Annotated in this window: 57 protein-coding genes (2 of these 57 cut by a window edge); 25 read left to right on the top strand and 32 right to left on the bottom strand. The window is 40.4% G+C overall.

Annotated elements, in window-relative coordinates; genetic code table 11:
• From F3J02_RS00550 to F3J02_RS00525, 6 genes are all read left to right on the top strand, one after another.
• A protein-coding gene (locus F3J02_RS00550; protein WP_167246720.1) for a sulfurtransferase TusA family protein crosses the window boundary here: on the top strand, positions 1-132 show its 3' portion. The gene continues 108 nt to the left of window position 1, outside the view; the window shows 132 of its 240 coding nt (coding positions 109-240); its start codon lies off the left edge, out of view; the stop codon is at positions 130-132.
• 132 nt (positions 133-264) lie between these two features.
• Positions 265-1,134: an RNA polymerase sigma factor RpoH gene (gene rpoH / locus F3J02_RS00545; protein WP_167246718.1), complete on the top strand. Its 870-nt coding sequence runs from the start codon at positions 265-267 to the stop codon at positions 1,132-1,134.
• Positions 1,135-1,241: 107 nt separating this feature from the next.
• On the top strand, positions 1,242-1,607 hold the full coding sequence (locus F3J02_RS00540) for a DUF423 domain-containing protein (protein ID WP_167246716.1): 366 nt from the start codon (positions 1,242-1,244) through the stop codon (positions 1,605-1,607).
• A 9-nt stretch (positions 1,608-1,616) separates the two neighbouring features.
• Positions 1,617-1,814, top strand: coding sequence for a sulfur carrier protein ThiS (thiS, locus tag F3J02_RS00535; RefSeq protein WP_005216503.1), 198 nt, complete (start codon positions 1,617-1,619; stop codon positions 1,812-1,814).
• 23 nt (positions 1,815-1,837) lie between these two features.
• A complete protein-coding gene (locus F3J02_RS00530; protein WP_167246714.1) occupies positions 1,838-2,623 on the top strand; it encodes a thiazole synthase in 786 nt (261 codons plus the stop codon).
• A 60-nt stretch (positions 2,624-2,683) separates the two neighbouring features.
• Positions 2,684-3,181: a hypothetical protein gene (locus F3J02_RS00525; RefSeq protein ID WP_005187908.1), complete on the top strand. Its 498-nt coding sequence runs from the start codon at positions 2,684-2,686 to the stop codon at positions 3,179-3,181.
• Here F3J02_RS00525 and F3J02_RS00520 read toward each other — a convergent pair.
• The 3 genes from F3J02_RS00520 to yaaA are packed head-to-tail and all read right to left on the bottom strand — an operon-like array spanning position 3,170 to position 4,873.
• Positions 3,170-3,796, bottom strand: coding sequence for a metal-dependent hydrolase (locus F3J02_RS00520; protein ID WP_167246712.1), 627 nt, complete (start codon positions 3,794-3,796; stop codon positions 3,170-3,172). The genes F3J02_RS00525 and F3J02_RS00520 overlap by 12 nt on opposite strands.
• 9 nt (positions 3,797-3,805) lie before the next feature.
• Positions 3,806-4,069 (bottom strand): hypothetical protein, encoded by a 264-nt coding sequence (locus F3J02_RS00515; RefSeq protein WP_004639332.1) that lies wholly within the window; start codon positions 4,067-4,069, stop codon positions 3,806-3,808.
• 21 nt (positions 4,070-4,090) lie between these two features.
• Positions 4,091-4,873 (bottom strand): peroxide stress protein YaaA, encoded by a 783-nt coding sequence (gene yaaA, locus F3J02_RS00510; protein ID WP_167246710.1) that lies wholly within the window; start codon positions 4,871-4,873, stop codon positions 4,091-4,093.
• A gap of 124 nt (positions 4,874-4,997) precedes the next feature.
• Between yaaA and F3J02_RS00505 the strand changes: the two genes are divergently transcribed.
• Positions 4,998-5,627, top strand: coding sequence for an alpha/beta hydrolase (locus F3J02_RS00505; RefSeq protein ID WP_167246708.1), 630 nt, complete (start codon positions 4,998-5,000; stop codon positions 5,625-5,627).
• A 92-nt stretch (positions 5,628-5,719) separates the two neighbouring features.
• The gene (locus F3J02_RS00500) at positions 5,720-6,790 is read left to right on the top strand and encodes a DUF2157 domain-containing protein (RefSeq protein WP_167246706.1); all 1,071 of its coding nucleotides are present in this window, start codon (positions 5,720-5,722) and stop codon (positions 6,788-6,790) included.
• On the opposite strand, the gene rtcR is transcribed toward F3J02_RS00500, so the two are convergent.
• Positions 6,775-8,391, bottom strand: coding sequence for an RNA repair transcriptional activator RtcR (rtcR, locus tag F3J02_RS00495; RefSeq protein WP_167246704.1), 1,617 nt, complete (start codon positions 8,389-8,391; stop codon positions 6,775-6,777). The two genes, F3J02_RS00500 and rtcR, sit on opposite strands and share 16 nt — an antisense overlap.
• 67 nt (positions 8,392-8,458) lie before the next feature.
• Between rtcR and F3J02_RS00490 the strand changes: the two genes are divergently transcribed.
• The 5 genes from F3J02_RS00490 to rtcA all read left to right on the top strand — a co-directional run bounded on the left by F3J02_RS00490 (position 8,459) and on the right by rtcA (position 13,160).
• Entirely contained in the window at positions 8,459-9,421 is a 963-nt protein-coding gene (locus F3J02_RS00490; protein ID WP_167247828.1) for a ribonuclease Z, read from the top strand.
• A gap of 293 nt (positions 9,422-9,714) precedes the next feature.
• Positions 9,715-10,986, top strand: coding sequence for an RtcB family protein (locus tag F3J02_RS00485; RefSeq protein ID WP_167246702.1), 1,272 nt, complete (start codon positions 9,715-9,717; stop codon positions 10,984-10,986).
• A gap of 2 nt (positions 10,987-10,988) precedes the next feature.
• Complete coding sequence (locus tag F3J02_RS00480) at positions 10,989-11,372, top strand: hypothetical protein (RefSeq protein WP_167246700.1); 384 nt, start codon at positions 10,989-10,991, stop codon at positions 11,370-11,372.
• Between the two features lie 12 nt (positions 11,373-11,384).
• Complete coding sequence (locus F3J02_RS00475) at positions 11,385-11,843, top strand: DIP1984 family protein (RefSeq protein ID WP_004639341.1); 459 nt, start codon at positions 11,385-11,387, stop codon at positions 11,841-11,843.
• Positions 11,844-12,101: 258 nt separating this feature from the next.
• Positions 12,102-13,160 carry an RNA 3'-terminal phosphate cyclase gene (rtcA, locus tag F3J02_RS00470; RefSeq protein WP_167246698.1) on the top strand — a complete coding sequence of 353 codons (1,059 nt, stop codon included), beginning with the start codon at positions 12,102-12,104 and terminating at the stop codon, positions 13,158-13,160.
• A 193-nt stretch (positions 13,161-13,353) separates the two neighbouring features.
• On the opposite strand, the gene F3J02_RS00465 is transcribed toward rtcA, so the two are convergent.
• From F3J02_RS00465 to pheA, 4 genes are all read right to left on the bottom strand, one after another.
• On the bottom strand, positions 13,354-14,814 hold the full coding sequence (locus F3J02_RS00465) for an aminoacyl-histidine dipeptidase (RefSeq protein ID WP_167246696.1): 1,461 nt from the start codon (positions 14,812-14,814) through the stop codon (positions 13,354-13,356).
• 103 nt (positions 14,815-14,917) lie between these two features.
• Positions 14,918-15,301, bottom strand: coding sequence for a hypothetical protein (locus F3J02_RS00460; protein ID WP_004653914.1), 384 nt, complete (start codon positions 15,299-15,301; stop codon positions 14,918-14,920).
• Positions 15,302-15,591: 290 nt separating this feature from the next.
• Positions 15,592-17,841: a bifunctional prephenate dehydrogenase/3-phosphoshikimate 1-carboxyvinyltransferase gene (locus tag F3J02_RS00455; protein WP_167246694.1), complete on the bottom strand. Its 2,250-nt coding sequence runs from the start codon at positions 17,839-17,841 to the stop codon at positions 15,592-15,594.
• Between the two features lie 125 nt (positions 17,842-17,966).
• On the bottom strand, positions 17,967-19,076 hold the full coding sequence (pheA, locus tag F3J02_RS00450) for a prephenate dehydratase (RefSeq protein ID WP_005204264.1): 1,110 nt from the start codon (positions 19,074-19,076) through the stop codon (positions 17,967-17,969).
• A 191-nt stretch (positions 19,077-19,267) separates the two neighbouring features.
• On the opposite strand from pheA, the gene F3J02_RS00445 reads away from it, so the two are divergent.
• Together F3J02_RS00445 and F3J02_RS00440 are read left to right on the top strand one after the other, a co-directional pair.
• A complete protein-coding gene (locus tag F3J02_RS00445) occupies positions 19,268-20,203 on the top strand; it encodes an alpha/beta hydrolase (RefSeq protein ID WP_167246692.1) in 936 nt (311 codons plus the stop codon).
• Positions 20,204-20,319: 116 nt separating this feature from the next.
• The gene (locus tag F3J02_RS00440; RefSeq protein ID WP_167246690.1) at positions 20,320-20,943 is read left to right on the top strand and encodes a hypothetical protein; all 624 of its coding nucleotides are present in this window, start codon (positions 20,320-20,322) and stop codon (positions 20,941-20,943) included.
• 53 nt (positions 20,944-20,996) lie between these two features.
• Here the strand turns inward: F3J02_RS00440 and F3J02_RS00435 are convergent, their stop codons facing one another.
• The gene (locus tag F3J02_RS00435; protein ID WP_167246688.1) at positions 20,997-22,142 is read right to left on the bottom strand and encodes an acyl-CoA dehydrogenase family protein; all 1,146 of its coding nucleotides are present in this window, start codon (positions 22,140-22,142) and stop codon (positions 20,997-20,999) included.
• Between the two features lie 245 nt (positions 22,143-22,387).
• On the opposite strand from F3J02_RS00435, the gene F3J02_RS00430 reads away from it, so the two are divergent.
• On the top strand, positions 22,388-23,386 hold the full coding sequence (locus F3J02_RS00430) for a glycosyl transferase family protein (protein ID WP_167247827.1): 999 nt from the start codon (positions 22,388-22,390) through the stop codon (positions 23,384-23,386).
• A 91-nt stretch (positions 23,387-23,477) separates the two neighbouring features.
• On the opposite strand, the gene F3J02_RS00425 is transcribed toward F3J02_RS00430, so the two are convergent.
• The 5 genes from F3J02_RS00425 to F3J02_RS00405 all read right to left on the bottom strand — a co-directional run bounded on the left by F3J02_RS00425 (position 23,478) and on the right by F3J02_RS00405 (position 29,143).
• Positions 23,478-23,960: a hypothetical protein gene (locus tag F3J02_RS00425; RefSeq protein WP_167246681.1), complete on the bottom strand. Its 483-nt coding sequence runs from the start codon at positions 23,958-23,960 to the stop codon at positions 23,478-23,480.
• The gene (locus tag F3J02_RS00420) at positions 23,957-24,982 is read right to left on the bottom strand and encodes a hypothetical protein (protein WP_167246679.1); all 1,026 of its coding nucleotides are present in this window, start codon (positions 24,980-24,982) and stop codon (positions 23,957-23,959) included. The genes F3J02_RS00425 and F3J02_RS00420 overlap by 4 nt, the downstream gene beginning before the upstream one ends.
• On the bottom strand, positions 24,979-27,750 hold the full coding sequence (locus tag F3J02_RS00415; protein ID WP_228284305.1) for a type VI secretion system Vgr family protein: 2,772 nt from the start codon (positions 27,748-27,750) through the stop codon (positions 24,979-24,981). Before F3J02_RS00415 ends, F3J02_RS00420 begins: the two co-directional genes overlap by 4 nt.
• A 215-nt stretch (positions 27,751-27,965) precedes the next feature.
• The gene (locus F3J02_RS00410; RefSeq protein WP_167246678.1) at positions 27,966-28,238 is read right to left on the bottom strand and encodes a YeaC family protein; all 273 of its coding nucleotides are present in this window, start codon (positions 28,236-28,238) and stop codon (positions 27,966-27,968) included.
• Positions 28,235-29,143: an NAD(+) kinase gene (locus F3J02_RS00405; protein WP_032858932.1), complete on the bottom strand. Its 909-nt coding sequence runs from the start codon at positions 29,141-29,143 to the stop codon at positions 28,235-28,237. The genes F3J02_RS00410 and F3J02_RS00405 overlap by 4 nt, the downstream gene beginning before the upstream one ends.
• A 234-nt stretch (positions 29,144-29,377) precedes the next feature.
• Between F3J02_RS00405 and mrcB the strand changes: the two genes are divergently transcribed.
• Together mrcB and F3J02_RS00395 are read left to right on the top strand one after the other, a co-directional pair.
• Positions 29,378-31,789, top strand: a complete 2,412-nt coding sequence (gene mrcB / locus F3J02_RS00400) for a penicillin-binding protein 1B (protein ID WP_167246676.1) — start codon at positions 29,378-29,380, stop codon at positions 31,787-31,789.
• 19 nt (positions 31,790-31,808) lie between these two features.
• The gene (locus F3J02_RS00395) at positions 31,809-32,366 is read left to right on the top strand and encodes a tetratricopeptide repeat protein (protein WP_167246674.1); all 558 of its coding nucleotides are present in this window, start codon (positions 31,809-31,811) and stop codon (positions 32,364-32,366) included.
• 2 nt (positions 32,367-32,368) lie between these two features.
• Here the strand turns inward: F3J02_RS00395 and F3J02_RS00390 are convergent, their stop codons facing one another.
• Positions 32,369-33,280 carry an NUDIX domain-containing protein gene (locus tag F3J02_RS00390; RefSeq protein WP_167246672.1) on the bottom strand — a complete coding sequence of 304 codons (912 nt, stop codon included), beginning with the start codon at positions 33,278-33,280 and terminating at the stop codon, positions 32,369-32,371.
• 177 nt (positions 33,281-33,457) lie between these two features.
• On the opposite strand from F3J02_RS00390, the gene hemP reads away from it, so the two are divergent.
• Positions 33,458-33,628, top strand: coding sequence for a hemin uptake protein HemP (gene hemP / locus F3J02_RS00385; RefSeq protein ID WP_004653932.1), 171 nt, complete (start codon positions 33,458-33,460; stop codon positions 33,626-33,628).
• Between the two features lie 95 nt (positions 33,629-33,723).
• Here hemP and F3J02_RS00380 read toward each other — a convergent pair whose 3' ends face one another.
• The 5 genes from F3J02_RS00380 to tsaA form a co-directional block, all read right to left on the bottom strand.
• Complete coding sequence (locus tag F3J02_RS00380; protein ID WP_167246670.1) at positions 33,724-35,058, bottom strand: sensor histidine kinase; 1,335 nt, start codon at positions 35,056-35,058, stop codon at positions 33,724-33,726.
• Between the two features lie 4 nt (positions 35,059-35,062).
• Entirely contained in the window at positions 35,063-35,722 is a 660-nt protein-coding gene (locus F3J02_RS00375) for a response regulator transcription factor (RefSeq protein WP_167246668.1), read from the bottom strand.
• Between the two features lie 100 nt (positions 35,723-35,822).
• Positions 35,823-36,188 (bottom strand): NirD/YgiW/YdeI family stress tolerance protein, encoded by a 366-nt coding sequence (locus F3J02_RS00370; RefSeq protein WP_167246666.1) that lies wholly within the window; start codon positions 36,186-36,188, stop codon positions 35,823-35,825.
• A gap of 88 nt (positions 36,189-36,276) precedes the next feature.
• Entirely contained in the window at positions 36,277-38,055 is a 1,779-nt protein-coding gene (locus tag F3J02_RS00365; RefSeq protein WP_167246664.1) for a GspE/PulE family protein, read from the bottom strand.
• Between the two features lie 48 nt (positions 38,056-38,103).
• A complete protein-coding gene (tsaA, locus tag F3J02_RS00360; protein ID WP_171526004.1) occupies positions 38,104-38,817 on the bottom strand; it encodes a tRNA (N6-threonylcarbamoyladenosine(37)-N6)-methyltransferase TrmO in 714 nt (237 codons plus the stop codon).
• Positions 38,818-38,935: 118 nt separating this feature from the next.
• Between tsaA and F3J02_RS00355 the strand changes: the two genes are divergently transcribed.
• Positions 38,936-39,715, top strand: a complete 780-nt coding sequence (locus F3J02_RS00355) for a ferredoxin--NADP reductase (RefSeq protein WP_004806522.1) — start codon at positions 38,936-38,938, stop codon at positions 39,713-39,715.
• A gap of 134 nt (positions 39,716-39,849) precedes the next feature.
• Here F3J02_RS00355 and F3J02_RS00350 read toward each other — a convergent pair whose 3' ends face one another.
• Positions 39,850-40,410 carry a TetR/AcrR family transcriptional regulator gene (locus tag F3J02_RS00350; RefSeq protein WP_167246660.1) on the bottom strand — a complete coding sequence of 187 codons (561 nt, stop codon included), beginning with the start codon at positions 40,408-40,410 and terminating at the stop codon, positions 39,850-39,852.
• Between the two features lie 448 nt (positions 40,411-40,858).
• On the opposite strand from F3J02_RS00350, the gene F3J02_RS00345 reads away from it, so the two are divergent.
• Together F3J02_RS00345 and F3J02_RS00340 are read left to right on the top strand one after the other, a co-directional pair.
• Positions 40,859-41,713, top strand: coding sequence for a hypothetical protein (locus F3J02_RS00345; RefSeq protein WP_167246658.1), 855 nt, complete (start codon positions 40,859-40,861; stop codon positions 41,711-41,713).
• Between the two features lie 168 nt (positions 41,714-41,881).
• Positions 41,882-42,337: a DUF441 domain-containing protein gene (locus tag F3J02_RS00340; RefSeq protein WP_005204306.1), complete on the top strand. Its 456-nt coding sequence runs from the start codon at positions 41,882-41,884 to the stop codon at positions 42,335-42,337.
• A gap of 89 nt (positions 42,338-42,426) precedes the next feature.
• Here the strand turns inward: F3J02_RS00340 and F3J02_RS00335 are convergent, their stop codons facing one another.
• Entirely contained in the window at positions 42,427-43,347 is a 921-nt protein-coding gene (locus F3J02_RS00335) for a LysR family transcriptional regulator (protein WP_167246656.1), read from the bottom strand.
• Between the two features lie 391 nt (positions 43,348-43,738).
• On the opposite strand from F3J02_RS00335, the gene F3J02_RS00330 reads away from it, so the two are divergent.
• Positions 43,739-44,434 carry an epoxyqueuosine reductase QueH gene (locus F3J02_RS00330; RefSeq protein ID WP_167246654.1) on the top strand — a complete coding sequence of 232 codons (696 nt, stop codon included), beginning with the start codon at positions 43,739-43,741 and terminating at the stop codon, positions 44,432-44,434.
• Between the two features lie 51 nt (positions 44,435-44,485).
• Here the strand turns inward: F3J02_RS00330 and F3J02_RS00325 are convergent, their stop codons facing one another.
• Positions 44,486-45,277 (bottom strand): DUF4198 domain-containing protein, encoded by a 792-nt coding sequence (locus tag F3J02_RS00325; protein WP_167246652.1) that lies wholly within the window; start codon positions 45,275-45,277, stop codon positions 44,486-44,488.
• A gap of 195 nt (positions 45,278-45,472) precedes the next feature.
• Between F3J02_RS00325 and F3J02_RS00320 the strand changes: the two genes are divergently transcribed.
• A complete protein-coding gene (locus F3J02_RS00320) occupies positions 45,473-46,693 on the top strand; it encodes an MFS transporter (RefSeq protein WP_167246650.1) in 1,221 nt (406 codons plus the stop codon).
• Positions 46,694-46,719: 26 nt separating this feature from the next.
• Here the strand turns inward: F3J02_RS00320 and F3J02_RS00315 are convergent, their stop codons facing one another.
• From F3J02_RS00315 to F3J02_RS00290, 6 genes are all read right to left on the bottom strand, one after another.
• Complete coding sequence (locus F3J02_RS00315; protein WP_167246649.1) at positions 46,720-47,325, bottom strand: DUF2238 domain-containing protein; 606 nt, start codon at positions 47,323-47,325, stop codon at positions 46,720-46,722.
• Positions 47,326-47,420: 95 nt separating this feature from the next.
• Positions 47,421-48,374 (bottom strand): siderophore ABC transporter substrate-binding protein, encoded by a 954-nt coding sequence (locus tag F3J02_RS00310; RefSeq protein WP_167246647.1) that lies wholly within the window; start codon positions 48,372-48,374, stop codon positions 47,421-47,423.
• A gap of 9 nt (positions 48,375-48,383) precedes the next feature.
• Positions 48,384-49,148 (bottom strand): ABC transporter ATP-binding protein, encoded by a 765-nt coding sequence (locus F3J02_RS00305; RefSeq protein ID WP_167246645.1) that lies wholly within the window; start codon positions 49,146-49,148, stop codon positions 48,384-48,386.
• Complete coding sequence (locus tag F3J02_RS00300) at positions 49,139-50,095, bottom strand: iron chelate uptake ABC transporter family permease subunit (RefSeq protein ID WP_167246643.1); 957 nt, start codon at positions 50,093-50,095, stop codon at positions 49,139-49,141. The genes F3J02_RS00305 and F3J02_RS00300 overlap by 10 nt, the downstream gene beginning before the upstream one ends.
• Positions 50,085-51,041, bottom strand: a complete 957-nt coding sequence (locus F3J02_RS00295; RefSeq protein ID WP_167246640.1) for an ABC transporter permease — start codon at positions 51,039-51,041, stop codon at positions 50,085-50,087. Before F3J02_RS00295 ends, F3J02_RS00300 begins: the two co-directional genes overlap by 11 nt.
• 296 nt (positions 51,042-51,337) lie before the next feature.
• Positions 51,338-52,321: an ion transporter gene (locus F3J02_RS00290; protein WP_167246638.1), complete on the bottom strand. Its 984-nt coding sequence runs from the start codon at positions 52,319-52,321 to the stop codon at positions 51,338-51,340.
• Positions 52,322-52,580: 259 nt separating this feature from the next.
• Between F3J02_RS00290 and F3J02_RS00285 the strand changes: the two genes are divergently transcribed.
• On the top strand, positions 52,581-54,038 hold the full coding sequence (locus F3J02_RS00285; protein ID WP_167246636.1) for a DASS family sodium-coupled anion symporter: 1,458 nt from the start codon (positions 52,581-52,583) through the stop codon (positions 54,036-54,038).
• A gap of 109 nt (positions 54,039-54,147) precedes the next feature.
• Here the strand turns inward: F3J02_RS00285 and F3J02_RS00280 are convergent, their stop codons facing one another.
• The 3 genes from F3J02_RS00280 to F3J02_RS00270 form a co-directional block, all read right to left on the bottom strand.
• On the bottom strand, positions 54,148-54,369 hold the full coding sequence (locus tag F3J02_RS00280; RefSeq protein ID WP_167246634.1) for a hypothetical protein: 222 nt from the start codon (positions 54,367-54,369) through the stop codon (positions 54,148-54,150).
• A gap of 303 nt (positions 54,370-54,672) precedes the next feature.
• Entirely contained in the window at positions 54,673-57,312 is a 2,640-nt protein-coding gene (locus F3J02_RS00275; RefSeq protein WP_167246632.1) for a bifunctional aconitate hydratase 2/2-methylisocitrate dehydratase, read from the bottom strand.
• A 260-nt stretch (positions 57,313-57,572) separates the two neighbouring features.
• Positions 57,573-57,671, bottom strand: partial view of a hypothetical protein gene (locus F3J02_RS00270; protein ID WP_032878237.1) — the end only. Its footprint extends 261 nt past the window's final position; the window shows 99 of its 360 coding nt (coding positions 262-360); its start codon lies beyond the right edge, outside the window — the gene reads right to left on this strand; its stop codon occupies positions 57,573-57,575.

Raw genomic sequence — 57,671 nt, 5'->3', positions numbered from 1 at the left:
CAATATTTATTGAAATCCTCTGATCCACATAGCGAAATTGATGTAACACGATATTGCAAAATTCAGCAACTTCAATGCCTGACACAAAAAATTTCAGACAATGAATTTCACTATTTAATTGAATCTATGTAATTCTTTGCTAAACTCTTGCTAAAGATAAATATAGTTAACTTTACATTTCTATACTCAAATTTCCTTAGTGATGAAGAACATTCGCATTAAGATGAAATTGTTGACTTAAATACCATCCTATAAGGAGACTCCATGACTACTGACAGCAGCAATCAATTGATGCCCCTGTCATTGTCTGCGCCAGGCGTAAACCTTGGTGCATATATCAGTACTGTCAATCAAATTCCAATTTTAACGGCCGAGCAAGAAAAAGAACTTGCTGAGCGTTATTATTATGACCAAGACCTCGATGCTGCCAAGTTATTGGTAATGTCACACCTCCGCTTTGTTGTACATATTGCACGTAGTTATGCAGGTTACGGATTACCACAAGGTGATCTCATTCAAGAAGGTAACCTCGGATTAATGAAAGCGGTTAAACGTTTTGATCCGAATATGGGTGTTCGCTTAGTTTCTTTTGCTGTGCACTGGATTAAAGCTGAAATTCATGAATATGTGATTCGTAACTGGCGTATTGTTAAGATTGCGACCACCAAAGCTCAACGCAAATTGTTCTTTAATTTACGTAGTCTTAAAAAATCAAGCAAACGACTCACTTTAGAAGAAGCGAAATCAATTGCCAATGATTTGAACGTAACCCCTGAACAAGTGTTAGAGATGGAAGGCCGTCTCACTGCTTATGATGCTGCTTTTGAAGCACAAGGTGATGATGATGACGATACACCTCATACTGCACCTGCGCTTTATTTAGAAGATAATCGTTATGATCCAGCACGATTAGTTGAAGAAGAAGATTACGAACAGCAAAGTACCACAGCCTTACATGATGCAATGGACCAGCTTGATGATCGTTCACGTAATATTTTACAACGTCGCTGGTTAGATGATGACAAGTCAACTTTGCATGAGTTGGCTGCTGAATATAATGTTTCTGCTGAGCGTATTCGTCAGTTAGAAAAGAATGCCATGGAAAAAATCAAAACTGCCATGTCTGCAAGCTAAAATCGAATCAAACACAAGGGCTTTAATGCCCTTTTGTTTTATCTGGCTTTGTTTAAGCACCCGAATATGTTAACTTTGTTTATCAAATTTCCAGTTCCATTGTCATTATGTGGATAGCAATCTCTGCGCTTAATCTTGCGCTTGCAGTCATGCTGGGTGCTTTCGGTGCTCATGGACTCAAATCTTTTGCAACACCAGAGCAACTTGCTTGGTGGGGTACAGCAACTCAATACTTTTTCTATCACGGTCTTGGCTTACTAATTTTAGGTGTACTAGATAAAACCGCACCAACTTTTCCAATAAAAATTCCTTTTATTTTGATGCAAATTGGTATCATCTTCTTCTGCGGTTCGTTGTACATTATGGCGCTTGGTTTACCTCGAATCTTAGGTGCGATCACCCCAATTGGTGGTGCATTTATGATTGCAGGTTGGGTGCTACTCGCATGGCAAGCAATCAAGCATGCGAAATAAGGATTGATCATGCACATCTATTTAAATGGTGAGTCAACAGACACGCCTTGCGAAAACCTACAGCAATTGATTCAAAGTTTAGAACTTGAAGGCAAACGCTTCGCTGTAGAGAAGAACCAACAGATTATTCCGAAAAGTAGACTTGAGCAAACGACAATTGCTCCTGAAGATCGTATTGAAATTATTCAAGCTGTTGGTGGCGGCTAATCGGCTAAAAATGGAGTAAGCCCATGCAAGATTCCCCTTTAATTATTGGTTCACGTACTTTTAACTCACGCTTATTGGTCGGAACTGGTAAATATAAAGATCTCAATGAAACTGATTTAGCCATTCAAGCCAGTGGTGCTGAGATTGTCACTGTCGCAATCCGTCGTGTAAACATTGGTCAACATGCCGATCAACCGAATTTACTTTCAGTGATTCCACCAGAAAAATATACGATTCTGCCTAATACAGCAGGTTGTTTTGATGCTGATAGCGCAATTCGTACCTGTATGCTGGCACGTGAACTTCTTGATGGTCACAATCTGGTGAAGTTAGAAGTACTTGGTGATGAAAAAACCTTATATCCAAATGTGACCGCAACGCTTAAAGCAGCGCAAACCTTGATTGATGATGGTTTTGAAATCATGGTCTATACCTCGGATGACCCGATTGTTTCGCAAGAACTTGAAAGTATGGGCTGTGTTGCGATCATGCCTTTGGGTAGTTTGATTGGTTCTGGTCTTGGTATTTTGAATCCACATACCATTTCCATCATCAAAGAAAATGCCAAAGTCCCTGTTTTAGTAGATGCAGGTGTCGGTACAGCTAGTGATGCGGCAATTGCAATGGAGTTGGGCTGTGATGGCGTTCTTATGAACACGGCGATTGCCGCTGCTCAAAATCCTATTTTGATGGCTTCTGCGATGAAGAAAGCGGTTGAAGCAGGTCGTGAAGCATTCTTAGCAGGTCGTATGCCGCGTAAGCGTATGGCGAATGCGAGCTCACCTGAGACTGGGTATTTCTTTAAATAAAGTATAAGTGGTGAAGGGATCACTCTGTTCCTTCACCCTCTAGATTGACGTATATACACTATGGAAAATAAAATTAAAAAAATCTACCTAGTTAAAGTTTCATCCAATTTACACGAAGCCCCTGTTAACACAAAATACTTTATACTTGAGGGAAATCAAATATATGCTACAAACAAACAAGAAATTTTAAATTCTTCACAAAACATTATTGGATATATCTTTTTCTTCTTTTCATGGAAATTAAAAACTGATTCGTGTGCGATATTCCCACACAATGAATCCCTCTATCTATTTCATAATGATACCTTCATCGAAATCGAAAAAAATTCTGTACAAATTAAAAAAATTTTATTTTGGAGAATTATTACTATTAAAAAGGGAAGCAACCTCCCTATTTTTATTAAACTATTTACACCACCCTATAGATGGTTATCTAATGATGGCATGTTCCCAGAAACAGTAGAACCATTAATAGATTTTTTAATTGATGTTAATGATAACTACGACTGGAAACTATCTAACATAAAAAAACTATATCAATATATTTCAAAAACATAAGCTCATTAGATTTTTTAGATTATCTTTCGCCCTTTGCTCAAAATTCTGCTGAAAATATTCCGTTTGATACAGCAGTTCAGTCTGATAAAAATGTGCTAGAACTTGTTTTCTTTTAATCGAATAAACATCTGGATCTACCCAAGCATACTCCTGTTGAATCTGCTGTTCATATTCCTCGAATCGCTCTGGTGAGGCAGCTAGAATCGCCAAATCAATATCCAGTAAAAACTGCAAATCTAGTTCATCTGTTACTTCATGCTTTTGCGTGGCAATAACCCATTGTTTAATCTTTTCAACGATATCAATTGATAAATCTTGAGCCAAATACTGCTCGAATAACTCGGCACTTTTTAGCTCATTATCTTTTGCTTGTGGATCATAAACCGCATCATGAAACCAGAGCGCCAATAAAACAGCATGTGCATCATTTAAATCAGCTCGAATCGAGTCAACTAGAACCAAACATTCATACAAATGTTGCAGTGTATGATAAGCCCGCTGCTTTTCACTGTAGGCAGCAATCAACTTATTAAAAACTTTCTGCGGCTCAGAAAAGTGATAATGCTGATGCAGCTCAAACCATGATTTTTCTAATAAGCTCAAATACTGCTGCATTACTCATCCTTATTGGATTTCTTTATTCAGCCATTTTGCCAAGGATTCTGCGTCTTTCCGCTCTAAAAAAAGCTGGTACAAAGTACAGGAACCAAACTCATGTTTCAGTTCCTGTTGGCGCATAGGATGATTACCAAATCTGAATCGTCGAGTACCGTCTCGATCTAAAGGCAATGCATATACCCCATAGCTACGAGGTTCTGTCAGGTGCCCTTTGACACAAACTTGATCAGACGATATCGCGTGTTTTAATAAATATTCTTTGGTTAACATCCCACCCTGCCCAAGGCAAAACTAAGCTGCGTGTTGCTCATCTCGCTTAAAGACCAATTCTTTATTCGATGAACTTTCAGCATCAAAGTAATACCCTTCACTATCAAATGCTTTTAATTGTTCTACTTGGCTTAATTTATTTTCAATCAAGTATCTTGCCATCAGACCACGCGCTTTTTTCGCATAGAAACTAATAACTTTATATTTTCCGTTCTTCTGATCCAAGAATACAGGCTTAACAATTTCTGCCTGAATTTTCTTTTCATTCACAGATTTATAATATTCGTCAGAGGCTAAATTTACCAATACTTTTGCATCAATTTCAGCTAAATCTTGGTTAATTTGATCCGTAATAATACTGCCCCAAAATTCATATAGATTATGACCACGCGTATTCTTTAGTTTAGTACCCATTTCCAAACGGTATGGCATCATCAAATCCAATGGACGTAATAAACCATAAAGACCAGACAGCATACGTAAATGCTGTTGAGCAAAATCAATATCTTGATCTTTTAAGTGATATGCATCTAAACCTGTGTACACATCACCTTTAAATGCAAATAAAGCCTGACGTGCATTGGAAAAATCAAAATCTGCATTCCAGTCACGAAAGCGCTCTACATTTAGGTTGGCAATTTTCTCACTCACCGTCATCAATGATGCAATTTCAGTTGCCGACAATTTGCGACAAACATCAATCAACTGTTGAGATTGTGCCAGCAAACGTGGTTGAGTATGTGTATCTGTAGGAAGTGCTGTCGTGTAATCGAGTGTTTTAGCAGGAGAAATTAAAGCAAGCATAATCAATCAAAATAAATTTATCTTGGTGAAACTATAACAGTTGATAATTTTTAATGCCAATTCGTGTTCTCGTTCAGTTTTATCGGTAAAATAGTGGATTCTTCCATTATCCATTGCGTATCTTATGTCTGAGCAATTATTCATCCAAGGTCCTGTTGGTCAAATCGAAATGTTTGTTGATCAGCCCCAAGGTGAAATCACAGGTTTTGCTGTCGTCTGCCATCCACATCCTCTACAAGGTGGTACACCGCATCATAAAGTCCCTGTACTACTGGCTCAGATTTTTAATGAAATGGGGTGTGTGGTGTACCGTCCAAGTTTCCGTGGCTTAGCTGGCAGTGAAGGTAAACACGACCAAGGGCATGGCGAAACCGATGATATTATGGCTGTGATTGAATACGCACGTGAGAAGCACGCAGGTTTAACCTTCTATGCGGGTGGTTTCAGTTTTGGTTCTCATGTACTCGCAAAATGCCAAGCACAACTCAGCAATGAGTTACGTCCAAAACAATTGGTGTTATGCGGCTTGCCAACAGGATCGGTGGTGGATTTACGCCACTACACAACTCCTGCAATTGACGGCGATATTTTATTTGTTCATGGTGAACAAGATGATATTACCCTGCTCTCAGATATGATTGCGTGGGCAAAACCACAAAAGCATCCGATTACAATTTTGCCAGGCGCCAATCATTTCTTTACTGGCTATCTAAAACAATTACGCCAAGTGATTGCTCGCTTTTTAAAACTGTAGACTTAACAACAAATTACTAAGAAAAATATACGTGTTTTGAATCCAATGTCTGTTATATCACTATAGATGTACAGACATTAGGTTCTTTAATAATGAAATTAAATAAAAAACAGGGACTTTTTTTAAAGCAAACCATTGAACATTGGCAACAACAAGGCACAATTACGCCTGATGTCGCCAATCAGTTAAAGCAGAGTTTTTCGATACGACCTTTTGACTGGGAGCGACTGGCAAAATATTCATTTTGGATTTCGATGATTTGTGCCGTGATTGCTGTTGCCGCAATTACAGCCGATAAATTATTAATGGAACTGATTGAAAAAATCTTTATCGATTCAAAAATCATCCCTTGTCTCATTTTCGCTGCGGTTGCTGCAACCTTTTATGGTTTTGCATATCGTCGACGCAGAACCAAACCATTGCATCAATTTAGCAATGAAGCCATTATTTTCGCAGGCGTGCTGTCTACCGCAGCGTCTGTCGCCTATTTCGGGCAAGCGATTGATACCGGCAGTGGGCATTTCTCTTTGTTATTCCTACTCTCCACCATTATTTATGCCGCACTTGCCTTCTGGTTTCCTTCTAAACTGATTTGGGTATTTTCCTTGCTTTCGCTCGGTTCATGGTTTGGGACAGAAACAGGCTATATGTCAGGTTGGGGTGCCTATTATCTTGGGATGAACTTCCCTTTACGCTTTGTCTTGTTTGGTGGCGTATTGATTGGCTTAAGCCTACTCTTTAAACGCTATGCGCATTTTAGAGATTTTGCACACTCAACCTATGTCATGGGCCTGTTATATCTATTTATTGCCTTATGGATTCTATCGATCTTTGGCAATTATGGTGACTTAGGGAGCTGGTATAGCGTCAAGCAATATGAACTGTTGCATTGGGGCGTGCTATTCGCATTTATTGCCATCATCGCGATTGTCTATGGCTTAAAACACGATGATGCCACCTCACGCGGTTTTGGTATCACCTTCTTATTTATTAACCTCTACACCAAGTATTTTGAGTTCTTTTGGAATGGCATGCACAAAGCCATTTTCTTTATCTTGCTCGCTGCGTCTTTCTGGTGGATTGGCCGACATGCCGAAAAACTTTGGAACTTAGAGTTTCTACCCAGCCAATCACAAATAAAGAAAGATCATCCAGCTGAATGATTACCAAAGTCACTCCAACTCAAGCCAAACCGAGCCAAATACTTTTTGACTCGGTCGCTGTCATTGGTGGTGTTACGTTGTTGGCGTGAAGCAGCAAATAGTTGGCGCCCAGCATCCGCCATTGACTTGGCATTTTCACAAACTTGAAGTACACCACGCAGTTGAATCTGATCAAACTCATCGATCTCACCCAGCTGAGTTTGATCTAAATATTTGAGTAAAATATCTGCTTCTTTAAATTGGTCTTGTGTGGTTTGAATCGACCACAGTTGCTTTAAACGCTGAATCTCCTTTACCACCGTTTCTGAACGGATCAACTCACCACTGGATAATGTCGCCAACCGCGTCACACTGGCAGTCAAATCACGAAAATTTCCCTGCCATGATGCTTCTTTCGACTTGGCAAATTTCAAATACACATCAAGTGCATCACGTTGAAAACGTAATTGTCGCTGGTGATTTGCCGAAAAGCGTTGCAACTCGAACTCAATATTAGGGGCAATATCTTCAATTCGATCTTTAAGATTGGGTAAAAAGAAAGTCCATGTATTCAATCGTGCCCATAAATCCTCACGGAAACGGCCTGCTTGCACTTCTGCTCTTAGATCTCTATTGGTCCCCGCAATCAGCTGAAAATCCGCCTGAACCTCTTTATCACTTCCGACTGGAAAAAAAGATTTATCTTCAAGCGCTTTAAGCAACATCGCTTGCTCATCTAACCCAAGCTCACCAATTTCATCCAGAAATAAAATACCTTGATCAGCACTTTTTAATAAGCCTGTTCTTGGAGCCGCTGCGCCAGTAAATGCACCCTTAATATGACCAAACAAACTGGACATGGCGCTATCACCACGAAGCGTCGCACAGTTCACATCAATAAAACGCCCACTTAAATGAAATTTGTCTTTCTTTAATTGAAAGATTTGTTTGGCTAAATGTGATTTACCAACACCAGTTGCCCCCATAATCAAAATCGGTGCACTCGAACGTGTAGCAACCAACTCAACTTCGGTAATCAATTGATTAAATTCATGGTTATAGGTTGAAATATTGGCTTTAAGTTGTTGCCAGTTTTGTTGTTGCTCATCTTCAAAACGTTGCTTTAAAACATCATAGCGAGATAAATCTAAATCAATGATGCGATATTCACCTTCTGGCGTTTTCTGTTGATTTGGTGCACTTTGAATCAATTTGGCAGGTAAATAATTGGTATCAACCAGTAGATACCAACAGATTTGAGCAACATGCGTACCCGTGGTGATATGTAAAAGATAGTTGTTTTTCTCAGTATCAAAGGGATAACTTTTCACAAAGTCATATAGCGCACCATAGACCTCAGCAAAATCCCAAGGATCACGAATACTCACTCGTTGACCTGATACTGTGGTTGATGGCGACACATCCTGAGCATCTTCAGCAATAAATTTGACTAGATTATGATGCTGTCGATCATGCAATAGTACCAGTTCATCTACAATCAGATCTTCATGCATCAAAAGACTGAGGGTTGGACGCCAACGTTGCCAACGATCAGGACGCTTCCCTTGATCTAAAGTAGAACCCACAAAACCAATGACAACAGTTTTTTTTGCATTCGCCATAATTTCTATAATATTTTATATATATCTATCATATACAATACGCAATTCAATGAAAAATTCCAACAATATGCTTCATTTTACTTTTTTAGGCACATCTTCTGGTGTACCCACACTCACACGCAACGTTTCAGCTTTAGCGATCCGTAATAGCAAGAATAAAGATTGGATTTTAGTTGATGCAGGAGAAGGTACACAGCATCGCATTCAACAAGCTAAACTCTCATTACAAAGCCTAGTTGCCATCTGCATCACCCATGTACATGGTGATCATTGTTATGGATTGGTCGGCTTATTGGCGAGTGCAGGTATGAATGCCCGTACTGCACCTTTAACCATTATTGCTCCAAAAGAAATTCAACAATGGATTAAAGCCACAGCTCAACTGACCGATCTGCATTTGCCCTATCCGCTCAACTTTATCGATGTGAATGAAGCTACTCAAATACTACAAATAACAGATGAACTTTCGATTCAAGCCCACCCACTCAGTCATCGTGTACCCAGTTTTGCATTTAGTATTATTGCGCAATACACCCAAAAGAAATTAGATACCCAGGCTTTAATTCAGCTCGGCGTAGCAAAAGGTAAAGTTTGGGGCGATTTACAGCAAGGCTTAGACGTCCAGTTTAATGAACAAACCTTAAAAGCAGCTGATTTTATTCAAATCCAAACACAACGTGCACATACGATTGTCGGTGGAGATAATGATCGTCCCGAGTTGTTGGCACAAACTTGTCAGGATGCCCAACTTTTGATTCATGAAAGTACCTACACCCAAGCCATTTTAGATAAAGTAGGTTCAGGCCCTATGCATAGTTCAGCAAAGATGGTTGCAGAATTTGCTCAACAACAAGGTCTAAGCAACCTGATCTTGACGCACTTTAGCCCACGCCATCAAGATAATGCTGGACAACAAGCCATCGCTGAAGAAGTCCAACAGTTCTATCAAGGCAACTTCTACTTGGCTCATGATTTTGATCAATTTAGCTTAGATGAGGCAGGTCGACTTTCAAAAATCGATAAATCCTGATAGATCCCCTGATATATGATCTATTAACCCCCAATATATCTAATCTATCATTTTAGATACTTAAATATCCTTTAAGATATATAAATATCGACAAAATCACCTACGCACATGTTTATGAAAAATATTTAAAAATTTATTTTTAATAATTATCAATATCTTAAAATTATTTATAGTTGGTTTTTAAAAAGTTGGCACAGTCACTGCAATAGTATAAGCACACAATATCATTGGGATCTTGTGAATATCACCTGCCTGCAAACGCTTGGCAGGCAGGCTTTGAAAGGAAAATGAAAATGTCTGTCGTTGAACAAATCAACCAACAAGCTCAATTTGAACAAGAACAGCAACAACGTGCTTATCAAGTTCTAAAAGATAAAACGAGTATGCCAGTAAAAATGTGGACCAATGGTGTACTTGTTGACGACAACTCAAAACAACAATTACTACAAACAGCACAAATGCCCTTTATTTATAAATGGATGGCAGTGATGCCAGATGTTCACTTTGGTTTAGGTGCAACCATCGGAAGCGTGATTCCAACCAAAGGTGCAATTATCCCTGCTGCCGTAGGTGTTGATATCGGATGTGGAATGATGGCAACTCGTACCAACTTAACTGCTTCTGATTTACCCGATAACCTATATGCTTTACGCACTGAGCTTGAACGCTTAATTCCACATGGAATGACCAAAGGCCGTGGACGAGATAAAGGTTCTTGGGAAACACCACCTGAAATGGTAGATCAAGCTTGGGCAGATTTAGTTGCTGATTTTGAGTTCATCTGTGCAAAGCACCCTCGACTAAAAAATACCAACAACCGAAAACAGCTAGGGACACTAGGTACAGGAAATCACTTTGTAGAAGTTTGTTTGGATGAACATGATCATGTTTGGATTATGTTGCACTCAGGTTCTCGCGGTGTCGGTAATGCCATCGGTAATCATTTTATCGAGCTGGCGCGTAAAGATATGCAAAAGCACTTTATTAATTTACCGAATAAAGATTTGGCTTATTTGGTCGAAGGAACTGAACATTTTGATGATTACTGGTTTGCTGTGGGTTGGGCACAACGCTTTGCCATGAAAAACCGTGAAATCATGATGCAGTCTGCCATTAAAGCCTTAACAACGATTATTCCGAAACCGTTCCAAGCACGATTAGAAGCCGTGAATTGCCACCATAATTACGTGGAAAAGGAAGAACATTACGGCGAAGAAGTGATGGTGACCCGTAAAGGCGCTGTGCGTGCACGTTTGGGAGAGTATGGAATTATCCCAGGTTCCATGGGTGCCAAGTCCTTTATTGTTCGTGGGCTTGGAAATCAAGAATCGTTCTGTTCATGTTCACATGGTGCAGGACGTGTAATGAGCCGTGCCGAAGCAAAACGTCGCTTTACCGTAGAAGATCAGATTGCGCAGACTGAAGGTGTGGAATGCCGTAAAGATGCTGCTGTAATTGATGAAATTCCGTCGGCCTATAAACCGATTGAAGATGTTATGAAAGCACAACAAGATTTGGTTGAAGTGGTGTATACATTAAGGCAAGTGGTATGTGTTAAGGGTTAATCATGAAAAAGGATTGTTTAGATATTCGAAGCTATAGAATCAGGGCAAATGCGGAAGACCATCTCGTGCTCCCTGAGCAATCCTATTTCATCATCTTGGTTGTGGATGCTGAACAAATCCTACCTGAATGGCGTAATTCGATTTGTGAGCAGATTGTCTATTCAAAACGATGCATTCAAGCAATGGTGACAGGACATGCATGCTCTATTTGGGATGATATCCTAGATGAAACCTATCTAGGTTTTTATAACTATCAACCACCAGTCAATCATTGCTTCATGACAACTTGGCATGAAAATGAAATTTTAGAAGATATTACCGAATTCGCAAAATTTAGTATGCAATTGGAAGATGTTTCAAGCTTAGTCATTGTACATATTGAATAAAAGGTAAATAAAATGAAACTCGCAGAAGCACTTTTACTTCGAAGTGATCAACAAAAAAAGCTCGCTTCATTAAAACAACGGATCAATGCCAATGTATTGGTACAAGATGGTGATGAACCAAGCGAAGATCCAAATGAACTGATAAAACAGGTATTTGCTTTAACCCAAGAAAGCAATCAATTGATTTGTCGTATTCATTTAACCAATGCGCAAGCAAAGCTAGAGGATGGCAAAATATTGCTGTCCCTATTAAGCTTACGTGATAGTTATGCTGAACAACATAAGATTCTCGTTGATGCGATTGCCAATACCCATCGTGAACCTGATCGTTATAGCTCACGTGAGATTAAATGGCAAAAAGTTATCCCTGTTTCTAGCTTGCAAAAACAAGCCGATGATATCAGCGCGAAATTACGTGATTTAAATATTAAAATTCAGGCTGCAAATTGGCAGATTGATTTAGTCGAATAGACAATAGATTTTGTGAATTTAGTTCACAATCACAGTTTGGACATACTGGGCGAGTACAAGATCCTGCATTACTCCGATCTGAGGGATTGAAAATAATTCAGGCGGCTATGGCAGCATGTGAGCCGTGCATCAATCTTCACTGATTAGGCTCAGCACCATGTACCTAGTAAACCTTTGCCAAAAGCAAAGTCACGCGTTACTTCGCATTACCATGTACTGACAGTATGTTCATTAAATTAGAAAATAAGGAAAATAGAAGTGAATAAAGCTTTGGCAAATATGCCAGCAACCATCCAAATTGATGGTTCACAAGGTGAAGGTGGTGGACAAATTTTAAGAACCGCCCTTGCCCTTTCGATGATTACAGGTCAGGCATTTGAATTAATCAACATTCGTGCTGGACGTAAAAAACCAGGCTTAATGCGTCAACATTTGGTCTGTGTACAGGCATCTCAACACATCAGCCAAGCCTATGTGGAAGGTGCTGAGCTCCATAGCCAGCGTTTGTACTTCGCACCACAGCATGTACAAAGTGGAAAATACCAATTTCAGATTGGTTCGGCAGGAAGCACAACACTGGTTTTACAAACCCTGTTACCTGCTTTGTTATTGCAAAATGAAGCCAGTGATCTCACAATTTCTGGGGGTACTCACAATCCACTTGCACCAACGGCAGATTTTATCGAGCATTGCTTTTTACCAGCATTAGAAAAACTTGGAATAGAGGTAGAGTTTAAGTTAAACAAAGCAGGTTTCTTTCCGATTGGTGCTGGTGAAATTCAAATTAAGATTCAGCCATGGCAACATCGAAACAAGTTAAGTCTATTAGATCGTGGTACTTTGCAAAGTACTGAGGCTTTTGCAGCAGTATTAAACCTTTCCGAAGAAGCGCAAATCGCACAGCGGGAATTAGCGACTTTAAATAAAAGACTAAAATTGGATACTCAGCAGCAGTTCCATTTAAGTGGGATCAGCCAAGGCAATACGGCGTATGTCAAAGTTAAGCATAAAAATTACGTTCAGCTATTCACCGCTTTAGGTGAAATGCGCAAAAGTGCAGAACAAATTGCCAATTATTTGGCTGAACAAGTGAAGCAATATATTGTTTCTCAAGCTACGGTGGATGAGTATTTAGCAGATCAGTTGTTATTGCCTTTGGCATTGGGACAAGGGGGCGAATTTACGGCACAATGTATTAGTGAGCACACCCATACTCAGGCTGCGATGATTGAAAAATTTATTGATTGTGAAATTGAATTTATCGAGGTGGATAAAGCGCTATTTCAGGTCAAAGTAATTCATGATAGCAAAACTTAAAATTCCATTATTTTGTATTTTTCTTCCACAATCAGTATTGACTATCGTGGAGGTGGCATGGATGCCACCCTGTTAGACTGCGGTAATAAGGACGTACTGTCAGTCTAACAAAAGGGTTTTGTTACGTTTGCCCAGTCAAAAGTAAAGTATATCCTCTTCCTAAAACTTTTGATTACTGAATCTTAAGAAGCAATTAGTTGATAGATTCCAGCGCTGTCACCAGTAACTTCCAGCATTTATCTACAGTATCCACTTTAACTCTTTCTCCTGGCGCATGCGCTCCCTGAATATCAGGTCCAAAAGACACCATCTGCAAATCCGGATAATGTTCCGCAATAATGCCGCACTCCAAACCCGCATGAATCACTTTCAAGTTCGGCTCAATTTTAAATGCGGATTGATAAGCTTGTTGTAAGCATTTCAATGCAGCCGAATCTGGATTCGGTGTCCAACCTGATACCAACGGTGTTAATTCAGATTGAATCTGGAAATTGGCAAAGTGCTGCTGAATGCTCTGAGCAAAGCTTACCGCCTCTTGGTTCACCATTGAACGAACCATAATCAAAGTTTTGGCTTCGTCTTTAGTCAGTTTGACCACACCAATATTATTCGAGGTCTCAACTACATCAGGTAAAGCACTACTCCACTTGGCAATCCCGTATGGACAACTTGCCAATGCCTGCAACCAAGCTTGTTGCTGCTGCAATATCATAACTTCATTTATCGGGTTGGCATTTTGCTGTACGGTGATTTGCAACTGATCATCAATACCCTGTAATTTTTTCTGCCATTCAACCTGTGTTGCTGCAACGGCTTTTTCTAAATCAGCCAATTTTTCAATTTCAATGGCAATGGTTGCCACAGCTTCACGTGGGATGGCATTACGTGCTGTTCCACCGACAAATTCAACCAGTCGGCCATTTGATTGCGCTAAATAGTCATTAAGGAAATTGGCTAAAATCATATTGGCATTACCACGACCCAAATGAATATCAACCCCTGAATGGCCACCTTTTAAACCTGATACTAACAGATCAACATAAATTAAATTTTCAGGTACAGTTTCATATTCAGGTGATTGCTGTACTTCCAGATCAATACTGCCTGCACAGCCAAGATACAACTCGCCCCATTCTTCGGTATCAATATTAAATAACCACTGTCCAGTTAACACACCTGACTCAAGTAAACGAGCGCCACTCATTCCTGCTTCTTCATCAATGGTGAGCAGAACTTCAATCGGTCCGTGCGCGATATCGCTGGATTCTAATACAGCCAGTGCGAGAGCAACTCCAATACCATTATCGGCACCCAAGGTAGTATTTTCAGCAATCAACCAGCCATCTTTTAATACAGGTTGAATGGGATCTTTAAAAAAGTCATGTTGCGTACCACGATTTGCCTGAGTCACCATATCTAAATGACCTTGCAAAATCACACCTGCAACCTGTTCTTTACCAGTTGTTGCAGCTTTTCTAATAATTAAATTACCAATGTCATCGACATAAGTTTCTAGGTTGCGCTGTTCCGCCCAATCTTTTAAATGTTGTCTGAGTTGTTGTTCATGCTTAGATGGTCGAGGAATCGTACATAAGGTCTCAAAATGTTGCCAAACTGCTTGGGGTGATAATTTAGAAAAATCGACCTGTATCATGCACCTATACTCTCAAATAAAGCGTTTAAACGAATATACACCATACACCCAAACGGCAATGATGTTAAATCACTTCAATTAAGATTTTATGCTCAAAATTGACTTAGCTTTTCCATACAAATTGGGAAAAACTATGCTCCGCTTTTAAGCTATTTTCAACAGCCTGAGCCAATTGGCGGATAATACTTTGTGTCTCAATACGCTCAAACCAAGCTTGTTCTTGCTGTGGATTGGCTGAGATTTCACAGAGAATATGTCCTTCGGTATCTTGTTGCGAACATAGAATTGAAAGCGGTAATTGATGATTGTCGATACGCACTTCAATCTTTTCATGCTCATGACGAATATGTTGTGCATCAAAACCATATTGTTCTAATTGTTTATACAGCAATGCAGCCACGTACTCTTGCGTGATATAGCATTCATTCGGTGGATGATCAACCACCCCATGTTTTGGGCAATCTGCTATAAATTGCAACGTTTTCATGCTATTCCCTCTATTTTTATGTTTTAACTCTGGATCACAGAGTAAATCCGACGCGAACGGTAAGAATTATTATATATACAATTGTCTTTAATAGATTAGCTGATTGTCTTAGTTCTATTGCTAAATTGATAAATTTAGACCCGATTAGATATGTACATCTACAAACTCAGCATTTTTATTATTTAAGCGTTTTCGCTTTATGTTTAGCCAATTGTTTTTCTGAATATACTTATAAAAAAAGCAGCATTTAACTTAATTAATCAAGCTAAACACTGCCATTTCAGATCAACTTATGGATTCACAACCTGCAAATCTAAACCTGCTGTATTTGCAAGTTCGGTAAAGGTTGGGAAACTAGTTGCCACAGTTTCTGTACCATGAATGGTGATGTTACCTGAAGTACGCAAACCAGCCATACTAAAACTCATAGCAATACGGTGGTCATGGTGTGACTCAATTTCACCACCAGCGAAAATAGCAGACCAATCACCTGATTTACCTTTACCTTCAATGATGATGCCATCATCGGTTGGGGTACAGTCAATGCCCATAGTTTTCAAACCATCTGCCATTACTTGAATACGGTCAGATTCTTTAACACGCAGCTCAGCCGCACCTGTCAACACTGTTTGACCTTCTGCACAAGCCGCTGCTATAAATAATGCAGGGAACTCATCAATGGCTAATGGTACTTGGTCTTCTGGCATATGAATGCCTTTGAGTGTTCTAGAACCTTTGATATGAATATCTGCAATAGGTTCACCGCCTGCAATACGTTCATTTTCTACGGTTAAGTCAGCACCCATTTGCTTCAAGATTTCGATCACGCCTGTACGCGTTGGATTGATCCCAACCGCTTCAAGGACCACATCTGCACCTTCAGTAATCGCAGCACCAACCATAAAGAATGCAGCAGATGAAATATCAGATGGTACTTGGATATCCGTACCAACTAATTTCCCGCCACCCACAAGCGAGATTTTATTGCCTTCAGTTTTCACATCATAACCAAAAGCACGCAACATACGTTCAGTATGATCACGCGTTGGTTCTGGCTCAGTCACTGAAGTTTCACCCGCAGCCCATAAACCCGCCAATAAAATGCCTGATTTCACCTGAGCAGACGCCATTGGTAAATCGTATTGAATCCCTTTAAGGGCTTGGCTACCTGTAATGCTGACAGGTGGCGTGCCTTTCTCACCGGTGGTTTGGATGAGCGCACCCATTTCACGAAGTGGTTTCGCAATACGTTCCATTGGACGTTTAGACAATGACGCATCACCAGTCATCACTGAATCAAATTTTTGCGCAGACAACATGCCAGATAGCAAACGCATACTGGTGCCTGAGTTACCCATATACAAAGCACTTGCTGGCGCTTTTAAACCGTGCATACCGACACCATGAATAGTGACTTCACCATTCTTCGGTCCTTCGATGCTCACACCCATGTCTCGGAATGCTTGTAAAGTTGCGAGAGCATCTTCACCTTCCAAGAAGCCTGTGACATGTGTTGTGCCTTCTGCAATCGCACCAAACATGATTGAGCGATGTGACACAGATTTGTCACCCGGTACGGTGAATTTACCTGTAAACGTTTTCTTTCCCGGTAAAATGGTAAATTGCTGTGTCACCTTGTTTTTCTCCATCAAAGGTTTTTTGGCCAACATATGGTTAAAGTGCTGACGTGCTGCTTGAGCATGCCCGAGCAGTCCCATCAACGCTTGCGAATCTTCCTGTTCAATCAATTTCTTTAAAACTGACAATTGCTGTTCAAAGCCATCAACAGCGTTCAGAATTGCAGTTTTATTGGCAAAGAAAATATCATGCCACATCTGTGGATCGCTGGCTGCAATACGCGAGAAGTCACGAAAACCTCCAGCAGCATAGCGGAAAATATCCAGATTATCTTCACGATTTGCCAGTTGCTCGACCAAATTAAATGCCATCAAATGCGGTAAATGACTGGTATGTGCCAATACTTCATCGTGTTTGGTGACATCCATGCAAATCACTTCGGCTTTTGCTGCAGACCAAAGTTGAATCAGTTTTTCAACCGCCCAATCAGCACTGGTCGGAAGTGGTGTCAAAATCACTTTATGATTGACGAATAAATCAACTTTACCTGCATGTACGCCTGTATGTTCTGCCCCAGCAATCGGATGCCCTGGTACAAAACCGACAGGTAAATCTTCACCAAATACAGCTTTAGCAGCTTCAACCACATTACCTTTGGTACTACCGACATCGGTAATAATGACGTTGTCTGCAAGATAAGGCTTGATCTGTTCCAGCACTTTTTGTGTCGCACGCACGGGCAATGCTAAAACAATTAAATCGGCATCCTGAACTGCTTCTTCTGGCGTTGCATAACCGTGTTGAATAAGGCCGAGTGCCTTAGCATCTTCTAATGTTTTTTTTGAGCGTGTTGAAGCTACAATTTGAGATGCAAGTTGTTCTGCCACAATCACACGAGCAAGACTCGACCCAATCAGTCCAAGCCCAATAAATGCAACTTTCTTAAATAATGGTTGAGACATAAAACATATTTGCCTATGTAAAAATCCCCCCTAACCCTTCTTTAAAAAGAGGGGAAACTCCTTCCTTTTTAAAGGTCTTGCGCAGTTATACTGCTCAGGAGGGATTCAAAATACAATAAATAGACCTATAAAACAGCGATTGGATACGAACCGAGTACGCGTAACTCTTTCACCATTGGACGGATTTCTTCCAATGCCGCTGCAACATTTTCCTGACCGATATGTCCTTCTAAATCAATAAAGAACACATAAGCCCATTTCTCAGGCAATGCAGGACGCGTTTCAATACTGGTCAAGCTGATTTGATGCTTGGCAAATGGTGCAAGAATTTCCAATAAAGCCCCCGCACGATCATGCGCAGAGATCAATAACGAGGTCTTGTCATTACCACTTTGAGGAATCTTCTCACGACCAATCACAAGGAAACGTGTGGTATTTTCAGGATTATCTTCGATATTGCTATGTAGAATCTCAAGGTTGTACATACTTGCCGCAATATCAGATGCAATCGCTGCTGAATGCCATTCGTTACGGATACGACGTGCCGCTTCCGCATTTGAGTTTAGCGCGACACGCTCTACCCCAGGATAATGTGCATCTAACCACTTACGGCATTGTGCCAAAGTTTGCTGATGCGCATAAATCTGTTTAATGCTGTCTTTGCGCGTATTTTCAGATACAAGGAATTGATGATGAATACGAAGTTCAACCTCACCAATCACATTAACTGTCGATGATTTAAAGCAATCCAGAGTATGGTTCACAATACCTTCAGATGAGTTCTCCACCGGAACCACACCATAATGTGCACTACCCGCTTCAACTTCACGGAACACTTCGTCAATGGTTGGCAATGGGCGTACAACAGCATCTTTACCAAAATGCTTTAGCACAGCCGAATGCGTATAAGTCCCTTCTGGTCCGAGGAATGCAATACTTTGTGGTGCTTCAAGTGCCAAACATGCTGACATGATTTCACGGAATAAACGCGCCATAGTTGCATCAGACAAAGGTCCCTGATTACGCTCCATGACTTTGCGCAACACTTGAGCTTCACGTTCAGGGCGATAAAACAGCGGATTCTCTTCGGATGCAAATTTCGCTTTGGCTACAGCTTCTGCAAGCGTCGCACGGCGGTTGAGTAACTCTTGGATTTGTTGATCAACACTATCAATATCGTTACGAATTTGTTCTAAATTAAGTGAATTCGATGTGTTTTGTCCATCGTTTACCATTGAATGCAGCCTCAGCAAAATCATCTATAAGAATGGATTACAATTCATCTGTGAATTGATTATCCGAGCTAGTATAACAACACTTTAAGCTATTAAACACGCTGAGTTTTAACTCTTTTTATTACCAAACTTTATTGATAATGATTTTCATTATATATTGCTAGCAAAATTTCAATGCTTGCGAATAAATTATGTTTAAACCACTTGGTATTTTGACTTTTTCTCTGCTCATGGTAACACCATTGGCTTTTGCTCAACCGACGACCTCGAGTTCAAATAAGGCACCTCTTAAATCACAAACCAATATTCAACAAAGCTTTGTATTGGCATCTAAATATACCCAACATGATTATCTGATTCAGATCTCTGTTCCTGCTGGTGACGTTCCAAAGCAAGGTTTTCCAGTGCTGTATGTATTGGATGGAAACGCTGCATTTGATAGTGCTGCCAATATTGCTAAGTCGGTGGGTGGTGGTGCCAATCGTTTGGGCTTGAGTCCAGTCGCTATTGTTGCAATCGGCTACCCACAGCAAAACAGTTTTGATGTAGAAAAGCGTGCTTTAGACTACACCCCAAAAGCATCGGCTGAATTTCAAAAACAAGCCAAGTACACTTATGGTGGCGCAGACCAATTCATTCAATTTATTGAGAAAGAACTAAAGCCTGCGATTCAAACCAAAATTAAAGTTAATCCACAGCAACAGAGTTTATTTGGACATTCCTTTGGTGGACTATTTGTTTTACACACTTTCTTTAGCCAACCGCAAATGTTTCAACGTTATATTGCGGCCAGCCCTTCACTCTGGTTTGATAATTATGCGTTGCTCAATCGGCAGGCAGATTGGTTAAAGAATCAAAATAAAACTCAAGATATCATGCTGATGACCACAGTGGGTACACATGAACATGGTCGAAGTCCAACACCAGACACTGAATCCTTGCAGAAGCAGAATAACTTCTATCAAAACTTTAATCAGCAACGTTCAAAGCATTTCTTGTTCTGGAATTACCGACATCCTGCCGAGCAGCATCTGACCAATATGTATGCCAGCTTACCAAAAGCGATTATGTTGGCGGGTTGTCAACCTCAAAGCTGTTCAAATCTATTTGATGAACCAACACCATAAAATCCTGAATAAACACAGCTGAATTTAGGCGGACGATTTGCTCCGCTTAAATTTAGACCTTCAACACAATAGATTGGTTATACTGCGAGAAGATGTGATAACAACAGTAAAATACAATGAATAAGATTTTCAGCTTAGGTTTACTGAGTCTAATCAGTATCGGTTTAACGGCTTGTGGTGGCTGTCCTATGATTGCAGGTTGCAATGGCACAGATCGCTCGCCTTATTTTATCACCCCTGTAAGTAATCAAGCTCGAGGAATTCCTGTCCCCCCTCAAAGCAAACTCACTTATCAATCACAGCACTTTAGACAAACCCATCAGCAAACGCATGCCTTAAAAGAACAGAACTTAACCGGTATAGCCTTGCCTGAAAACACTGCAATCCTTTGGGGAGGTATGCCTGTTGAGCGGTTTATTCAATTTTCTAATCCCCAAATGACAGGCTTTTCAGTCTATCCAGCACGCGGGTTTAAATCAGAACAATCGAGTACTTTCTTAAATTTATGGAAAAGTTGTGAAAGTGATTTAGATATCAACTTAAAAAACACTAGTGACTGGTCATTTAATCCATCTAACATGCAAATACGAGGCTGCGGTCGCTTTCAACAACGCAGTGAATATACGGAAGATATTTTTCGGCAAGATGAAGCCGATGAGTTTCTGAGGAAAATAAATCAAGCCTTACAACAGTTACCGAAACAACAAAATTATCCAATTCTTCGTCAATCGAGCAAATAGTGAAAACAAAACAGCCTGCTCAAAAGCAGGCTGTTTAACTAGATAAATGCGAATTAAGCTTTACCGATAATGCCACGTGCCACGATTTCTTTCATGATCTCGTTAGTACCACCATAAATACGCTGAATACGTGCATCGACAAAGAAACGTGAAATTGGATATTCAGTCATATAACCATAACCACCGAATAATTGCAGCAAGTTATCAGCCACTTTCATTTGCATATCGCTACTGAAGCTCTTCAATGCCGCAGCCGTCTCTACATCCAATTTGCCTTCATTATATAAAGCCACGTTTTGATTATAAAAAGCAGCCGTTGCCAACTCGTCAATCTTCGCTTGTGCCAATACAAAACGTGTATTTTGGAATTGCGAAATTGCCTGACCAAAGGCTTGGCGTTCTTTTACATATTGCGTGGTAATATCAATCGCACCACGAATTGCACCCAATGCAGTCGCAGCAATCGCAGTACGTTCACGCGGAAGCTCTTGCATCAAGTAAGCAAAGCCTTGTCCTGCTTGACCCAATAGTTGATCTTTCGGCACTTTGACATTATCAAAGAACAATTCTGAAGTATCTTGTGAATGCAAACCAATTTTGTCGAGGTTAGTACCCTTTTTAAAACCTTCCAAATGTGTATCCACCAACATCAAAGAAACACCTTTAGCACGTGCTTGTGGATCAGTTTTTACGGCAAGAACCACGAGATCAGCATGCTGACCATTTGAAATAAAGGTTTTCGAACCATTTAACACATAATGATCATCTTGCAAAATTGCGCTGGTACGCATTGCCTGTAAGTCAGAACCTGCACCTGGTTCAGTCATACCAATGGCACCGACCACTTCGCCTGACACCATTTTTGGCAACCAGTACTGTTTTTGCTCTTCTGTCGCAATGTGTTGGATATATGGCGCAGCAATTTCAGAATGACATGAAATCGCGGTTGATAATGCACAGTAGCCTGCACGTGCAGACTCTTCAACCAACATCAATGAATAATGCGTTGGTACACCATAACCACCGTATTCTTCTGGTACATCGACACACAAGAATCCATTTTCGCCCAATGCTGTCCATACTGAACGAGGCATGATGCCTTCACGTTCCCATTGCTCATAATGAGGTGCAATCTGCTCGCTCATAAAGCGTTTAAAGTTATCGCGGAAGAGTTCCAAATCTGAATCGTAAGCTAACATCATTATTTCCTTTCGCTTTCATTGTTTTTAAAAATTTGTTCGCAGCCATGCTAATAACTTTTAGATGGGATGTCATGTCCCGTTTACATCAAATCACTAGACTGATTCGGTCAATAATTTTGTTTGCATCGCCTATCTTCTGAGCACAATTGCTTATTGGTTAAACAGTTTGCTGGTTTTTTTATGCTACACAGCTCAGTTTTATGTCATATTCATTATTCTTTGCGACAACCTTCAATACGACCATGAACACAAAACGTAATATCTATAAAACCGCAGAACATCCTTTTGCTCAATATGTTCGTATTTTAGGTAAAGGCAAAACAGGTTCTCGTTCGCTTAGTTATGAAGAAGCCTATCAAGCATTTAGCATGATTTTAAAAGCTGAAGTCTTGGATGTGCAGCTTGGTGCATTCTTAATGCTCTTACGCGTCAAGGAAGAATCTGTCAATGAACTGGCTGGTTTTGTCCAAGCCACGCGTGATCAACTCAACTTTAAGCCACTTGATGTGGATCTAGACTGGTCATCTTATGCAGGCAAGCGTAAACACTATCCGTGGTTCTTATTGGCAGCACTGACTTTAGCGCATCATGGTTACAAGATTGTGATGCATGGTGCATCGGGGCATACCATTAACCGTGTCTATACTGAACAAGTTTTACAATACTTGGGCTTTTCAATTTGTCAAAATGAACAGGATGTGCGCGAGCAACTTGAACAGCATAACTTTGCCTATCTACCACTTGAAGCAATCTCACCTATTTTAAGTGAGTTGATCTCACTACGAAATGTGATGGGTCTACGCTCTCCAATTCACACCTTGGCACGCCTGATTAATCCGTTTAATGCCAAAGCGACCTTACAAGCGATTTTCCACCCTGCGTATCGCACTTCACATCAACAGACTGCGTTCCGCTTGGGTTATCAAAACAGTGCTGTGATTAAGGGTGAAGGTGGCGAATTTGAACGTAATCCTGATGCCAAAACGTTAATTTGTGGCATTAAAAATGGTGAGTTGTACGAACATGAATTGCCAAAACTAACACCTGACCGTAGCCCAATTGAAGAAGAGCTTGATTTAGCTGTTTTTAAAGCGGTTTGGTTGGGTGAGCAGACGCATGAATATGGTGAAATGGCGGTGATCGAAACGATGGGAATCGCGTTGTATACCATGGGCGTAGTCAATAGCTATGATGAAGCAATGAACAAAGCGAAAGAGCTGTGGAATAGCCGCATGAACTAAGCAGAGAAATGGCGATTTCAAATATACGAAATCGCCATTTAAAATCAAAAAATACATCCGAAATAAAATTACATTTAAATCAATTAAAAATCTAATCAATTATTTTTGCATTTTTAAATACTTCTTTTTTTATTAGAAATGGTTCAGTTATGACTTTCCCTGACCGTAAAAATCCAAAAAAAACAATTTTACAGCTATAACTATCCAACATTTGATCTATTAGTTTTTTTGAATATTTACATGGGTGCCGTGTATCACCTAAACAATAATTAATCATAACTTCTGATTTGTAAGTATTATTTAATTTAACCTCATCATGTAGCCACAATGATGCAAAGATATTCACGCCTTCTTTTGGCATTTCATCACATTCAACTCGTGAAGCAGTAAAATGACCATTATCATAAATTTTTTTAAGGGAGACATTGCTATATATGTTCGTTACTATCCCTGCATCTTCTGGTTGAAGCTTTATAGCATTTGCATCCAATGAAACTTTAGCTCTTGGTTCTTCAGAAGAGTTACAAGCAACACTACTTAACAATAAGAAGGGCAAAATAAAAAATTTTTTCATTTAACTTTTTCCAATTCCTTAATTAGTACACTCTCACAACTATCATTTTCATTAATTTTCTCCCTCATTATAGCCGTAAAATCAGCATGACTATATTTGGTAGAATGAAATATAGTTGCATGCTTCTTAGGATAGCTTTCCCACTGCCCCCCAAGATCGGCTACTAAATCATCTAAAACATACTCTTTAGGATCGCAAGACACGCTTAACCATTTGGTTGGATGTGGTTTAGGCATAAAAAAGTAGATTTGGGCTCTTACACGTCTATCCGCCGAACTTTTAGACAAAATTACTCCTACGGGATCAATAGTAATAAGCAAATTAACTGTACAAATCTTTTTTTTCTCTAGCTCTGAAGTTAAACCAGCAGCATTCCAACCACCTAAACTATGTCCAACGATATTTACCATACCTTTAGGATTATCTTGTATAAATTTCTCAATATCTTTGAAAGCATTATCAGGTCTTTCTTTACTACTAGAAGTATACGCCTCCTCGTAGCCATAATATTTTATAGTATATTTTTTTAGCTTTTTCTGGTTAGCAACCCTGAGTAGATATCTGGAATAATCTCCTACAATTTCTGTTGGCCCAAGATATTCAACTTTAGCATCTCCTTTTAGAAAAGGGTATTTATCAGCAGCTCCACCAATAAATGCAATAAAACTTGCCGTTGGCTCCCACTCTATTGCTAGATTCTTTTTATTATCAATATTTGGCTTTTGTTCTGCTAGGGTGCTTGGTAATGTCCATTGTGAGAGCTCATAATTACCATCTTTTAAAACAGCTACTTTTCTATAAATAGGTTTCATATTGCTTATAAAACTAATCTCACAGGAAATAAGCTCGTTCTCATAGCAATCATATATTTTCGTTAAACCATATTTACCATTATCTTTTTCTTCAAATTGTTGAGGTACTTTATCCAACCATTTCCGGGTTGTGCTAAACATTCTATAACGCAAAAGTTTCCACAGTGCTGGATGTGCAACATTTAACTTAAACCTAGCTGTAAAACTCATAGATCCTCCTCAACTTGAAAATCAACATCTGAAAATGAAGGATCGTCTATAATGATGAGATACTCTTTCGCCTTCTGATTAGGAGTTGTCTTAATAATCCCATCTGTATTAAGACGCCCCATTTGAGCTTGATCATTTTCAACATCTAGCATCATATATTGAGTATTTTTAGGTAAGTTATGACCAGATTTATTCGTGATCTTAAATTGAAGATAATTCATTCCCAGTTGTGGAAATATAGGTAAATCTGTATTTACTTTCACTCCACCCATAAACAAATGCTGTCCAGCCTTCACTTCAAACTTGCCACTGGTCACAGGGAAAATCCCCGACCCATTGAGCTTAATTTGAGAACCACCCGCAGTAATCACAATCTCTTTCGGACTGGTAATCTCAATACGATCTTCAGTTGAAATAATCTGGATGCCTTGCTTGGCCAGTAAATCCATACCATCGCCTTGTGCATGGATTTCAAACTTACCCTTTGCTGCGACCTGTTTAATTCCATTCTGGGCGGCAAACAGACTGATTCGGTTTTGAGCATGTGTAATCAGGTTTTTCTGTGTACTTAGATTGATACTGTCGCTCGCAAACTGATTGATCTGTCCATCCGCAGATAAATGAATATCTTCATTAGTACTTAGGCCAATACCTTCAGGAGAATTGAGTAATAGGACAGCCTTGTTAAATTTGGCAATATTAGACTCCAGCGATTCAAAAAATGCTTTTAGTTGTTCAATTGACTCAATCTCATCAGTCTGCTGGTTCTTAGCCACTTCGCTCAGTGCCTTGGCATTGCTTTGATTACCCTCAAGCTGTTGCTTGGCAACTTGAGCATCTAGGTGTTCACCTTGCGCTTGATCCTGCTTATGCGTAGAAACGAGTAAGCCTTCACCTGCACGTACCGCACCCCACTGATCAGTACGTAGTTCAAACCCTTCACCTCGATCTTCACTTTCGGCTTTGTCTTTAGGATGACTGAGTTTACCGAGGTTGAGTTGGCTGGCGGCATGACTGCTTTGTAGTTGTGCGCTGATCTGACCTGTAGTGTCATCAAAGCGTAATTGGTTAAAACCTTCACCCTGATATTCTTTGGACTTGATCCCTGCCAGCTTCTTGGTGTCAGGCAGCTTGCCAGCATTATCAAATTTGGTTGGGCTACGATGGCCTTCGTGGATTCTTCCCACTACAAATGGACGATCAATATTGCCATCAAAGAAGTCTATGACTACGATTTCATCAATACGTGGCAAGAAGCGTGCACCATAGCCTTCACCAGCCCAAGGTGTCAGTACATCGACCCAAGCAGAATCAGTGTCATTGTCATTAGCACCTGCACCGCCATCATGGCTATGGTCGTCATTTCGAGTAAACAGGAAGCGTACTTTAATTCGTCCCCATTCATCCACATGGATTTCTTCTCCACTTGTTCCAACCACTTTGGCGCGTTGTGGTGAAGCAGCTGGACGGTGTTGTAACGGATTAAATTCAGGAACGGTTTTGATATTGCGGCGTTGCAACGTCAGTTGATTGGCTTGGCGTTCGTCACTCTCTTTTATTTGCCAGTTGCTTTGTGCTAAGAGTTGATTGATCTGTTGATGTAGATCTTTAGGCAAATTGTTTTGGTTATAGAAGTTTTTGCCAGTAATCAGAAACTCTTTATCCGAGCCATCGTGTTGATCAATTTCAGGGTGTTCTGCCAGTTCAAACCAGTAACCGACATGGGTGTCTCGGACTGTAGTATTGGCAACGAACTGCTTGGATTGCAGATCATAGTATTGACCAAGATTCTGATTCAGTTTTTCGATCTGTGCATTGCCTGATTGGGTAGCACCGTCTTCACCATTTAAATCTTGCATCCATGCAGGTGAAAAGTGCCATGCCTGTTCTAATCCTAGACTGGCATTGTCATACTGATCGCTGTGCGTATGTATGCTTTGCACAATGCCTGCACCATCTTCTTGTTCTAGTGCATCTGCTTGCCAGCGTTGTACATGCACGCTGCTGGGTTGTAGTGAACGTTGTCCGACCAAACTGGTCATGCTGTCGTATTGTTCTGTGGCACTGCTACGGTGGTAGCGAATATGGCGACGGTCTAAGGCTTGATACTGGCTATTGTCATCAATCAAACGTAGTTTTTGCGGCTGAATCGCAGCGCTACTCAGTGCAACGATTCGCTCAGCTTCGTCAATAAGCCAATTCATCCCTTCACTTCTCATCAAGCGGGTGAGAAAGTCATAATCGCTTTCATTGGCTTGCATAATGAATGGGCGAACATCATAGTCTTGACTGAGTCCACTTAAATCTAAACTTAAGCTTGATGCAAAGAGTGGGCTTTTGCTCTGCCACTCTTTGAAGATGATTTCTACCACATCTCGTACACTTTTATTCATGAAGACGCGGCTGTTACGGCGTTGTTTCCACAGTGCGGTGGGATCTTCTAAAGTCAGCTTATAGACAGTCAGGCTACCGTCTGATTGTCCTTGTAAGGCTTGAGTGATAATGCCTGTGACACGGGTCAATTGACCTTGATCGGTCACGCTATCTATCGCAGCTTGGCTACCAATAAATTGTTTCAGCGGGATGGTGGCATTGGTGGATAAGCAGATCAATTCTGCCTTAAATCCATCATTCAGTTGATGCTGACCATCAATACGTTGCAGAAAAACCTGCGAATTTAAATTTTGATTAGAAAATTGAATATGAATCGCACGTTTTTGTGCGCTAAGGCCGAGACTTTCTAAGGCTTGAAAGATGTTGTTCAACATTTTTATAGATTTTTTTGCTTAAATTTATGGCATTTTAGCGATAGCAATACGCCTCTGTCTATACAGTACTGTCTGTTTATGACGTTTTCTGTCACTTTTCTATTACAAACTAACTTAACCTCTTTTGATTATGGCCATTTCAAACAATGACCTTGGAACATGCAAGTAATAAAAATGCCCTAAAAATCAAGGGCATTGTAAATATCTCACAACTTTTACACAAACCGAATCGGCTTAAATTCAGGCTCATGTTTGTGATGATCATCATCACATTCCTCACCTTCATCTTTAGTACCACGATCGATATAACCGCTACGCTGTTCTTTTGGTAAATGTTCCATTTCCCATGCATACACCGCTTGCATACAGATTTCACGCTGTTCTTTGGTTAATGCAATTCCATTTGGCCATTTGCCAATTTCAACAGCAGTACGAAGACGCTCAACAATTTCAGGATTTAAAACAGCGAGCATTTGTTCAATATTCATGAGTCATCCTGTTGAAAAGATTCAAAATCTTGATTCCACCCTAATTTGGTGCGACATGCCATATAGAAGTCATAACCTGGTGGATGTAATAAGCTTAGTTTAAACGGATGTTTGCGAATATGCACGGTATCACCGACATTTAATGCAACACTATGTTGTCCATCGGCACTGACCATCGGTAAGACACGGTTTTCACGAATGGTGATTTTAACTTCACTGTGGCCACCCACCACGATCGGTCGTGATGACAAAGTATGTGGATGCATTGGTACCAATGCTATGGCATCCATACTCGGATGTAAGATTGGTCCACCACCTGACAATGAATATGCAGTTGAACCCGTTGGGGTTGAAACAATTAAACCATCACTGTGCTGACGATAGACATATTGCCCATCAATATTCAGCTCGAAATCGATCATATGAACCGATTTCCCAGAGTGTAAAACCACATCATTCAATGCAATTGCATCATAAATCGTTTCACCATTGGTACGCACTTCCATTTCCAATAAGAAACGGCGATCAAGCTGAAATTGACCTTGTAGCACTTGATCCAGTTTAAATATCGCTTCCGCAGGTTTTATGTCTGTTAAAAAACCTAATCGACCACGGTTAATCCCAATCACAGGCGTATTATGTCGAACCAATGCACGTGCAGCATGTAATAATGAACCATCACCACCCACAACCACAACTAAATCAACCACTTCCCCAAGTAAATTTCGGCTGACTGTTTGCCCATAACTATAAGGCACCAGTTTGGCTGTTTCCTGATCAAAAACGGGATTTAAACCTAAAGTGATCAGATGATCATGAATTAAACATAACGTTTCTACTACAGAATACTTGTCTGGTCGTCCAATTAGACCAATATTTCGAAAGGATTTATGTGAAATTTGCACGAATAATTTAGCTCCGTCGCGATTACTGACTATCATATCATTAACAACCAATGTTGCGTTGATGATTGATTAAAAAGTATAAAAATGTCTATCCGTTGTTTTTTTATACATTTAATGTCAACGCATTCTTAAAGTTTTTATTGCATGTTGCTATTTATTCACAGTTTTATGATTGCAAAATGACAATAAGCTATCGCATCATTACCGACATTGTTTTGGTTTTAACGCAAATCTATGAAGTTTGAACGTGGTATTGGTTTTCTAGCACTCATTTTTTCAATGTTAGTGATAGGTGTCTTTGTTGCTTTTAGTATCTATCTGATCCGCTTAGATAATATTATTCGTGACAAATTTGAAGGTCAGCGTTGGGACATTCCTGCCAAGGTATTTGCTCGCCCGTTGGAAATCTATGCAAATGCACCGATTACCCAAGAGAATTTTACCCAAGAGCTAAAATTACTGGGCTATAAAAACACGGCGAATTACGATAAATCTGGCAGTTATGTAGTACAAGGCAACCAGATGTATGTGCATACCCGTGGTTTTGACTATGGCGATAGTAATGAACCTGAGCAAGTGCTGGAGCTTGCTTTTGCAGATGGTCAGGTGAGTGAAATCCGTTCTACTAAACCTTCCAATACAGGCGTTGCACGTTTAGAACCTTTATTGATTGGCGGTATTTACCCTCAACATAATGAAGACCGCGTTCTCATCAAATTAAATAAAGTACCAAAAACCCTGATTGAAGCCTTAATTTCAACAGAAGATCGTAATTTCTATCATCATCATGGTATTTCAATCCGGGGTACAGCACGTGCTTTGGTCAGTAATGCCACAGGTGGCCGCCGTCAAGGTGGTTCAACGTTAACGCAGCAATTAGTCAAGAACTTCTATCTTTCACCAGAGAAGACGCTGAAACGTAAAGTTAATGAAGCTTTGATGGCCGTATTAATTGAACTACATTACAGCAAAGATGAGATTCTTGAAGCGTATTTAAATGAAGTGAACTTAGGCCAAAATGGAAGCTATTCGATTAATGGCTATGGTCTAGCATCACAGTTTTATTTTGGCTTACCTTTACGTGAACTGAATATTTCACAACAAGCCTTTTTAGTTGGTCTGGTTCAAGGTCCTTCATTATATAACCCTTGGCGTAATCCAGAATCTGCAAAAAAACGTCGTGATGTTGTATTAAATAACATGATGGTGATGGGCTATTTAACTGAAGCTGAATACCAAGACGAAATTGCCCGCCCTTTAAATGTGGTAAGTAAACCAACCTTAGGTCCTGCAAAATTCCCAGATTTCCTTGATATTGTCCGTCGTCAACTGCGTACTGAATACCAAGAAAGCGATATCACCAATCAAGGTTTAAGAATCTTTACCACACTTGATCCAATTGCACAGACTCAAGTCCAAAATGCTTTTAAGAGTACTGTAGATCGTTTAGCCAAAGCCAACCCTGCCCGTTTGAAAAACTTGCAAGGTGCTGTACTCGTTGCTCATCCTGAAAATGGTGAATTGGTTGCAGCTGTGGGTTCAACTCAAGATTTTACAGGCTTTAACCGAGCTTTAGATGCAAAACGTCAAGTGGGTTCATTACTCAAACCAATTATTTATTTAAATGCAATTGAGTCTGGTCGCTATACATGGGCAAGTCCAATTGAAGACAGTGCGGTCAATATTCCAATTGATGGCGATAAGAGCTGGACACCGAAGAACTACAGTGGTGGTGAACATGGTGTTGTGCCGATGCAACAAGCATTAGCGAATTCATACAACCTTTCAACTGTACGCTTGGCAAATGAATTTGGTTTATCTGCGTTTAGCAACAAACTCAAACAGTTTGGGGTAAGCTCTGATATTCCTGCCTACCCGTCGATCTATCTTGGTGCTGTGAATATGTCACCAATGGAAGTATTAAGTATTTACGGTAACTTTGCGACAGGTGGTTTTAAATATCCACCACGCTCAATTCGCACCGTAGTCGATGCCAAAGGACATTTGCTTGAGCGCTATGGCTTGAATGTTCAACAAACCATCGACCCAGCAGCTGCATACATTATTAACTATGGTTTACAACAAGTGATGCGTTCTGGTACAGGTCGCTCTGCCTATAATAGTCTCCCAGAATCACTGAATTTAGCAGGTAAGTCAGGAACAACGAACGATACTAGAGATTCGTGGTTTGCTGGTTATTCTGGTAACCATGTTGCGGTTGTCTGGTTAGGTTTGGATGATAACAAAGTGACTGGCTTAACAGGTTCTTCGGGTGCCTTGCCTGTTTGGACTAATGTGATGCGTCAATTACGTCAAGAGCCTGTCAATTTACGCCAAACGGATAATGTTCAATGGCAATGGATTGATAGTGCCAGTGGTGATTTATCGGCTCAAGGCTGTGATGGTGCGATGTATATTCCATTACTGCGTCAAACAGTACCACGCCGTGCAACCCTGTGTGGCCAATCTCACTACGAAGTTGAACCTACGTATATTCCAAACAATGAAGCACCCGCTGATGATCACAATGATGGTATCAGCAACTATATTCGTGAAAGTGAAACACAAATGGATACTGATTTATCCAATCACACTCCAACACGCGTTATTTCTAGCGGCAGCTATAACGGTAACAGTGAAAATTAAATTTAAAGGATGATTGGACATGATGAATAAAACTACGGTGATCATTGGGGTGTTGCTGCTAGCAGGTTGTACAGCCGCACCAGAGAAAACCTCCAAGCCAACGAATCAACCACCAACCAATAGTTCACAAAAGAAGAAGGTAACCCAACCTTCTTCAGGTGTAAAAATTACACCTTATGAACAAAAAGAGATTAAACGCCAAAGTGTACCTGTAGTCGTACCACAACAAAAAGTTCAACAAAAGTTTAATGATGGCAGTCAACTGCCTGCATTCAAAACTTTAATGCAAAAAACGCAACTTGCTTATAAACAGCAGCAACTTGCAGAAGCTGAACGATATGCCCTTCAAGCACAACGTATTGCACCACAAGCAACGGAAACTTATTTGTATTTGGCCATGATTGCCGATCAGCGCAAAGAATATGCCAATGCCGAAGCACTGGCACGTCGTGGCTTAAGTTATGCGCAAAGCAACGCTATGAAGAAACAGCTCTGGTTGATTATCCTGAAAGCCAGTGAAGCCCGTGGCCATACCATTAAGGCTCAAGAAGCACGTAAAGCGATTCAAACGCTCTGATCTTAGTTCGTTAAACTAAATTGACGAATCCCTGCAAGCCCATAAGCATGATGCTTTTGGGCTTGTTCTAAATCTGCGGGAGCAACACCACCTAAAGCAAATACAGGAATATCACTGTTCTGTGCCAGTGCTGCAAAACCATTCCAACCTAATCCCTGTGCTTCGGGATGCGTTACGGTCGTGTTAACAGGGCTTAAAAATACCGCATCACAGCCAATTTGATGTGCATGCTGCAACGATACTGCATCATGACAAGCCGCAATAAAGCGCTTCCCTACAATCAATCCCGCCTTATTTAAATGCATCAATTGTGATTGTTTCAGGTGGATGGTTTGAATTCTTGCTTGTAGATCACTACTCAACTGCTGCCAAAGCGCATAATTGACAATCAGCCTTGAATATTCTGCATCGCTTAAGCGCTGCAATTGTGACTCAATCTGAAGCTGATCCTCTAAAGATGTACGCCAATAGAACAAGGTATTCTGTTCCGATAGCTGACTTAGTTGATCATTGATTTGAATCAGATGTGGCCAACTTAGGCGCTGTAAAATTGTAGCATTGGCTTTCGGGAAATTTAGGTTCGCTAACTGATCACGGTGATACCAAGCCCATGGCTGATGAATAAGCCCAAGTAATTCATCAGGTACATAAGCATGGAATAAATGCAGATTCACGATGAGATCATCATATTCATGACGAATCAGATCAAATGCATGCCAATCTTTTAGACCAATGCCAACTTCTTCATAAATTTCACGGCGACAGGCCTGCTCAGGACTTTCCCCAGATTCAACTTTTCCGCCAGGAAATTCATGTTTGTTACCTTGATGTTGGTTTGCTTGTCGCCAACCCACTAAAACTTTAGTTTTGTGTAATAAAATTGCGATCGCAACATCAACTGTAGCCTTTGTCATAACCGTTTAAAATCTCTCAGCTTTTCAGAACTATTCTAAGGAATTTGACTCGACATTCCCATGTCGAAAAACAAAATTAATAGATGATTTTGTAAATTCTTAAAATTTCCGTTGACAGGTCTATTCGATAATGATTATCATTTAAAACATTAAAAAACACACCACGGAGCATAACAAATGAACGCACCATTCAGCCTATTTACTCGTAGTACAGATGCAGCTCAATCATTGCCAATGTTGCATTCAAACAACCTTTTTGCCTTAGGTCGCGAAATCCGCATCATGCATGCTGGTGAGGAATATCGTTTACGTTTAACTCGTAATAATCGCCTGATTTTAACGAAGTAATATAATAATAATCGGACAATAACAATAAACGTGGGAATAGCAGTATGTCAGCGCATACTGCTTTTTTAATACGTTAGTCCAATTTTTAAATAGACTTAAATCTTAAGTGATATGGTGACTCTAAGACCACCGTATTGAGACTGTTCAAACTCGATTTTCCCCTGATGTAATTCAATAATTTTTCTGCAAATCGATAACCCCAAGCCAGAACCATGTGTTTTAGTTCCTAAAGCACGATAAAAACGTTCGCCAAGCCGTTCTAACATTTCGGTACTCATACCATTCCCATCATTTTCGATATTCAGCTCTAGCCCATCAGAACGCTGATTTAATGCAATATAAACCATTCCATTTTCAGGTGTATATCGAATCGCATTGTCTAAAATATTGCGTACACAGGTAAAGATCAGCTGTTGATTCGCAAGAATCTCGTCCTGCACATCTGCAATAACCTGCCAATGCAGTTGGATGTGTTTTTCATTAGCAAATAATTTAAGTGCCTGAATTGCCTCATCAACATTCTCCTGCATCGAAAAATGAGTCTTCGGTAAATTTTCCGCATGCTCTGGGTCTAAACGTGCCAACAACAATAGATTCTCTAAAATTTGAATACCTCGACTTACATCCTGCTGCATTTGGGTAAAGTCAGCTGCACGTTCTGGATATTTACGCTGCAATAACTGCAAACGCATTTGAATCGCAGACAAAGGTGAGCGTAACTCATGCGATGCATCCGCAGTAAAGCGTTGCTCAGCCTGTAGTGACTGGTCCAAGCGCTGTAATAAGCGATTGAGTTGACCCAACATCGGTTGCAGTTCTTTTAACTCCACCTCACCTGCTTGAACGGGAGTAAGATCATCCGCATTCTTGGCTGAAATTTGCTTTGATAATTGATGAATCACGCTAAATTGTCGCTTGATCAAGAAATGCAACATGATCCACTGCATTAACCAGACCAAAATTAAGACCAGTGCATATCCCATAAAGCTATGCAACAAATCTTGAAACCGCTCTTCTAAAGGTTGCAGTATCAACACTTGCATATGCGAATTTTCATCTTCACCCGCATAACTTCGCCATAACTGACCTTTCTGCCAAATCAAACCGTAGTCACCATGTGCTGCCTCAATCAAGCTGTAATACTGCTGATCGAGATGAAAGTTTTCTGACTGGGTGAGTACCTGCTGCTGATTGCTCAAACGATATTGAATATCAAACTGATCACTGAGTTCATCAATTTGCTGCCCAGAAGAGGTGGTTAAATCCGTAATCAGCAGCATATCTGAAATCTCATCCATGATTTCGTCTTGTACTTGCATGGTCTGATAGACAGAAATGACCGCGAATAAAAGTAATGCCACACATCCTGCAATGACGGAGCTGATTAACGAGGTTTTGACCAGTTTGCTTTGTAAAGACACCACTTTCATGCTGTTATTCCTGATGCATGCGATAGCCTAAACCACGAATGGTCTTGATATATTGCCCACCAACTTTCTTACGAATTTGATAAATAAACACTTCAATGGCATTGCTTTCAATTTCGTCCCCCCATGCGTATAAAGATTCTTCCAGTTGTTCCCGTGTCAAAATATGATCTGGCTTTTGCATGAGTTTATGCAAAATCTGAAACTCTTTCGCGGTCAAATTAATGGTCTGTCCTGCTTTGCTCAATGTTTTGGCTTGTGGGTCTAACTGTAAATCGGAAAAATTTAAATACTGCCCTGCTTGAGCTTGATGCTGGCGTAATTGTGAACGAATCCGTGCTGATAGCTCCTCTAAATTAAATGGCTTCACCAAATAATCATTGGCACCCAGATCCAATCCTTCAACCCGATCATGAATATGATCTTTAGCTGTAATAAAAATAACAGGCGTTTTGCTGTCCTGACAGCGAATCGCTTTCAGAATGTCATCACCTGTGGCCTGTGGTAAGCCCCGATCCAGTAAGATACAATCATATTGATGCTGTTCTATCGCCAAGATCGCATAATCACCGCGCTCGACCCAATCGACGCTATAGCCATCCATCTCTAACCAGTTTTTAATACTCTCAGCCTGAGAGGCATCATCTTCAGCCAATAAAATTCGCATAAAATAATCCTCTCTTTTGATCTATAAAATTTTTCTGAGAATAAAGCATAAGCAAAAAACCACATGATTGTCATGTGGTCTTTTGGGATAAACAGATTGCTTAGAATTGAACTTGGTCTACATCAACCTCAACACGCTTGGTTGGTTTATAATCAATATCAATTTCACCAATCAAAGTCACTGGTGTTTTTGCAGATACAGGTTTGCCTTGCCATAAATCATCATCAATATCTACGGTGATTGTGCCTGTTTGATCGCTAAACTGATATTTCTCGTCACCAGTTGCTTTCACCACATAACCTTTTAATTGCACTGGCGTATCATCTTTCATCGTCAATGCTTGCTTAACCGTCGTGGTTTGAGTTGGTGCTAGCGCCTGTTGATTCACGGCATTTGTATTTGCAACTGCAAAAGTTGTCACACCAATCAAACCAGCGATGACTGCAACTTTAGAAAAAATGTTCATCTTGATACCCTCATTATGGCTTCTTCATTTCGATATAGACATTAAAACAAATGAAGATGAGGTGAATCTGAAGATTCAAATTTTCTGTTTAACTCAAAGGTACGACACGTAAAACTTCTTCCAAGGTTGTGACTCCTTCAATCACTTTACGTGCCCCTGCAATACGTAATGGCTCAATCCCTTCTTTCTTGGCTTGCGCTCTCAGATCGTTCAGCGTTCCGTTCGCACTGATCATGGACTTTAATTCCAGACTGACAGGCATAAACTCATAAATACCGACACGGCCTTTATAACCGGTCTGACGACAGGCCTCGCACCCCACGGCTTTATACATCGTGGTCGGCATATCCATCATATAGTCAAAAGTGAGATGCTCCCATTCTTGTTCATTGATGGCTGTTTGCTGTTTGCAATGCGGACAGAGGCGACGTACTAAACGTTGAGCCAATACCCCTAAAATTGTTGCTGCGGTAAGAAACGGTTGGATTCCAAGATCATGTAAACGAGTCAAACTCGACGGCGCATCGTTGGTATGTAAAGTAGAAAGCACCAAATGACCTGTTAATGCAGCTTGTATCGCCATATTTGCAGTATCGTGATCACGAATCTCACCCACCATGATAATGTCAGGGTCTTGACGCATTAAGGCACGAACCCCATCTGCAAAGCCTAATTCAATGTTTGGATTGACCTGCATTTGGTTAAAGCTTGGTTCCAGCATTTCAATCGGATCTTCAATGGTACAGACATTGACCTGTTCTGTTGCCAGTTGTTTTAACGATGAATACAGCGTGGTGGTTTTACCTGAACCCGTTGGGCCTGTCACCAAGATAATGCCATGACTATGTTGCGTCAGTTGCTGCCAACTCTGCAATAAATGCCCTTCAAAACCCAATTGTTGAAAACTACGTACCAACACTTCTGGGTCAAAGATACGCATCACCAACTTTTCACCAAAGGCGGTGGGTAAAGTCGAAAGACGTAACTCCGTCTCCTGACCTTTCGGTGTACGCGTTTTTAAGCGACCATCTTGCGGTTTTCGCTTTTCTGCCACATTCATACGACCAAGAATCTTAATCCGCGAAATCACGGCTGTAAGCGTATTGGCAGGCATGTTATAGATAGTATGTAACACACCATCAATACGGAAACGCACCTTGCCTTTGTCCTTACGTGGCTCCAAGTGAATATCACTAGCACCTTGTTCAAAAGCAAATTGCAGCACCCAATCTACCAGTTTTACAATATGCTGATCATTGGCATCAGGATTTTGGGTATCGCCTAGCTGCAATAAAGCCTCAACACCTTTATTTTCCCGATCATATATGCCTGCATTCTGCGAAGAATTAACGGCACGGCTGACTTGATAATATTCAAGAATGTAACGTTGTAGCTGTTCTGGATTTAATAGAACCTTTTCAATTTTCTTCGGTGCTAAGCTACGCTCCAGATTATTGAGCCATTCCGTGGTAAAAGGTTGATCTGTCCCGATTAAAATTCGGTCAGGTTGTACCTCTACCGCTAAAATATGGTTTCTTAGCGCAAACTCTTGCGACATCACACTCGTTAAAGCAGCAACATCCGCCTTCAAAGGATCAATAACAAATAATGGAATATCTGCTTTTTCAGCTAACCACGGACATAAGCGATTCAACGTCAATGTTGAATCTGCATTAAGCCGATCTTTCAAATTAAAATTGGCAATCCACTGCAAAGGATGCCATTTCAACTGCTCTTTTTGACGATGTGTGGTTTGAATTAATAACTTATCCCTTTCAGTAATACGACCATCTTTTAAGAGCTGTTCTAAGCACCACGTCACATCAATCGTAAAAGAAAAGTTTGCAAATTTTGCTTGCGCTTGCATCACCGTCAGTTCCCCAAATTTATGACTCAATTATATTTTTTAAAGTTTTTAACTTTGCTCTACAGCAATCACTGTGACATTCCTGTCATCCACTGTAAAACGAATATTCAATTCTGAAAAACACATTCCATAAACCCGCTCAGCATCATCTTGATACGCAGGCCGTGGATCTAAAGATAACACTTGTTCCAGTTCATCGAATATCTTTTTATCCAAAATCCCCTGCTTTAATAACTGTTGCTGTTGTGACTGTGCAGTTTCCGTCCACACAACTGTTTTCCGGATTGGCTGTTGTTGCGCATAGCCACTCTGTGAATCTGCAATTGCATCCGAATATTGGATATACGGTTTAATGTCTAAAATCGGTGTGCCATGCAGTAAATCACTGCCCATCACATACAGGCGAACCGCTTTCCCCTGCTTTTCAACACGTAAAAAACGCACCACAGACAAGCCAATCGGTGATGGACGATACATGCTCCGTGTGGCAAAAACACCGATTTTTTGATTACCACCTAATCGCGGTGGCCGCACTTGTGGACGAAATTTAGACATTTGATTCAAAGAGTTATCTTGATTTTTATTTTCATGGAACTGCCAAAGCAGCCATAAATGACTAAAATCTTCGATACCTTCAAAAGCCAGAAGATCGTTATAAGGCTCCGCCATCTCTATATACGACTCGACTTGTACGAGGTTTGGCTGTCGTGGAATACCAAACTTCTCACGATAAGGAGAATGCATATGGCCAATGATCGGCATGACTACTGAGTTGCTCATCACTTTTTCTTATAAACACAATTAAATATATTCAGTTTATCGAGAATGATTTTAGATTAGAATAGCGATCTGTTTCTTTTAACTGTGATCGAGACCTTTAATGGCTGCTTTTAACGTTGAACGCATTACTCATGTTCACCACTGGAATGACACGCTTTTCAGTTTTAAAACTACACGCGACACTAGCTTACGTTTTAAAAATGGTCAGTTTGTGATGATCGGCCTTGAAGTGAATGGTAAGCCTTTAATGCGTGCTTATTCGATCGCGAGTGCGAATTATGAAGAAGAACTCGAATTCTTCTCTATTAAAGTACAAGACGGTCCATTAACTTCTATTTTACAAAAAGTACAAGTGGGCGACGAAATCCTGATTTCTAAAAAACCTACAGGCACTTTAGTACACGATGATCTATTACCAGGTAAAAATTTATACCTTCTATCTTCTGGTACAGGTCTTGCACCATTCCTTTCGCTCCTTCGTGATCCAGAAACTTACGAAAAGTTTGAAAAAGTAATTATGGTTCACGGTACACGTTATGTATCTGAACTTGCTTATCAAGATTTGATCTTAAATGAACTTCCAAACCATGAATTCTTTGAAGAATTAGGCATCAAAGACAAATTGGTATATTACCCGACTGTGACACGTGAACCATTCCACACACAAGGTCGTGTAACGACTGCAATTGAATCTGGCGAGCTATTTGAAAAAATTGGTTTACCACGTTTCAACCGTGAAACTGATCGTGCAATGCTATGTGGTAGCCCTGCTTTCCTTAAAGATGTTGCAGCACTACTAGATGAACATGGTTTAGTTGAATCACCACGCATGGGCGTTATGGGTGATTATGTCATTGAACGAGCATTTGTTGAAAAATAATACTTATCAATAATAGAGAAAAGCCGAGGTGTTAACCTCGGCTTTTTTTTAAATATGATTTAAATTAAGCTTAATTTTTATTTATATTAATTTTCATAAAACCGTCATTTAATAAAACTAAATAAAATAATTCATTAAGCTGCTTCTAAATGAATCAGACGCTCAATATAATACCAACACTCTTCGATTTGCGCATGATCCTTATTCACTTTTGCATACGCTGTCATACCATCAAGGATATTGATATACATCGCTGTAAGTACGTGTGGTTGAAATACCTTAGCCTTTTCAAATAAATTCTCAACCAAAGCCATTAACCACTCACGATACTCTACAATTGGCCCAATAATTGAAGGATATTGTTGTAGAATTTCTAAAGAAGCTTTTTGAAACATACAGCCATGAAAATCATCTGAATTAAACCAAGACAAATGCCAAAAATAGACTGCCTTGATTTTCCCCAGATAATCATCTGTTGGAATTAAGCTAATTTCATGTTCAATGGCTGCCTGAATACTTTTATTCCTTCGAGATAAACACTCCTCGATCAGGTTCTCTTTGGATGGAAAGTATTTGTAGAAAGTCATTTTAGCAACGCCCGACTCACTAATAATTCGATCCACACCCACAGAGCTGTAGTTATGACGGTTAAAAAGGTCTAGAGCCGTTGTAATAATATCTTCTTTTTTTGACATTTTATTATCCTTTTAGAATTCTATCAAAAAATTTAATGCATTTTTTAGACATAGTTTACATGCTGGAAAGTTCTGGCCACTATGTATGTTTATGTTATTTTAAGAGCATTATAGAAAAGTTATATTTTCTTAATTTTCCCTCTTATAGGGTATGTAAAAATCAGTCTACATACAAGATCATTTGTAAAAAAATCTTTCTATTTTTAAAATATTTGTTTTTTCCGTGAAACATTTCACCTTTTTCTTACAGTTAAGTTAATTCATAAACTTTCTTACTATTTTTTAGCCGACTTAATAAATTGATTTCACAAAAAAATCATTTTATATTTAAATCATCCAATAAAAAGATGTTTGGTTGAACTAATAGTTATATTCATAAGCAACCAAAAAAAATCTAACTAAATAATTGGAAAAGCAATAATATTATTAATTCATCGAGTACAAGACTATGCCAAAAAAATTTGAAAACTTTAACAACCCAAGACAGAAAGCTATTGAAGGAATGAAGAATAGTATTTCTGCAGAACAATGGAACAAGAATCTGAACTTTCTGAAACAATTACGCGAGGAAATTTCAAATCATCCTGTTTCACGCCACCCAGCCATTCAACTTTTAAATGACGGTGTAATTGATAAAGAAACCTTAAAACACATTCATTTAGAATATCGCCATGCCATCGTACAGGTATTTACTGATGCATTACTAATGGCACAATTTCAAACTAAACAATTAGAACCACGTTTATTATCTGGCTCTAAAATGTTCCCGCGCTTTTTACTTAATCTTAATATTTTAGATGAATTCGGTTTCCGTCCTGGTCTCGATGAAGAAGACTACTATTCTGGTAATCCAGAATATGCGCACTACCCACTGTTTGAAGATGTGTTAAATGACTTTGAACTCAGTCAATCAGAACGTAATGACTACCAGCCTTCTCTCATTTCTCAACGTGTTCGCAACTATTTGGAAAACTCATTTGATAGCTATCAAGCTGTCTCTGCGTTGTTGGCTGTGGCAGAAGAAGAAGTCATTTTATTTAGCCCTGCATTACGTCAGGCTACCAATGCTGTAGGCTTTGATGTAGATAGTGGATACTACTTTGTACATGGCGTTTCACATGATGCAACAGCGGAAGCTGCGGATGATGATCATGAAGATGATTTATGGTTCGTGTTAGCCCAAGCCTGTGTCGAATCTGAATATGCATCGATCCGCCAAATTTGTCTTGAATATTGTGATTTGTGGGAACAATTCTGGGATGAACAAATTGCATATTATGGAACATTTAAAAAACTGGCTTAATCTCTTTTGCTTAAGGAAGCCATCTTCAACTTTTAGTTGAATGATGGCTTTTTGGAGATTCAGAAAAACAGAGTATCGATGCGCCAAGAAGTTCAAATGCTAATTTAGCCAAAGTCAGCTTTCAATTTACGATATAATTCAACTTTCTTTCCCCTAAACATTTCGCGCATGTTTTCACAATTCGATGTCAACTTATTGGTTCTGCTTGTTTTATTGGGCTGCGGGATCTTTAGTCAAAACACGGCCGTAACAGTAGCCGCTGCTTGCCTGATTTTAGTCAAGCTTACGCCTTTAAATCAATTTTTCCCTTATATTCAAAATCATGGTCTGAATATTGGTATTATCATCCTGACGATTGGCGTACTGGCACCTATCGCAAGTGGCAAAATTAGCGGTGAAAGTATTCTAAAATCGTTTATCAGTATCAAATCCCTAGCTGCGATCGCTGTTGGCTTATTAGTGGCATGGCTTGGTGGCCGTGGCGTCAAGCTAATGAGTAATCAACCCGATGTGGTAGCTGGCCTTCTGATTGGAACTGTCGCAGGTGTTGCGCTACTCAGAGGTGTCCCTGTTGGTCCACTGATTGCCGCAGGAATCTTATCCTTGCTGATAGGGAAATCTTAGTTGCTTTAAAATGATGAACTGACAACACGATCCTGACCAATGCAAAGGTAGTGGTTTTACCCAACTACCTTTGGAATAACCAAAGCTTATTATTCTTCATAATAGACTGTACGTAACTTTGAAAATTTCTCCAGTTGCTTAATAAAACCTTCAAAATAATTCTTTTCTTTGTCTTCGGCACGATAACCTGCATATAACTTGCGTCTTAAACCTTGAGGTGAAACACAGTCCAAACGGCGGCTCACCACCCAGCCTTTTTGCTCATACTCATTTACCACCCAATCTGGCAAAGCGGCTATACCGCGTCCACTTGCCACCAATTGAATCAACATCTGAGTCAAATCAGTGGTCCGAATATGCTTGGGTTGAATATTTTCAGGGATAAATAAATGCGCCATGATATCCAAGCGATGTTTATCAACAGGATAGGTAATCAAGGTTTCTTCAGCTAAATCTTGTACTGAAACATGCTCGGCACGTACCAAAGGATGGGTATTCGATAGCACCAAACGTGACTCATATTCAAAGATCGGGAAATACTCAATCCCTTTTAATGCAATTGGATCAGCCGTAATCAATAGATCAAACTCAGCATTTTGCAAGAGTTCATGGGGGTTAGACTCAAAGCCTGCTGCGAAATCCAAATCTACGTCAGGATATTGCAGACGATATTGATTGAGTAACGGCATCAACCAATCAAAGCAGCTATGGCATTCAGATGAGAAAATAATTCGCCCAGTTTGCCCGTGCACAATACGCGTAATATCGGTTTGCGCAATTTGCACCTGAGGCAATACATCATCTGCCAGTTTAAGTAAACGCTCCCCCACATTGGAAAAACTCACAGGGCGGCTACGACGATTTACAACCTCTACCCCATACCAGTGATCCAATTCTTTTAATTGATGTGAAATTGCAGATGGGGTAAGACATAGATCTGTTGCAGCAGAGACCAATGAACCGTGTTCTCTTAAAGCAATTAAAGTTTTTAAATGACGAAGTTCTAGCATAGTAATGGCCTAGCAGTTAAATCCTCTAAACTTCCCTTTTTAAGGGAAACTTAGCACCTCACATAATCAGATTTTGAATACTAGGTTATCCATCCTTTTAAAAAGGTCGGAAAGGATTTTATTGAATATAATTCATCTTAGCATTAAATTAATGAGTTTGTCTCAATCTTGATTTTAATTCATCATTTTTACATCAAATGAAATATATTCATCTTGGCTGACGTGAACATCTCAGTCTTGATAGAAAACTTAAACCAAAGCAAAAAAGATGCTGTAAAGATTGAAGTAATCTTTATTAAAAAATTTTCAGCATGAACTGAGAACATTTCATTTAATTCAACCGCAACAAGCTTTTAAAACTTTTACAATAGACGATTATCTGCTGCAGACCATGCCTACGATGACCCATCAAAGTCAAAAGACACTTGAACGCCAAACACTCAGCCTACCTGAAGGACACGACAAACTGTTGCTGCATTCATGCTGTGCCCCATGTTCAGGTGAGGTGATGGAAACCTTAATTGAGTCAGGCATCGACTTTTCAATTTTTTTCTATAATCCCAATATCCATCCAGTCAAAGAATATCTAATCCGTAAAGAGGAAAATATTCGCTTTGCCGAGAAGCATAATATTCCATTTATCGATTGTGACTATGACACGGATAACTGGTTTGCACGCGCCAAAGGCATGGAAAATGAGCCTGAAAAAGGTATTCGCTGCACTATGTGTTTTGATATGCGCTTTGAACGCACAGCACTATATGCCTATGAGAATGGCTTTAGCTTGATCAGTAGTTCACTGGGTATTTCACGTTGGAAGAATATGCAGCAAATCAATGACTGTGGTCTACGTGCTGCTGCACATTATCCTGATATTCAATATTGGGACTATAACTGGCGTAAACATGGTGGTGCGGTACGCATGCTAGAAATCAGCAAACGCGAAGAGTTCTATCAACAGGAATATTGTGGTTGTGTTTATTCGCTTAGAGATAGTAATCGATGGCGTATGAGCAATGGTCGTGATCGAATTAAATTGGGCGTTAAATTTTATAGTAATGCCATGGATGATGAGTCAAATCAATAAAAGTGACATTGAAATAAAAGGCTAATTCATCAGAATTAGCCTTTTCGCTTCTTAATTTACAGCAACACTAATAATACTATAGAACTGATTGCTTGGCTTTTGCTTCGCATCGACCGCTTCGCTAACTTCAATCAGGTATTCGCCTGCTTTAGCAAAAACTAAATCAGCACTACCATCTGCGGCAGTCTTCAAGCTTATGCCTTGCTTATCTGTTGCACCTTTAGCACGAATGACCACATTGGCATTGGTCAATGCTTGATTGGCTTTCGATACCTTAATCTTCACCGTTTGATTGGCCTTTAGCTCACTTGGATGGGTTAAAAACTCAACTTGAATCGATGCTGTGCTTGCCTGCACTGGCGTGCTCTTTTCTTTAGACACATAAGTCAAAAATGTCCATTCACGGGTAATTTCGACAGGTGTAAATTTTTTCGCTTTTAAATCCGAAGGAATGACAAAATCACGCTCAGCTTTAGCAGGTGCTTTGTCTGCTGGCATATCAAAGAACATTTTCCATTCTTTTTGATCTTGCACATATTTCAATGGATAACTGGCACTGGTTTTGACCGTATAAGTCCCTGCTTCAGGCAATTTCAAGTCAAATACTGTTGCCGAACCGAGCTTAGAATCTGGCTCAATCGTGGTTTTAGTATGATTTGGTGCGGTAATTTCAAACTTCGCATCTTTTAATGCGTATTCACTCTGTAAAGCTTCTTCTGCATAACCCGAGATAATTGCAACTTGGGTTTGTTCCGTTGTATATGCAAGCGGTGCAACATAGGGTTCATGAGCAAAGCTATAACCTGACACCACAACCAATGAACTGATTAATAATTTTTTCACTCTCTTCCCACCCTTTATAAACATTCAGCTAAAAATTGTCTGCTTTGCATTATACATAAATGAAAACAATTATCATTCAATTAATCAATTTTTATGCTGTATCTGCAAACCAATTGCGATAAAAATTGTGTTCCATTTCACCTTTCCTAAAGCGAGTCGAATATAATACAGCAGTACTTTTTAACTCGAAATATTATGTCCTCGCCAAGCTCTCCCTTAGATTCCACACCCTCACACAACTATTCTTTATTTCTGGTTATTTTCTCCCTTGCTGTTGGTAGTTTCTGTATCGGCACCACCGAATTTGTGGCGATGGGACTAATCCAGGAAATTGCCACCGATTTAAATGTCAGTGTGCCGCATGCAGGCTATTTCATCAGTGCCTATGCACTTGGTGTTATGGTGGGTGCACCGATTATTGCGATTTTAGGGGCAAAAGTACCACGAAAGACGCTATTGCTCAGCTTGATGCTTTTTTATGGTTTGGCCAATGCAGCAACCGCTTTTGCGACTACACCTGAAGCCATGCTACTGTCTCGCTTTATTGCAGGATTTCCACACGGTGCTTACTTTGGTGTAGCAGCATTGGTTGCGGCTGAACTAGCTGGCAAACAGCGTCGTGCCACAGCGATTGCTCAAGTCATGATGGGTTTAACAATTGCCAATGTTATTGGCGTACCGATTGCCACATGGCTGGGTCAACAATTTGGCTGGAAATCAGGTTTTGAGTTTTCTGCGGTGATTGCGTTTATTACCCTGATCGGTGTCAGCCTATTTGTTCCCAATATCCCATTGCAGAAAACTGCCAGTATCAAAGCGGAGTTGGCAGGCTTAAAAAATATCAATATGTGGCTCACCCTCGCCGTTGGTGCAATTGGCTTTGGTGGCATGTTCTCAGTGTATAGTTATGTCTCACCAATCCTAACCGAATATACCCATGCCGATATCCGCGTGGTGCCTGTGGCCCTCGCGATTTGGGGTGTTGGTATGGTGATTGGTGGCTTGGTTGCCGGCTGGTTGGCAGATAAAAATCTATTTAAAACCATTATTGGCATCCTAATCAGTTCTGCACTCGCCTTTGTTGCGGCCAGTTTTATGATGTCCAATCTCTATACCGCAATTGCTGCCCTATTCTTGATTGGGTTTACTGTGATCGGTCTAGGCGGTGCCTTGCAAACCCATCTGATGGATATTGCGGGTGATGCACAAACTTTGGCAGCCTCACTGAATCATTCAGCTTTCAACTTGGCCAATGCGCTCGGTGCTTTCTTGGGCGGTTGGGTCCTTAGTCATAATATGGGTTGGTTAGCACCGATTTGGGTGGGTTTTGTCTTAAGTTTAGGCGGTTTGGCGATTCTATTGATTGCGCTAGCATACGCCAAATATTCACAAAAAAATGAATCTGCAGTGTCTTAACTGTAGATTCATTGCTTTGGCGCTGACTAGATTAACTTTGCAATTTGTCGATCATGCCATCGAGAGAATAACAATAAGGCTGTGATCGACCCAATCAAGGCAAAAAACATATCTGACTGTGTATCCCACTCATCCCCTTGTGTTCCCAAAAATTCTTCTGCCCCTTGCCCCAAAGACAATGCAGCCCCCCATTCAATCAATTCATAGCTGGCACTGATTGCCAATACAATACAGATCACAATGAAACTGAGCATTTTGCCTTTGCTTAAAATATGATTACGAATCAGGATTTCACGCGCAGCTATGGCAGGTACAAAGCCTTGCATAAAGTGTCCAATTTTGTCATAAGGATTACGTTCTAAACCAAACCATTGTGCCATTTCAAAACCCAACGGCACGCGCGCATAGCTATACGCCCCACCTACAATCAGCACGATGGCATGCAAGAAAATAAGTCCATATAACAGAGGGCTGAGCGGAAAAGCTTTGTAAGTGGCGAATAATAACGGGACCACAATCAATACGGGTATCACTTCAAGCCACCACGTGGTTCGATCGAAAGGCTGAATTCCAGAAATCAGCAGCAAAATGGCTAAAATCGCTGTACCCAAATACAGTAAAGAAATACGCATGATGTTATAAAAATAGTGATTTATTAAATCCCATCATATAAAAAACCCAAAGGAAGTCCTTCGGGTTTTTGTTATAAAATCAGCAGATTGAATTTTTACTTCACAGCATCTGCCACTTCTTTCAACATGTCCTTCATACCATCTAGACCATTGTTCATCAAATACCAGTTACTTGAATCCAGATAAACAATATTGCCATTTTGAGCTGCTTTGGTCTGATTGATAATCTTATTATTTAATACCTGCTTTGCGCCCTGCTGATTTTCAGTAATCGCTGCTCCACGGTCAATCACAAATAAATAATCTGGATTTTTCTGAGCGATAAATTCATGCGACACCGCCATACCATGCAAGCCGACTTTGATTGAAGGATCTGCGGGGGTAAAACCATATAAGTCATGGATATTACCAAAACGTGAACCTGGACCATAAGCAGCAATTTTGCTGTTATTCACCAAAATCACCAATGCTGTTTTACCTTTGGTTTTGGCTTTTAATGCGTTAATGTCTTTTTCTAAAGTTTGCAACTGCTGCTCAGCTTCTGGCTTTTTAGCCACCATTTCAGCGATATTTAGGGTTTGCTGTTTAAAGGAATTAAACTGATCGTTGTAGTCCACATCGACAAAATAAGTTGGCGCAATCTGTTTGATTGGATCAAGTAGGTTTTCCATACGTCCACTCATGAGAATCAGCTCAGGCTGACTGGCCGCAATTTTTTCCAGATTCGGCTCTTTGACTGTACCGACATCAAGATATTTACCATCGTTAAAATCTTGTAGAACTTTCGGTAAAGGTGTGCCTTTTGGCAAAGCGACCACTTTATCACTCGCCCCCAAGGCATGAATCGTATTCAGCGCATTGGTATCCAGTACTGCAATCCGAGACAAATTAGCTGGAATGCGAATCTGACCAGCCTTGCTGTTAAAACTCAAACTGTCATGCGTAGCAGTGGTATTTACGTCCTGTTTCGCAGAAGGTGCTTCGGAATTACTACATGCAGCCAAGACCACACTCAGCATCATGACTGGCAATGTTTTTTTGAAAAGCATAACGAACTCCTAACTAATAAAATACAAACCTAATTTGTGCTGTTGAATTTGTTGAATCGGGATATGAAAATCAAAAATATCCTTGAGAATGCGTTCATCCATCATCTGTTGTGGATGACCTTGGTAGACCAGTTGCCCTTCTTTCATGGCAATGATGTGATCGGCATACACTGAGGCAAAATTAATGTCATGAATTACCACAATGATGGATTTACCATGATTTTCAGCCAGATCTTTTAACACCTTCATAATCTGTGAAGAGTGCTTCATATCTAGATTATTCAAAGGTTCATCCAGCAAGATGTAATCGGTGTCTTGCGCCAGAATCATGGCGATATAAGCGCGTTGGCGTTGTCCACCCGATAATTCACTAATTTGGCGATGTCGTAATGCTTCTAAATCCATGTAGGTAATAGAACGATCAATCACTTTGCGATCTTCTGAAGTTAAGCGTCCTTGCGAATAGGGAAAACGACCAAATGCCACCAAATCTTCAATACTGAGTCTCAACTCGGTATGGTTGGACTGTTTCAAAATCGCTAGCTTTTTCGCGATCTCGGCACTTTTCATTTGACTTAGATCTTGTCCATCCAGCAAAACTTGTCCCTGATCAGCCTCAATTAGACGGCTCATCATCGAAAGTACGGTACTTTTGCCCGCACCATTCGGGCCAATAAAAGCAGTAAACTGACCTTTGGCAATACTCAGGGAAAGCTCTTGTACCACCTGTTGTTGCTGATAACTTTTGCTTAAATTCTTTAGCTCTATTGCCATTTTTTATTTTCCTTCAGTAATATCCAGAAGAAATAAATTCCACCGACAAAATTAATGATCACACTGAGCGTGGTTTTGAAATTCAAAAGATGCAATACGATGAATTGCCCGATCATCAAACACAGGATGCTGACCAGAATAATGCCGAGTAATAAGATGTGATGTTGATGGGTCTTGAACAGCTCAAGGGTAATGTTAAGGACCAACAAGCCAAGAAACATCATCGGACCTGCTAGGGCTGTAGCAGAAGCTAGTGCCAATACCACAAGAATGAGAAGCAAACGACTGGTCTTGTCATAATCCAAACCTAAGTTCAAAGCATGATCACGCCCCAGCGCCATCACATCGAGCTTGTGGTAGTGTTTTAGGCTGTAAAACAGAATTGGCACAATGGTTAGCAAAGACAGCCCAACCGTTTCCATTTTCACCACATTAAAACTGGCAAAACCAGCATAGGCTGCAATCTGAAATTCATCAGGATCGAGTAAGACTTGAAAGAAGGTGGTCATGTTGTCGAATAAGGTTGAACAGATCAGCCCCACCAACAGCAGGAAGTAAATATTTTGCTGTGCAACATTCTTGAAAATAAAGTGGTACAACACCAAGGCAAAGCTCAGCATCAACACCAAGCTAATCAAATAATCCAAGACAAAGTTAAATGACAGCAAGGTGCTGGCACCAAAGAAATAAATAATCTTGGTCTTGGATAATTCATATAACTTATCCAATCCTAGAGCCTGCGGTGTCACGACCCGATTATTGACAATGGTATGGAAGACCAAAGTTGATACACCGACAGCGACACCTGCGACAATAATTGCAGCAACAGTTTTCACGCGCAAACCAAGTGCATATTGCCAAGCCACACCCAAATTCCAACCCAGATACAAGGCAATGCTGAGGATAGCTAAAAAGGCTAAAACAATGAGCTTAGTTTTATGTGGCATAGCGATATCTCCTGAGCAATAACCACAGGAAAATCACACTACCAACGATGCCCATAATCAGACTCACTGACACCTCATAGGGATAGATCACTACCCTACCAAATACATCACAGAGTAGAACCAGCAAAGCCCCCAGAAGTGCCGTATGAGATAAGGTTCGACGGATATTGTCGCCTAGATATAAGCTGACCAAATTCGGTACAATCAGCCCAAGAAAAGGAATCGCGCCAACAGTCACAATCACCACACCAGTAATCACCGAGACCAGTAGTAAGCCCAGAAATAAAGTCTGTTTATAATTGAGTCCAAGATTGGTGGCAAAATCCTGTCCCAAGCCTGCCAATACAAAACGATTGGCAAAGATATAAATCAGAATCAAGACAGGAACACTAAGATAAATCAGCTCATATTGACCATTTAAAATGGTAGAAAAGTCCCCTTGCAACCAACCCGCCAAGTTCTGCAATAAATCCAACTGTAAGGCGATAAAGGTAGTAAAGGCCGAGATAATACTGCCGAAAATCATCCCGACTAATGGAACAAAAACCGTATCTCGATGCTTGAGGGTCGCCAGAATGCTCATAAATACCATCGCCCCGATCAGTGTCACCGCAATCGCAAAACCTGTTTTGACAAAGATAGAAGCACTTGGCAGCAAGATAATCGAAACCAATACACCTAAACGGGCACAGTCATATAAACCTGCGGTAGTTGGAGAAACAAAACGGTTGCGGCTGAGTGATTGCATAATCAAGCCACAGACACTCAGACCCGCACCTGCCACAATAATTGCCATAAGACGCGGTAAACGACTAGTCCAAAACAACTGCCAGTCATGTGAATTTCCTGCCCACAAGCCTGCAAGGTTCATCTCACCAACACCGACAAATAAGGAAATAAATGCCAATGGAAGCAATAATAAAATTAGATAACGCCGCTTAATCATGTTGGGAGAACTTCATCAGTTGCGTAAACTTAAAATAAGCTTAAAAATTACAAAACACTAAATAAGAAACTATCACAAATGATAAAGATTATTGTTAACTTTTTTAAATGAAATAGCATCTATGTGAAGAAGCGCTTAATGGACTGAACTTTACTTTTAATTTTTAATAAAAAAGCCCTGAGTCTCAGTGTTACCAAACTTTAGAGCAAATTGGGTGTCGTCTACTGAGGATAAATAACTAAGCAAGGCAAAATTTTGCTTAAGTCTTTGGCTACATTTTTATAATAAATTTCAAATTATTCAGAGAGCTTTTCGCCACAATGCGGACAAAAACGGTACTGTTTCTTTTCCTGCTCCTGATCTTCAAGCAGCTTTTCCCTGACCAATTGCATAATAATTTCATGGGTCTGCTCTTTGGGTAAACCGACCTTTTTGCGAATCCGTTCAATTTCAATCTGATCATGTAACAGGTCCAAGCCTTTGGCCTGTAATACCTCTCTAAACTCTTGCTCAAGCCGCTGATTACGCATATTTAGTTCATTGGCAAGGCCAGAAGCCAAAATACCCGCAGGCAAAGCAGCAATACCGACACCAAGAATGGTAATGAATGCACCAAGTATCCGCCCCAAGTTAGTCACAGGGGTCACATCGCCATAACCAACTGTGGTTAAGGTAACTACTGCCCACCACATCGATTGTGGTATTGAACTAAACGCCTCAGGCTGGGCTTTATTCTCAACCACATAAATCGCAGATGCCGTCATTACAATCATAATGACCAAGATAAAAATAACCGCTTGGAATGAGCCTTTTTCGCGTTGGATAACGCGCAATAAAATTTGCAAGGAAACAAAATAACGGGTTAGCTTGAGTAACCGAACCAAACGTAAGACCCGTAAGAAACGCAAATCGATCGGAACAATGAAATTGAGATAAGCTGGCAAAATCGCCAATAAATCGATAATTGCGCCACCACTTTTCATCCAACGAATCCGCTGTTTCCAAGCAGCTTGTTGTGGTTCTTCCTCAACAATACTCCAGAGCCTGAGTAAGTATTCGCCACTGAATATAATAATCGAGAGATTTTCAAAGAAATCGAAATAAGGCTTGTACAGTTGATAAAATTCGTTGACTGACTCCAACAGAACCGCAGCAACGTTGCCAATAATCAAGGCAATCAGTACATAGTTTACGCAGCGGCTAATCGTACTTTTATAGTCATCATTGTGCAGATTGTCATAAACAAAGCGTCTTAATTGCTGCCATGAAAATTGAGTCATACCATACTTATTGTTTGATCAAGCAAGCTAAAAATGTAGCATGATGCTTTCATATTTAATAAGGGATTTTAACCTAACACCCTATTTTTCTCGTTTTAAAACAAAATTATTTGCCCTATATAACGCTGTTTCAACAAAACTTTCTTTGCAGTTTGACGCTCGCTTCAACGATAATAAAAGCTTAGTGGTTATTTTCTTTAACGATTCATTCATAAAGAACTATAAATTTTATTAAACCCGTACAACAAGGGGAATTTACATGGGATTCAAAGCTCTCCCGACGCTGATCTCTTTATTTATTGCATTACTGATCTGGTTCGTGATTCCTGTACCCGCTGGCGTTGATCCTGACGCATGGCATTTATTAGCGATGTTTGTCGGTGTAATTGCCGCTATCATTGGTAAAGCCATGCCAATTGGTGCAATTGCAATTATTGCCATTACTTTGGTCGCTGTGACAGGTGTCACTAACGATAGTCCAAGTGGTGCAATTCAAGATGCGCTCAGCAGCTTTGCCAATCCGCTGATCTGGTTGATTGGTATTTCAATCATGATTTCTAAAGGTTTGCAAAAAACGGGATTAGGCGCACGCTTAGGCTATTTATTTATTGCGGTTTGGGGCAAGAAAACCATTGGTATCGGTTATAGCATGGTACTGTCTGAACTGATTCTTGCACCTGTTACCCCAAGTAATACCGCACGCGGTGGCGGAATTATTCACCCGATTGTACGTGCAATTTCTACCAGTTATGACTCTGACCCTGCCAAAGGCACCGAAAGCCGAATGGGGAAATATTTAGCTTTGGTCAACTATCAAGCCAACCCCATTACTTCTGCCATGTTTATTACCGCAACCGCCCCTAACCCGTTGGTGGTTGATCTGGTCGCGAAAGCAACCAATAGTCAGATTTCCTTGAGTTGGAGTACATGGGCACTGGCGATGTTATTACCTGGTTTGATTGCCTTGATCATCATGCCGTTGATTATGTACTGGATGTATCCACCTGAAGTCAAAGAAACTCCGAATGCAGCTCAGTTTGCCAAAACTAAGTTAAAAGAAATGGGACCTGTCAGCAAAAATGAAATCATTATGCTGGGGGTATTTGGGATTTTACTGCTGTTATGGGCAGGCATCCCTGCTATGATCTTTGGTTCAGCTTGGTCGGTTGATCCCACCACGACTGCCTTTATTGGTTTAGGTTTGCTGTTGATCTCAGGTGTATTGACTTGGGAAGATATTCTGACGCAAAAAAGCGCGTGGGATACCATCACTTGGTTCGCAGCTTTGGTGATGATGGCGACTTATTTAAATAAGCTCGGTTTAATCACGTGGTTCTCAGGTGTACTAGAAACCGGGATTGGTCATTTAGGACTGAGCTGGATGCCCGCCTGTTTATTGTTAATACTCGCCTATCTTTATGCACATTATATGTTTGCCAGTACCACAGCACATATTACTGCCATGTTTGCAGCCTTCTATACCGCAGGACTGGCGTTAGGCGCACCACCGATGTTATTTGCCTTAATGATGGCAGCAGCGTCAAGCATCATGATGACCTTAACCCATTATGCAACGGGTACATCGCCTGTAGTGTTCGGTTCGGGTTACACCACACTGGGTGAATGGTGGAAAGCTGGCTTTGTCATGAGTGTCGTCAATATCATCATCTTTGTGGTGATTGGCGGGCTTTGGTGGAAAGTGTTGGGTTATTGGTAGGATAATTTAGTTTAAAAAAGCCCCTTACAGAAGGGGCTTTTTCATGTAGCTAATTTGAAGGGTACTAGAATTATAAACCTACACAGCGAATAAAATGATATCAGCATCATTAATCAGGCTTGATATCATAAACCCAGTTTCGTGCTTGTTGCTCTGTCGTCGTTTCGCAGACGTAGTAATCTTGATGCCACGAGTCTTGATGGAAGATTTCCTTTTTGCGGTAGCTGACTTGTTTGCCATTTTCGACACAGATAAAACTGTCACCTTGATCTTTCACAGCTGAACCGTTAAGAAATCCACCAATACATAAGAAGCGGGATTGTTTCGCCATATAATTAAATCAACTTTCTAAATCACTCATTTTCGATGATTAAACGATGGATTATTTGAACTGTAAAGACAAATTTAGATGGTCATATCAATTAAGCTTATTAGATAGGTACAGCACAGGAATTACTAATTTTTTGGATTTATAGCTGATTTCAAAATTTAGATGAATTAAAAATTTTTCAAAAAAAATAAGGGCCGATTAATCAGCCCATATTTTTTAGCTCAAGCAAATCATAGATTTGCTCTTCTTGCGAAGTGATACTTCTCAGGGAAAAGCCTTTCGGCTTTTCTTAATCCTAGCTCATTAGGTCAATTGAGCAGCTTGGATTTTCTTAGTATCAACTTGATCAGCTTCTTTTGTATATTCGCTCATCTTGTCGAAGTTCAAGTATTTGTAGATGTCAGCAGAAGCACTATCGATTTGCGACGCGTACTGTTGATATTCTTCTGGGCTTGGTAATTTACCAAGAACCGCAGCTACAGATGCAAGCTCAGCAGAAGCCAAGTAAACATTTGCACCTTGACCTAAACGGTTCGGGAAGTTACGTGTAGAAGTCGATACACATGTTGTGTTCGGTGCTACACGTGCTTGGTTACCCATACACAATGAACAGCCTGGCATCTCTGTACGCGCACCAGCACGGCCATAGATGTTATACAAGCCTTCTTCCATCAATTGATGCTCGTCCATACGTGTTGGTGGAGCCAACCATAAACGAGTAGACAATGAACCACCAGGTACTTTGTCAAGTAACTGACCTGCTGCACGGAAGTGACCGATGTTGGTCATACAAGAACCGATAAATACTTCATCAATCTTGTCGCCTTGAACGTCAGAAAGAAGTTTCGCGTCATCTGGATCGTTCGGGCAGCAAAGAATTGGTTCTTTGATGTCAGCAAGATCGATTTCGTAAACTTTTAAGTATTCAGCATCAGCATCAGCTTTCAACAAGCTTGGGTTATCTAACCACTTCTGCATGTTTTCAGCACGACGTGCCATTGTACGCGCATCGCCATAACCTTCTGCGATCATCCACTTCAACATGGTGATGTTAGAACGTAAGTACTCAGCAACTTTCTCTTCAGAAAGTGTGATTGAACAGCCAGCAGCAGAACGCTCAGCAGATGCATCAGAAAGTTCGAATGCTTGCTCTACGGTCAAGTCATTTTCCATTTCTGATAAATCGATCTCAAGGATACGACCAGAGAAGATGTTTTTCTTACCTTTCTTCTCTACAGTTAAGTCACCCGCTTGAATCGCGTAGTAAGGAATTGCATGTACAAGGTCACGTAAAGTGATACCAGGCTGCATCTTACCTTTGAACTTAACAAGTACAGATTCAGGCATATCAAGTGGCATAACACCAGTTGCAGCTGCGAACGCAACAAGACCAGAACCCGCTGGGAATGAAATACCGATTGGGAAACGTGTATGTGAGTCACCACCAGTACCAACAGTATCTGGAAGTAACATACGGTTTAACCAAGAGTGGATAATACCGTCACCTGGACGTAAAGATACACCACCACGGTTCATAATGAAGTCAGGTAATGTATGGTGAGTTGTTACGTCAACTGGTTTTGGATACGCAGCAGTGTGACAGAAAGACTGCATCACTAAGTCAGCTGAGAAGCCCAAGCATGCCAAGTCTTTTAACTCATCACGCGTCATCGGACCCGTTGTATCTTGAGAACCAACAGTGGTCATCTTAGGTTCACAGTAAGTACCCGGACGGATACCTTGGCCTTCAGCTAAACCACATGCACGACCAACCATCTTCTGCGCTTGAGTGAAGCCTTTGCCAGTGTCAGCAGGTTGTACTGGTGTACGGAACAATGCTGAAGGTGCAAGACCTAATTCTTCACGCGCTTTCGCAGTCAAGCCACGACCGATGATCAAGTTAATACGACCACCAGCACGTACTTCGTCTAAAAGTACAGGGGTTTTAAGCTCAGCTTCTGCAATTTGTGCACCGTCTTTGAATGCAGTTACTTTTGCAGCAGCGTGATCAATTTTCAATACAACTTCGTCGCCCATGTTCATGTTGGCAACGTCGATTTCTACAGGTAATGCACCTGCATCTTCCATTGTGTTGAAGAAAATTGGCGCGATTTTAGAACCTAAGCACACACCACCATCTTTTTTGTTTGGAATGTGTGGAAGTTCGTCACCGAAGAACCAAAGTACAGAGTTAGTTGCAGATTTACGAGAAGAACCTGTACCAACAACGTCACCCACGTAAGCAACTTGGTTGCCTTTCGCGATTAGATCTTTGATTTGGTTTAATGGACCAACTTCACCTGGTTTTTCAGGGTTGATACCGTCACGCTCGTTTTTCAACATTGCGTTTGCGTGTAATGGGATGTCTGGACGGCTCCAAGCGTCTTGAGCTGGAGACAAGTCATCCGTATTGGTCTCACCTGTTACTTTGAACACAGTGATTTTGATTTCTTCTGGAACGTCAGCACGGCTTGTGAACCATTCTGCATCAGCCCAAGATTGTAATACTGCTTTAGCAGCGGCATTGCCTGCTTTTGCTTTGTCAGCTACGTCATGGAATGCATCAAATACAAGAAGTGTTTTCTTTAACGCTTCAGCAGCTAATTCTGCAAGCTCAGCATTGTCTAGAAGTTCAACAAGTGGTGCTACGTTATAACCACCAAGCATTGTACCTAGTAAGTAAACTGCACGTTCTTTAGATACGAGTGGAGAGGTTGCTTCGCCTTTTGCAACAGCAGCTAAGAAAGCAGCTTTTACATATGCAGCTTGGTCAACACCTGCTGGAACACGATTTTCTAGTAAATCTACTAAATAAGCTTCTTCACCTGCTGGTGGATTTTTTAATAAGGCTACGAGTTCAGCAGTTTGAGCATCATCAAGCGGCTTCGGTGGGACTCCGAGTGCGGCACGTTCTTTAACGTGTTGGCGGTAAGCTTCTAGCACAGTGTTATTCCTCTTTTTTAAAAAATTACTTGTAAGTTCCAGCTTGCTACAAGCTTTACAAGTAATGTGGACAAGCAAAATTTTACTAGACTTCGCGTTAAATGTTAATGCAACTACCGTATTTCTACGTGATGCCCATTATTTTATAGCGAAATGTTCATCCCTTGGAAATACCGCTTTGGTCTTAGGTTAAAGTCTAATAAAACAATAAATTACATCCATAAAAAAAGACAAACGGTGTTGTCTTTTTTATATACACATTAAAAAAGTTTATAGTTTGGCAGCTTGTCGTGTGGGGTAACCAAGCATTCTTGCATAAACTGTTTCTTTAAATTTTCACGTAATGCTTCTGGATCTTT

The sequence above is a fragment of the Acinetobacter sp. Tr-809 genome (genome assembly GCF_011753255.1).
In the GTDB taxonomy this organism is placed as follows: domain Bacteria; phylum Pseudomonadota; class Gammaproteobacteria; order Pseudomonadales; family Moraxellaceae; genus Acinetobacter.
The sequence above is the reverse complement of the archived record's forward strand: the minus strand, read 5'-3'. Positions and strand labels throughout refer to the sequence as shown.

Excerpts from the sequence above, each read along its gene's own strand:
- rpoH (WP_167246718.1), top strand. The coding sequence starts at position 265 with ATGACTACTGACAGCAGCAATCAATTGATGCCCCTGTCATTGTCTGCG.
- F3J02_RS00540 (WP_167246716.1), top strand. The coding sequence starts at position 1,242 with ATGTGGATAGCAATCTCTGCGCTTAATCTTGCGCTTGCAGTCATGCTG.
- thiS (WP_005216503.1), top strand. The coding sequence starts at position 1,617 with ATGCACATCTATTTAAATGGTGAGTCAACAGACACGCCTTGCGAAAAC.
- F3J02_RS00530 (WP_167246714.1), top strand. The coding sequence starts at position 1,838 with ATGCAAGATTCCCCTTTAATTATTGGTTCACGTACTTTTAACTCACGC.
- F3J02_RS00525 (WP_005187908.1), top strand. The coding sequence starts at position 2,684 with ATGGAAAATAAAATTAAAAAAATCTACCTAGTTAAAGTTTCATCCAAT.
- F3J02_RS00520 (WP_167246712.1), bottom strand. The coding sequence starts at position 3,796 with ATGCAGCAGTATTTGAGCTTATTAGAAAAATCATGGTTTGAGCTGCAT.
- F3J02_RS00515 (WP_004639332.1), bottom strand. The coding sequence starts at position 4,069 with ATGTTAACCAAAGAATATTTATTAAAACACGCGATATCGTCTGATCAA.
- yaaA (WP_167246710.1), bottom strand. The coding sequence starts at position 4,873 with ATGCTTGCTTTAATTTCTCCTGCTAAAACACTCGATTACACGACAGCA.
- F3J02_RS00505 (WP_167246708.1), top strand. The coding sequence starts at position 4,998 with ATGTCTGAGCAATTATTCATCCAAGGTCCTGTTGGTCAAATCGAAATG.
- F3J02_RS00500 (WP_167246706.1), top strand. The coding sequence starts at position 5,720 with ATGAAATTAAATAAAAAACAGGGACTTTTTTTAAAGCAAACCATTGAA.
- rtcR (WP_167246704.1), bottom strand. The coding sequence starts at position 8,391 with ATGGCGAATGCAAAAAAAACTGTTGTCATTGGTTTTGTGGGTTCTACT.
- F3J02_RS00490 (WP_167247828.1), top strand. The coding sequence starts at position 8,459 with ATGCTTCATTTTACTTTTTTAGGCACATCTTCTGGTGTACCCACACTC.
- F3J02_RS00485 (WP_167246702.1), top strand. The coding sequence starts at position 9,715 with ATGTCTGTCGTTGAACAAATCAACCAACAAGCTCAATTTGAACAAGAA.
- F3J02_RS00480 (WP_167246700.1), top strand. The coding sequence starts at position 10,989 with ATGAAAAAGGATTGTTTAGATATTCGAAGCTATAGAATCAGGGCAAAT.
- F3J02_RS00475 (WP_004639341.1), top strand. The coding sequence starts at position 11,385 with ATGAAACTCGCAGAAGCACTTTTACTTCGAAGTGATCAACAAAAAAAG.
- F3J02_RS00465 (WP_167246696.1), bottom strand. The coding sequence starts at position 14,814 with ATGATACAGGTCGATTTTTCTAAATTATCACCCCAAGCAGTTTGGCAA.
- F3J02_RS00460 (WP_004653914.1), bottom strand. The coding sequence starts at position 15,301 with ATGAAAACGTTGCAATTTATAGCAGATTGCCCAAAACATGGGGTGGTT.
- F3J02_RS00455 (WP_167246694.1), bottom strand. The coding sequence starts at position 17,841 with ATGTCTCAACCATTATTTAAGAAAGTTGCATTTATTGGGCTTGGACTG.
- pheA (WP_005204264.1), bottom strand. The coding sequence starts at position 19,076 with ATGGTAAACGATGGACAAAACACATCGAATTCACTTAATTTAGAACAA.
- F3J02_RS00445 (WP_167246692.1), top strand. The coding sequence starts at position 19,268 with ATGTTTAAACCACTTGGTATTTTGACTTTTTCTCTGCTCATGGTAACA.
- F3J02_RS00440 (WP_167246690.1), top strand. The coding sequence starts at position 20,320 with ATGAATAAGATTTTCAGCTTAGGTTTACTGAGTCTAATCAGTATCGGT.
- F3J02_RS00435 (WP_167246688.1), bottom strand. The coding sequence starts at position 22,142 with ATGTTAGCTTACGATTCAGATTTGGAACTCTTCCGCGATAACTTTAAA.
- F3J02_RS00430 (WP_167247827.1), top strand. The coding sequence starts at position 22,388 with ATGAACACAAAACGTAATATCTATAAAACCGCAGAACATCCTTTTGCT.
- F3J02_RS00425 (WP_167246681.1), bottom strand. The coding sequence starts at position 23,960 with ATGAAAAAATTTTTTATTTTGCCCTTCTTATTGTTAAGTAGTGTTGCT.
- F3J02_RS00420 (WP_167246679.1), bottom strand. The coding sequence starts at position 24,982 with ATGAGTTTTACAGCTAGGTTTAAGTTAAATGTTGCACATCCAGCACTG.
- F3J02_RS00415 (WP_228284305.1), bottom strand. The coding sequence starts at position 27,750 with ATGTTGAACAACATCTTTCAAGCCTTAGAAAGTCTCGGCCTTAGCGCA.
- F3J02_RS00410 (WP_167246678.1), bottom strand. The coding sequence starts at position 28,238 with ATGAATATTGAACAAATGCTCGCTGTTTTAAATCCTGAAATTGTTGAG.
- mrcB (WP_167246676.1), top strand. The coding sequence starts at position 29,378 with ATGAAGTTTGAACGTGGTATTGGTTTTCTAGCACTCATTTTTTCAATG.
- F3J02_RS00395 (WP_167246674.1), top strand. The coding sequence starts at position 31,809 with ATGATGAATAAAACTACGGTGATCATTGGGGTGTTGCTGCTAGCAGGT.
- F3J02_RS00390 (WP_167246672.1), bottom strand. The coding sequence starts at position 33,280 with ATGACAAAGGCTACAGTTGATGTTGCGATCGCAATTTTATTACACAAA.
- hemP (WP_004653932.1), top strand. The coding sequence starts at position 33,458 with ATGAACGCACCATTCAGCCTATTTACTCGTAGTACAGATGCAGCTCAA.
- F3J02_RS00380 (WP_167246670.1), bottom strand. The coding sequence starts at position 35,058 with ATGAAAGTGGTGTCTTTACAAAGCAAACTGGTCAAAACCTCGTTAATC.
- F3J02_RS00375 (WP_167246668.1), bottom strand. The coding sequence starts at position 35,722 with ATGCGAATTTTATTGGCTGAAGATGATGCCTCTCAGGCTGAGAGTATT.
- F3J02_RS00370 (WP_167246666.1), bottom strand. The coding sequence starts at position 36,188 with ATGAACATTTTTTCTAAAGTTGCAGTCATCGCTGGTTTGATTGGTGTG.
- F3J02_RS00365 (WP_167246664.1), bottom strand. The coding sequence starts at position 38,055 with ATGCAAGCGCAAGCAAAATTTGCAAACTTTTCTTTTACGATTGATGTG.
- tsaA (WP_171526004.1), bottom strand. The coding sequence starts at position 38,817 with ATGCCGATCATTGGCCATATGCATTCTCCTTATCGTGAGAAGTTTGGT.
- F3J02_RS00355 (WP_004806522.1), top strand. The coding sequence starts at position 38,936 with ATGGCTGCTTTTAACGTTGAACGCATTACTCATGTTCACCACTGGAAT.
- F3J02_RS00350 (WP_167246660.1), bottom strand. The coding sequence starts at position 40,410 with ATGTCAAAAAAAGAAGATATTATTACAACGGCTCTAGACCTTTTTAAC.
- F3J02_RS00345 (WP_167246658.1), top strand. The coding sequence starts at position 40,859 with ATGCCAAAAAAATTTGAAAACTTTAACAACCCAAGACAGAAAGCTATT.
- F3J02_RS00340 (WP_005204306.1), top strand. The coding sequence starts at position 41,882 with ATGTTTTCACAATTCGATGTCAACTTATTGGTTCTGCTTGTTTTATTG.
- F3J02_RS00335 (WP_167246656.1), bottom strand. The coding sequence starts at position 43,347 with ATGCTAGAACTTCGTCATTTAAAAACTTTAATTGCTTTAAGAGAACAC.
- F3J02_RS00330 (WP_167246654.1), top strand. The coding sequence starts at position 43,739 with ATGCCTACGATGACCCATCAAAGTCAAAAGACACTTGAACGCCAAACA.
- F3J02_RS00320 (WP_167246650.1), top strand. The coding sequence starts at position 45,473 with ATGTCCTCGCCAAGCTCTCCCTTAGATTCCACACCCTCACACAACTAT.
- F3J02_RS00315 (WP_167246649.1), bottom strand. The coding sequence starts at position 47,325 with ATGCGTATTTCTTTACTGTATTTGGGTACAGCGATTTTAGCCATTTTG.
- F3J02_RS00310 (WP_167246647.1), bottom strand. The coding sequence starts at position 48,374 with ATGCTTTTCAAAAAAACATTGCCAGTCATGATGCTGAGTGTGGTCTTG.
- F3J02_RS00305 (WP_167246645.1), bottom strand. The coding sequence starts at position 49,148 with ATGGCAATAGAGCTAAAGAATTTAAGCAAAAGTTATCAGCAACAACAG.
- F3J02_RS00300 (WP_167246643.1), bottom strand. The coding sequence starts at position 50,095 with ATGCCACATAAAACTAAGCTCATTGTTTTAGCCTTTTTAGCTATCCTC.
- F3J02_RS00295 (WP_167246640.1), bottom strand. The coding sequence starts at position 51,041 with ATGATTAAGCGGCGTTATCTAATTTTATTATTGCTTCCATTGGCATTT.
- F3J02_RS00290 (WP_167246638.1), bottom strand. The coding sequence starts at position 52,321 with ATGACTCAATTTTCATGGCAGCAATTAAGACGCTTTGTTTATGACAAT.
- F3J02_RS00285 (WP_167246636.1), top strand. The coding sequence starts at position 52,581 with ATGGGATTCAAAGCTCTCCCGACGCTGATCTCTTTATTTATTGCATTA.
- F3J02_RS00280 (WP_167246634.1), bottom strand. The coding sequence starts at position 54,369 with ATGGCGAAACAATCCCGCTTCTTATGTATTGGTGGATTTCTTAACGGT.